The 57671-nt window shown below is 40.8% G+C and carries 55 protein-coding genes and 1 pseudogene (1 of these 56 only partly in view); 49 read left to right on the top strand and 7 right to left on the bottom strand.

What is annotated here, in order from left to right:
• The 25 genes from FFM67_RS04035 to FFM67_RS03915 form a co-directional block, all read left to right on the top strand.
• Nucleotides 1-436: the 3' portion of a ComF family protein gene (locus FFM67_RS04035; protein ID WP_246042918.1), read on the top strand. 125 nt of this gene lie to the left of the window's left edge; only the last 436 of its 561 coding nucleotides appear in the window; its start codon lies off the left edge, out of view; it ends in the stop codon at nt 434-436.
• Nucleotides 437-573: 137 nt separating this feature from the next.
• Nucleotides 574-1119, top strand: coding sequence for a ribosome hibernation-promoting factor, HPF/YfiA family (hpf, locus tag FFM67_RS04030; RefSeq protein WP_137613336.1), 546 nt, complete (start codon nt 574-576; stop codon nt 1117-1119).
• A 263-nt stretch (nt 1120-1382) separates the two neighbouring features.
• The gene (secA, locus tag FFM67_RS04025) at nt 1383-3914 is read left to right on the top strand and encodes a preprotein translocase subunit SecA (RefSeq protein ID WP_137613335.1); all 2532 of its coding nucleotides are present in this window, start codon (nt 1383-1385) and stop codon (nt 3912-3914) included.
• Between the two features lie 154 nt (nt 3915-4068).
• A protein-coding gene (gene prfB, locus FFM67_RS04020; protein WP_137613334.1) for a peptide chain release factor 2 occupies nt 4069-5179 on the top strand; the annotation gives its coding sequence in 2 pieces (ribosomal slippage) (nt 4069-4140 and nt 4142-5179; 1110 coding nt in all).
• A gap of 95 nt (nt 5180-5274) precedes the next feature.
• Nucleotides 5275-5964 carry a cell division ATP-binding protein FtsE gene (gene ftsE / locus FFM67_RS04015; protein WP_137613333.1) on the top strand — a complete coding sequence of 230 codons (690 nt, stop codon included), beginning with the start codon at nt 5275-5277 and terminating at the stop codon, nt 5962-5964.
• A complete protein-coding gene (gene ftsX / locus FFM67_RS04010) occupies nt 5957-6841 on the top strand; it encodes a permease-like cell division protein FtsX (protein WP_137613382.1) in 885 nt (294 codons plus the stop codon). Before ftsE ends, ftsX begins: the two co-directional genes overlap by 8 nt.
• A 222-nt stretch (nt 6842-7063) precedes the next feature.
• Nucleotides 7064-7384 carry a DMT family transporter gene (locus FFM67_RS04005; protein WP_137613332.1) on the top strand — a complete coding sequence of 107 codons (321 nt, stop codon included), beginning with the start codon at nt 7064-7066 and terminating at the stop codon, nt 7382-7384.
• Between the two features lie 49 nt (nt 7385-7433).
• The gene (locus FFM67_RS04000) at nt 7434-7871 is read left to right on the top strand and encodes a GNAT family N-acetyltransferase (protein ID WP_137613381.1); all 438 of its coding nucleotides are present in this window, start codon (nt 7434-7436) and stop codon (nt 7869-7871) included.
• A gap of 59 nt (nt 7872-7930) precedes the next feature.
• Complete coding sequence (gene cls / locus FFM67_RS03995; RefSeq protein WP_137613331.1) at nt 7931-9379, top strand: cardiolipin synthase; 1449 nt, start codon at nt 7931-7933, stop codon at nt 9377-9379.
• A gap of 93 nt (nt 9380-9472) precedes the next feature.
• The gene (locus FFM67_RS03990) at nt 9473-10324 is read left to right on the top strand and encodes a phosphate ABC transporter substrate-binding protein PstS (RefSeq protein WP_137613330.1); all 852 of its coding nucleotides are present in this window, start codon (nt 9473-9475) and stop codon (nt 10322-10324) included.
• A gap of 665 nt (nt 10325-10989) precedes the next feature.
• Nucleotides 10990-11922: a phosphate ABC transporter permease subunit PstC gene (gene pstC / locus FFM67_RS03985; RefSeq protein ID WP_071862277.1), complete on the top strand. Its 933-nt coding sequence runs from the start codon at nt 10990-10992 to the stop codon at nt 11920-11922.
• A complete protein-coding gene (pstA, locus tag FFM67_RS03980; RefSeq protein ID WP_137613329.1) occupies nt 11915-12802 on the top strand; it encodes a phosphate ABC transporter permease PstA in 888 nt (295 codons plus the stop codon). The genes pstC and pstA overlap by 8 nt, the downstream gene beginning before the upstream one ends.
• Before the next feature lie 63 nt (nt 12803-12865).
• Entirely contained in the window at nt 12866-13666 is an 801-nt protein-coding gene (gene pstB, locus FFM67_RS03975; RefSeq protein WP_137613328.1) for a phosphate ABC transporter ATP-binding protein PstB, read from the top strand.
• A gap of 213 nt (nt 13667-13879) precedes the next feature.
• The gene (pstB, locus tag FFM67_RS03970; RefSeq protein ID WP_137613327.1) at nt 13880-14635 is read left to right on the top strand and encodes a phosphate ABC transporter ATP-binding protein PstB; all 756 of its coding nucleotides are present in this window, start codon (nt 13880-13882) and stop codon (nt 14633-14635) included.
• Nucleotides 14636-14696: 61 nt separating this feature from the next.
• Nucleotides 14697-15374: a phosphate signaling complex protein PhoU gene (phoU, locus tag FFM67_RS03965; protein WP_071862273.1), complete on the top strand. Its 678-nt coding sequence runs from the start codon at nt 14697-14699 to the stop codon at nt 15372-15374.
• A gap of 184 nt (nt 15375-15558) precedes the next feature.
• Complete coding sequence (gene liaX, locus FFM67_RS03960; protein ID WP_137613326.1) at nt 15559-17100, top strand: daptomycin-sensing surface protein LiaX; 1542 nt, start codon at nt 15559-15561, stop codon at nt 17098-17100.
• A 25-nt stretch (nt 17101-17125) separates the two neighbouring features.
• Nucleotides 17126-17443, top strand: a complete 318-nt coding sequence (locus FFM67_RS03955) for a PspC domain-containing protein (RefSeq protein ID WP_137613325.1) — start codon at nt 17126-17128, stop codon at nt 17441-17443.
• On the top strand, nt 17443-17808 hold the full coding sequence (locus FFM67_RS03950) for a phage holin family protein (protein ID WP_137613324.1): 366 nt from the start codon (nt 17443-17445) through the stop codon (nt 17806-17808). Before FFM67_RS03955 ends, FFM67_RS03950 begins: the two co-directional genes overlap by 1 nt.
• Before the next feature lie 419 nt (nt 17809-18227).
• Entirely contained in the window at nt 18228-19163 is a 936-nt protein-coding gene (gene hprK, locus FFM67_RS03945; RefSeq protein ID WP_137613323.1) for an HPr(Ser) kinase/phosphatase, read from the top strand.
• A gap of 1 nt (nt 19164) precedes the next feature.
• On the top strand, nt 19165-19995 hold the full coding sequence (gene lgt / locus FFM67_RS03940; RefSeq protein ID WP_137613322.1) for a prolipoprotein diacylglyceryl transferase: 831 nt from the start codon (nt 19165-19167) through the stop codon (nt 19993-19995).
• Between the two features lie 111 nt (nt 19996-20106).
• Nucleotides 20107-21123, top strand: a complete 1017-nt coding sequence (locus tag FFM67_RS03935; RefSeq protein ID WP_137613321.1) for an NAD(P)H-dependent glycerol-3-phosphate dehydrogenase — start codon at nt 20107-20109, stop codon at nt 21121-21123.
• A gap of 22 nt (nt 21124-21145) precedes the next feature.
• Nucleotides 21146-22039, top strand: coding sequence for a UTP--glucose-1-phosphate uridylyltransferase GalU (galU, locus tag FFM67_RS03930; RefSeq protein WP_137613320.1), 894 nt, complete (start codon nt 21146-21148; stop codon nt 22037-22039).
• A gap of 164 nt (nt 22040-22203) precedes the next feature.
• A complete protein-coding gene (locus FFM67_RS03925; protein ID WP_137613319.1) occupies nt 22204-22770 on the top strand; it encodes a TetR/AcrR family transcriptional regulator in 567 nt (188 codons plus the stop codon).
• A gap of 108 nt (nt 22771-22878) precedes the next feature.
• Nucleotides 22879-23316, top strand: a complete 438-nt coding sequence (locus FFM67_RS03920; protein WP_071862263.1) for a DUF948 domain-containing protein — start codon at nt 22879-22881, stop codon at nt 23314-23316.
• Nucleotides 23317-23318: 2 nt separating this feature from the next.
• Nucleotides 23319-23879 (top strand): YtxH domain-containing protein, encoded by a 561-nt coding sequence (locus FFM67_RS03915; protein ID WP_137613318.1) that lies wholly within the window; start codon nt 23319-23321, stop codon nt 23877-23879.
• Between the two features lie 32 nt (nt 23880-23911).
• On the opposite strand, the gene FFM67_RS03910 is transcribed toward FFM67_RS03915, so the two are convergent.
• The gene (locus tag FFM67_RS03910) at nt 23912-25012 is read right to left on the bottom strand and encodes a M24 family metallopeptidase (protein ID WP_137613317.1); all 1101 of its coding nucleotides are present in this window, start codon (nt 25010-25012) and stop codon (nt 23912-23914) included.
• A gap of 194 nt (nt 25013-25206) precedes the next feature.
• Between FFM67_RS03910 and ccpA the strand changes: the two genes are divergently transcribed.
• Nucleotides 25207-26208 (top strand): catabolite control protein A, encoded by a 1002-nt coding sequence (ccpA, locus tag FFM67_RS03905; protein ID WP_137613316.1) that lies wholly within the window; start codon nt 25207-25209, stop codon nt 26206-26208.
• 112 nt (nt 26209-26320) lie between these two features.
• On the opposite strand, the gene treR is transcribed toward ccpA, so the two are convergent.
• Nucleotides 26321-27043 carry a trehalose operon repressor gene (gene treR / locus FFM67_RS03900; protein ID WP_137613315.1) on the bottom strand — a complete coding sequence of 241 codons (723 nt, stop codon included), beginning with the start codon at nt 27041-27043 and terminating at the stop codon, nt 26321-26323.
• A 363-nt stretch (nt 27044-27406) separates the two neighbouring features.
• Here treR and treP point away from each other — a divergent pair, with 363 nt between their 5' ends.
• Nucleotides 27407-29353, top strand: coding sequence for a PTS system trehalose-specific EIIBC component (gene treP / locus FFM67_RS03895; protein ID WP_137613314.1), 1947 nt, complete (start codon nt 27407-27409; stop codon nt 29351-29353).
• Between the two features lie 17 nt (nt 29354-29370).
• Nucleotides 29371-30996, top strand: coding sequence for an alpha,alpha-phosphotrehalase (gene treC / locus FFM67_RS03890; protein WP_137613313.1), 1626 nt, complete (start codon nt 29371-29373; stop codon nt 30994-30996).
• Nucleotides 30997-31043: 47 nt separating this feature from the next.
• On the opposite strand, the pseudogene FFM67_RS03885 reads toward treC, so the two are convergent.
• Together FFM67_RS03885 and FFM67_RS03880 are read right to left on the bottom strand one after the other, a co-directional pair.
• Nucleotides 31044-31230, bottom strand: a pseudogene (locus FFM67_RS03885) (QueT transporter family protein); the annotation flags it as partial.
• Between the two features lie 96 nt (nt 31231-31326).
• The gene (locus FFM67_RS03880; RefSeq protein WP_137613312.1) at nt 31327-33696 is read right to left on the bottom strand and encodes a transglycosylase domain-containing protein; all 2370 of its coding nucleotides are present in this window, start codon (nt 33694-33696) and stop codon (nt 31327-31329) included.
• A 321-nt stretch (nt 33697-34017) separates the two neighbouring features.
• On the opposite strand from FFM67_RS03880, the gene tyrS reads away from it, so the two are divergent.
• From tyrS to FFM67_RS03865, 3 genes are all read left to right on the top strand, one after another.
• A complete protein-coding gene (gene tyrS / locus FFM67_RS03875; protein ID WP_137613311.1) occupies nt 34018-35280 on the top strand; it encodes a tyrosine--tRNA ligase in 1263 nt (420 codons plus the stop codon).
• Between the two features lie 96 nt (nt 35281-35376).
• A complete protein-coding gene (locus FFM67_RS03870; protein WP_137613310.1) occupies nt 35377-36282 on the top strand; it encodes an AEC family transporter in 906 nt (301 codons plus the stop codon).
• 16 nt (nt 36283-36298) lie between these two features.
• Complete coding sequence (locus FFM67_RS03865) at nt 36299-37189, top strand: deoxyribonuclease IV (protein WP_137613309.1); 891 nt, start codon at nt 36299-36301, stop codon at nt 37187-37189.
• A 67-nt stretch (nt 37190-37256) separates the two neighbouring features.
• Here FFM67_RS03865 and FFM67_RS03860 read toward each other — a convergent pair whose 3' ends face one another.
• Complete coding sequence (locus FFM67_RS03860; RefSeq protein ID WP_137613308.1) at nt 37257-38507, bottom strand: glutamate-5-semialdehyde dehydrogenase; 1251 nt, start codon at nt 38505-38507, stop codon at nt 37257-37259.
• Nucleotides 38500-39309, bottom strand: a complete 810-nt coding sequence (gene proB / locus FFM67_RS03855) for a glutamate 5-kinase (RefSeq protein ID WP_137613307.1) — start codon at nt 39307-39309, stop codon at nt 38500-38502. Before proB ends, FFM67_RS03860 begins: the two co-directional genes overlap by 8 nt.
• Nucleotides 39310-39588: 279 nt before the next feature.
• On the opposite strand from proB, the gene FFM67_RS03850 reads away from it, so the two are divergent.
• The 9 genes from FFM67_RS03850 (at nt 39589) to FFM67_RS03810 (ending at nt 49050) form a co-directional block, all read left to right on the top strand.
• Nucleotides 39589-39807: a YneF family protein gene (locus tag FFM67_RS03850; protein WP_010740033.1), complete on the top strand. Its 219-nt coding sequence runs from the start codon at nt 39589-39591 to the stop codon at nt 39805-39807.
• Nucleotides 39808-40008: 201 nt separating this feature from the next.
• Nucleotides 40009-40923, top strand: a complete 915-nt coding sequence (gene trxB, locus FFM67_RS03845) for a thioredoxin-disulfide reductase (RefSeq protein WP_137613306.1) — start codon at nt 40009-40011, stop codon at nt 40921-40923.
• Nucleotides 40924-41072: 149 nt separating this feature from the next.
• Nucleotides 41073-42797 (top strand): phospho-sugar mutase, encoded by a 1725-nt coding sequence (locus tag FFM67_RS03840; RefSeq protein ID WP_137613305.1) that lies wholly within the window; start codon nt 41073-41075, stop codon nt 42795-42797.
• A gap of 13 nt (nt 42798-42810) precedes the next feature.
• Nucleotides 42811-43098, top strand: coding sequence for an ArsR/SmtB family transcription factor (locus FFM67_RS03835; protein WP_137613304.1), 288 nt, complete (start codon nt 42811-42813; stop codon nt 43096-43098).
• Between the two features lie 127 nt (nt 43099-43225).
• Entirely contained in the window at nt 43226-44515 is a 1290-nt protein-coding gene (locus tag FFM67_RS03830; RefSeq protein ID WP_137613303.1) for a homoserine dehydrogenase, read from the top strand.
• A 3-nt stretch (nt 44516-44518) separates the two neighbouring features.
• On the top strand, nt 44519-45577 hold the full coding sequence (gene thrC, locus FFM67_RS03825; RefSeq protein ID WP_137613302.1) for a threonine synthase: 1059 nt from the start codon (nt 44519-44521) through the stop codon (nt 45575-45577).
• Nucleotides 45574-46437, top strand: a complete 864-nt coding sequence (gene thrB, locus FFM67_RS03820) for a homoserine kinase (RefSeq protein WP_137613301.1) — start codon at nt 45574-45576, stop codon at nt 46435-46437. Before thrC ends, thrB begins: the two co-directional genes overlap by 4 nt.
• A 408-nt stretch (nt 46438-46845) precedes the next feature.
• Entirely contained in the window at nt 46846-48117 is a 1272-nt protein-coding gene (locus tag FFM67_RS03815) for an O-acetylhomoserine aminocarboxypropyltransferase/cysteine synthase family protein (protein ID WP_137613300.1), read from the top strand.
• A 3-nt stretch (nt 48118-48120) separates the two neighbouring features.
• Entirely contained in the window at nt 48121-49050 is a 930-nt protein-coding gene (locus tag FFM67_RS03810; RefSeq protein WP_137613299.1) for a homoserine O-succinyltransferase, read from the top strand.
• Nucleotides 49051-49055: 5 nt separating this feature from the next.
• Here the strand turns inward: FFM67_RS03810 and FFM67_RS03805 are convergent, their stop codons facing one another.
• Nucleotides 49056-49910 (bottom strand): pyruvate, water dikinase regulatory protein, encoded by an 855-nt coding sequence (locus FFM67_RS03805; protein ID WP_137613298.1) that lies wholly within the window; start codon nt 49908-49910, stop codon nt 49056-49058.
• 86 nt (nt 49911-49996) lie between these two features.
• On the opposite strand from FFM67_RS03805, the gene FFM67_RS03800 reads away from it, so the two are divergent.
• The 9 genes from FFM67_RS03800 to recO all read left to right on the top strand — a co-directional run bounded on the left by FFM67_RS03800 (nt 49997) and on the right by recO (nt 57476).
• The gene (locus FFM67_RS03800) at nt 49997-50434 is read left to right on the top strand and encodes a Fur family transcriptional regulator (RefSeq protein WP_137613297.1); all 438 of its coding nucleotides are present in this window, start codon (nt 49997-49999) and stop codon (nt 50432-50434) included.
• Nucleotides 50435-50572: 138 nt separating this feature from the next.
• The gene (gene rpsU / locus FFM67_RS03795) at nt 50573-50749 is read left to right on the top strand and encodes a 30S ribosomal protein S21 (protein WP_002356740.1); all 177 of its coding nucleotides are present in this window, start codon (nt 50573-50575) and stop codon (nt 50747-50749) included.
• 21 nt (nt 50750-50770) lie between these two features.
• On the top strand, nt 50771-51217 hold the full coding sequence (locus tag FFM67_RS03790; RefSeq protein ID WP_137613296.1) for a GatB/YqeY domain-containing protein: 447 nt from the start codon (nt 50771-50773) through the stop codon (nt 51215-51217).
• 376 nt (nt 51218-51593) lie between these two features.
• Nucleotides 51594-52514, top strand: a complete 921-nt coding sequence (locus FFM67_RS03785) for a PhoH family protein (RefSeq protein ID WP_170177985.1) — start codon at nt 51594-51596, stop codon at nt 52512-52514.
• 101 nt (nt 52515-52615) lie between these two features.
• Nucleotides 52616-54820, top strand: coding sequence for an HD family phosphohydrolase (locus FFM67_RS03780; protein ID WP_137613294.1), 2205 nt, complete (start codon nt 52616-52618; stop codon nt 54818-54820).
• Complete coding sequence (gene ybeY, locus FFM67_RS03775; protein ID WP_137613293.1) at nt 54820-55302, top strand: rRNA maturation RNase YbeY; 483 nt, start codon at nt 54820-54822, stop codon at nt 55300-55302. Before FFM67_RS03780 ends, ybeY begins: the two co-directional genes overlap by 1 nt.
• Nucleotides 55280-55678, top strand: a complete 399-nt coding sequence (locus FFM67_RS03770) for a diacylglycerol kinase family protein (protein WP_137613292.1) — start codon at nt 55280-55282, stop codon at nt 55676-55678. The genes ybeY and FFM67_RS03770 overlap by 23 nt, the downstream gene beginning before the upstream one ends.
• A 43-nt stretch (nt 55679-55721) precedes the next feature.
• Nucleotides 55722-56621, top strand: coding sequence for a GTPase Era (gene era / locus FFM67_RS03765; RefSeq protein ID WP_137613291.1), 900 nt, complete (start codon nt 55722-55724; stop codon nt 56619-56621).
• Between the two features lie 75 nt (nt 56622-56696).
• Nucleotides 56697-57476, top strand: a complete 780-nt coding sequence (gene recO / locus FFM67_RS03760) for a DNA repair protein RecO (RefSeq protein ID WP_137613290.1) — start codon at nt 56697-56699, stop codon at nt 57474-57476.
• The last annotated feature ends 195 nt before the right edge of the window (nt 57477-57671 follow it).

Genomic DNA, 57671 nt, shown 5'->3' with positions numbered 1-57671 from the left:
TGATGCAGGTTTTCGCAAATGGATCGAAGACTATAAATTTACTGGAGATTATCGTTTACGAGGAGCCTTTACCACTGAACTGAATCAAGCACTGAAAAATTATCGTGACTATTTGATTTGTCCGATGCCTCTTTCAATGGAACGTTTTGCCACACGGGGCTTTAATCAAGTCAGCAGCTGCTTAGAGCTGACGAACCCGCCTTTTCATTTTTTATTGGCGCGTAAAGAGCTAGCTCCTCAGTCAGAAAAAACGCGGGCTGAACGATTAAAAATGGAGCAGCCCTTTACAGTGAAAGTACCAAAAGAGAAAATTAGAAATCAAAGAGTTTTATTAGTGGACGATGTTTATACAACAGGTCGTACATTGGTCCACGGGGCTGAGTTGCTCTATCAAAATGGCGTAAAAACAGTGAAAACTCTGACTTTTGCTCGCTAAATGTCGAAATATTGATGATGAAATTGGTAGCGATTTACTTTGCAAAAGGATTAGAGTTCGCTATAATAGAGTTAAGAAGAGAGGTAAGAGTGGTCCTTCCTCAATCTTCAGTTGGTAAGACGAAAGGGGCAATACGTATGTTTAGATATAATGTTCGAGGAGAAAACATCGAAGTTACCGAAGCTATCCGCAATTACGTTGAAAAGAAAGTAGGTAAGTTAGAACGCTACTTCACTGATGTTCCGGACGCAACTGCTTATGTAAATTTGAAGGTTTACACAGAAAAAACTGCGAAAGTTGAAGTAACGATTCCATTACCTTACTTAGTTCTTCGGGCCGAAGAAACTTCACCAGATTTATATGCAAGTATTGATTTGGTTGTGGATAAATTAGAGCGTCAGATCCGCAAATTTAAAACAAAAATTAATCGTAAAGCTCGTGAGACCGGTGTACCTGAGCGTGACGTGGAAGTGTTAGTGAATGTTGAAGATTCTGAAGAGTCAGAATTAGAAATCGTACGTACCAAACGCTTATCACTAAAACCAATGGGTAGCGAAGAAGCAGTCTTACAAATGAATATGCTTGGACACAACTTTTTCATTTTCGAAGATGCGGAAACGAATGGTACAAGCATTGTTTATCGTCGTAAAGACGGCAAATATGGTTTGATCGAAACAGATTAATCAAAGAAATAAAACCTTCCAGCCTCAGCTGGAAGGTTTTTTATTTTCACACAAAATAAAGCTTTTGAAATCAGTCGATAAAAAGAAGTAACGATCATTGATGGGGTAGGCAAAAGCAAAAATACTAAAAGAAAGTTTAATCATTCTATTAAGTACACCATTATTCGCTAACAGAAGTTTCTTTTCTGTTGGACTAATGCTAAAATATACTAGCGGGTTTCTATCAAAAAATAGAAAAGAACTAAAGGAGATAAGACAAACGAATGGCAAACTTTCTTAGAAAAATGATCGAAAACGATAAAAAAGAATTAAAGCGTCTAAGTAGCATTGCTGATAAAGTTGAAGCATATGCTGATGACATGGAAAAATTATCAGACGAGCAGTTGCGTGGTAAGACTGATGAATTTAAAGGACGTTATAAGGCAGGAGAAACACTGGACGAGTTATTACCAGAGGCTTTTGCGGTCGTTCGCGAAGCAGCGAAGCGGGTCTTGGGGTTGTATCCTTACCATGTTCAATTAATGGGGGGGATTGTCTTACATGACGGAAATATCCCTGAAATGAAAACCGGTGAAGGAAAAACCTTAACAGCGACAATGCCGGTTTATTTAAATGCGTTGACTGGTGAAGGGGTCCACGTTGTTACAGTAAATGAATACTTGTCTACTCGTGACTCGACTGAGATGGGTGAATTGTATAATTTCCTTGGCTTAAGTGTTGGTTTAAACATCAATTCAAAAACAGCCGATGAAAAACGCGAAGCCTATAATTGTGATATCACGTATAGCACGAATAACGAGCTTGGCTTTGACTATTTACGTGATAATATGGTGGTTTACCAAAGTCAAATGGTTCAACGTCCATTGAACTACGCGATCGTCGATGAAGTGGACTCCATTTTGATTGATGAAGCTCGGACACCACTGATCATTTCTGGCGCTGCTGAAAAATCAACGGCTCTTTATACGCGGACGGATAATTTCGTGAAGCGTTTAAAAGAAGAGGAAGATTTCAAAATTGATATCCAATCAAAAACAATCGGCTTGACTGAACAAGGAATCGAAAAGGCAGAAGAAAACTTCGGCTTAGAAAACTTGTATGACTTGGAAAACACGGCCTTGACCCATCACTTGGATCAAGCCTTGCGGGCGAACTTTATTATGATTCGCGATATTGATTATGTGGTTCAGGAAGGCAAAGTCCTAATCGTTGACCAATTTACTGGACGGATTATGGACGGTCGTCGCTATTCTGATGGCTTACATCAAGGGATCGAGGCCAAAGAAGGCGTCGAAATTGAAGACGAAACCAAAACAATGGCAACAATCACTTTCCAAAACTACTTCCGGATGTACAAAAAATTATCTGGGATGACTGGTACGGCTAAAACGGAAGAAGAAGAGTTCCGTGAAATTTATAATATTGAAGTCGTTCAAATCCCAACGAACCGTCCAATTATCCGGGAAGACCACGCGGATTTATTGTACCCAACCTTAGAAAGTAAATTCCAAGCAGTGGTGCAAGATATTAAAGAACGTCATCGTAAAGGTCAACCAATTCTAGTTGGTACGGTGGCTGTTGAAACGTCTGAATTACTTTCAAACATGCTAAATTCGGAAAAAGTTCCTCACGAAGTCTTGAATGCCAAGAACCACTTTAAAGAAGCGGAAATCATTATGAATGCCGGACAAAAAGGTTCTGTGACGATCGCCACCAACATGGCTGGTCGAGGAACCGATATTAAGCTTGGCCTAGGCGTTGTTGAATTAGGCGGTTTAGCTGTCATTGGTACCGAGCGTCATGAATCACGCCGGATCGATAATCAGCTTCGTGGACGTTCGGGTCGTCAAGGAGATCCAGGGGTTTCACAATTTTATCTTTCGTTGGAAGATGACTTAATGAAACGTTTCGGTTCTGAACGGATCAAAGCATTCTTAGACCGTATGAAAGTTGAAGACGAAGATGCGGTGATCCAGAGCAAGATGCTGACTCGTCAAGTAGAATCTGCCCAAAAACGGGTTGAAGGTAATAACTACGATACACGTAAAAATGTCTTGCAATACGATGACGTGATGCGTGAACAGCGTGAAGTCATTTATAAACAGCGTCAAGATGTCATCATGGGCGAAAGAGATTTATCACCGCAATTATTGAACATGGTACGTCGGACAATCTCACGGGTAGTCGACAGCCATACCCAATTAGAAAAAGAAAATTGGAATCTTGAAGCGTTGGCTGACTTTGCCGGAACAACCTTGGTTCACGAAGACACCGTTTCAAAAGCCGACTTCGAAGGCAAAACACCAGAAGAAATGAAAGATTATTTATATGGTCGTGCCAAAGAGGTCTTTGATGCAAAAGTAGCACAATTGCAAAGTCCAGAGCAATTATTGGAATTTGAAAAAGTTGTTATTTTGCGAGTTGTCGATACAAAATGGACCGACCATATCGATGCGATGGATCAATTACGTCAATCGGTCGGCTTGCGAGCTTACGGGCAAAACAATCCATTGGTTGAATATCAAACAGAAGGCTACAAGATGTTTGAAGACATGGTAGGAGCAATCGAATTTGAAGTGACCCGTCTCTTCATGAAAGCGGAAATCCGCCAAAATGTACAACGGGAACAAGTTGCTCAAAATCAAGAGGAACATCCAGTAGAAGCCGATGGTGATCCTAAAAATTTGACTGAAACGAAGCAAAAACCGATTCATGTCGAAAAAGTCGGGCGGAATGATCCATGCCCTTGCGGTAGTGGCAAGAAATACAAAAATTGCCATGGTAAAGGATTATAAGAGCTTCACGCAACAGTTAATTTTCAGAGGAGCTGGGACATCTAGATGTCACAGCTCCTGTTTTACGAATGGATTACTCAAATTTTTTGTTACGCAGGTTTTTAGGATTGAATCAAGAAATCATTTCTTGATTCATGAGAAAGAGGGAATAAAATTGGAAAACGCAGAAATCCGGAATTTATTAGACACAATTCAAGAGCAAGTGACTAGTTTCAGGGGGTCTCTTTGACCTCGAACAGTTAGAAGAAAACATTGCAGAAGCAGAAAACCAAATGACGGCACCTGATTTTTGGGATGACTCGGAAAAAGCCCAGGCACTAATTAATCACAACAATGGCGAAAAAGAAACCTATGATCAATTTCAAGTGATCGCTAATGAGAGCGAAGAGTTGAATTTGATGTGGGAAATGCAACAAGAAGAATTTGACAGTGAGCTGCAAGCAGAATTGGAACAACGTTTGCTGCAATTGCAGGAAAAAGTCGCTGGATTTCAATTGTTTTTATTATTGGATGAGCCTTATGATAAAAACAATGCGATCTTGGAACTGCATCCTGGAGCGGGTGGAACAGAATCACAAGATTGGGGCTCGATGCTTTTGCGGATGTATACACGTTGGTCCGAACAGCATGGCTTTTCAGTGGAAACGATTGATTACCAAGCAGGCGACGAGGCAGGTATTAAGAGCGTAACCTTAATGATTAAAGGCACCAATGCATATGGGTATCTGAAATCTGAAAAGGGCGTGCATCGCTTAGTTCGGATCTCGCCTTTTGATTCAGCTAGTCGTCGGCACACGTCATTTTGTTCGGTGGAAGTGATGCCTGAATTAGATGAAAATATCGAAGTTGAAATCAATCCAGATGATTTGAAGGTAGATGTTTACCGAGCAAGTGGTGCCGGTGGACAGCATATCAATAAAACCTCTTCTGCTGTCCGGATTACTCACTTGCCAACCGGAACAGTCGTTGCCAGTCAAGCGCAGCGTTCACAATTTCATAACCGGGAAACCGCGATGCAGACGTTAAAAGCCAAACTTTATCAATTGGAAATTGAGAAAAAGGAACAAGAAGCGGCCGCTTTACGAGGCGAGCAAAAGGAAATCGGATGGGGCTCGCAAATTCGCTCCTATGTTTTCCACCCTTATTCAATGGTGAAAGATCACCGGACCGATTACGAGACAGGGAATGTCCAAGCAGTGATGGATGGAGAGTTGGATCCTTTCATTGATGCTTACTTGAAATGGCGTCTAGCACAAAAAGCTTAAGCTAAAATGAAATCAAATTGTAAAGTAATGAAAGCCAGTTGCAATGTTGACGTGCTATAATAACAAAGAATTTAAGAGGTTTGGAGAGATAAAGCATGATTGAAATGCAGGATGTAACAAAAAAATATCCGAATAAGACAACTGCTGTACGTGGGATTTCGGTCCATATCGATCAAGGTGAGTTCGTCTATGTTGTTGGTCCCTCTGGTAGCGGAAAATCTACCTTTATCAAATTGATGTACCGTGAAGAAAAAGCAACCTCTGGGAAAGTGCTGGATGTTGCTCGTCATGATTTATTAAAAATCAAAAATAAAGAAGTTCCTTATTTGCGTCGTGATGTCGGCGTTGTCTTCCAAGATTTCAAATTATTGCCAAGAAAAACGGTTTATGAAAATGTTGCTTATGCGATGCAAGTAATTGGTCGCAAACCACGTGAAATCAAAAAACGTGTCATGGAAGTGTTGGATCTTGTCGGCTTGAAGCACAAAGTCCGCGTTTTCCCAAATGAATTATCTGGTGGGGAACAGCAACGGGTGTCGATTGCACGTGCAATTGTAAATACACCTAAAGTTTTGATTGCTGATGAACCTACAGGGAATTTGGACCCGGATACTTCATGGGAAATCATGAATCTATTAGAGCGAATCAATAATCAAGGAACGACCATTGTTATGGCGACACACAACAAGACAATTGTTGATACGATGCGTCATCGTTTGATCGCGATTGAAAATGGGTTGATCGTTCGAGATGAAGCGGAAGGGGAATATGAGTTTGATGATTAGAAATTTCTTCCGACATTTGTTGGAAAGTATCAAGAGTGTCAAACGTAATGGCTGGATGACGTTGGCTTCTGTCAGTGCGGTAACGATCACGTTAACAATGGCAGGAATCTTCCTAGCGGTAATCATGAATGCGACAAAATTAGCTCATGATGTCGAGGGCAATGTCGAAGTGACTGTCTTTGTTGATATCGGTACAAAAGAAAAAGAATTGAAAGAATTAAAAACAGATTTACAAGAGATTAACCATGTGGATAAAGTGACCTTCTCCAGCAAGGAAGACCAGCTGAAAAAAATCCAAGCTCAAATGGGTGACGCGTGGGATTTATTTGAAGGCGACAGCAATCCCCTTTATGATGTTTATGTAGTCAGTGCGACGGATGCTCAATATATTCGGCCGGTCACACGTCAAGCGAGTCAATTGCCTAACGTCTTTAGAGCAAATTACGGCGGTAATTCAGCCGATCGTATCATTCAAATGGCGAAAGTTGTTCGAACTTGGGGACTAGCAGCCGCAGCATTATTGATTTTTGTGGCAATTTTCTTGATCTCAAACACGATTCGGATCACTATTATCTCACGGAAAACTGAGATTCAGATCATGCGTCTAGTTGGTGCGAAAAATGGGTACATTCGCTGGCCTTTCTTTCTTGAAGGTGGCTGGATCGGGTTGATCGGTTCAATCGTTCCAATTTTAGTTTTGACGTATGGTTACCAACAAGTATATGGTTTAGCGGCGCCGTATCTATTGCAATCAAATCTGGCATTGCTGCGCCCTAACGAGATTGTTTGGATTCTAGACATTGTTATGGCTGTCGGTGGGTATTTGATCGGTTCTCTAGGTTCAGTGATTTCAATGCGTCGTTTCTTAAAAATCTAGGTTAGTAAACTTTCGCGACTTTGTCGCGGAAGTTTTTTAATTGCAAAAATTTGCCTTTTAAACTAAAAGGTCCTAAGATAGTAATGAATTTAATTTAAACGCTACCGAGCAAGGGAGCCAATTTCGTTAGGTCTTTGAAGAAATTGGACGCCCTTTTTTTGTTTGTCTTTTTTTGGACTGGATTTGATGGCGGGAAATTAAAAAATTAAGGAGGAAGTTATTATGGCATGGGTAGCATTAATTGTGGCAGGAGCTTTCGAAGTTTTTTGGGCAACCATGATGAAGTTAAGTGAGGGGTTTAGTCGGTTAAATTTTTCTATTTTAACCTTAATTGGTATGGCAGCTAGTTTTTTCTTTTTAGCAAGATCATTACATGCCTTGTCAATGAGTCTGGCCTACCCCATTTGGACAGGAATCGGAGCGGTTGGTTCGATTATCGTAGGGGTGTTGTTCTTTCACGATCACTTGTCTTTGCTCACTAGTTTTTTTGTGTTGTTGTTGATTGTCGGAATCATCGGAATCAAAGTAACTAGCGGACAGTAGACGAAAAATACGTTACACTAATTTAAAAAGAGGATCACAGGAGGCAATGATGATTAAAACCACCGATCAATTGTCATCACAAGAATTGTTGACTATTTTACAGGCTCGAACCGCCGTTTTTGTCGTTGAACAAAACTGTCCTTATCAAGAAGTCGATGAAATCGATCGTGAGGCGATCCATGTTTGTTTGATGGAACAGGATAAATTACAGGCGTATGCACGGATTTATGAAACGAGTAATGGCATCCATTTTGGACGTGTTATGGTGGTCAAGGAATTCCGGGGACACCAATTAGGTCGCAAGCTTGTTACGGAAACGCTGGAAGCCATCGAAGAGCGGTTTCCCCAGCGGTCGGTGATTATTTCGGCGCAAGCCCATTTAATCGATTTTTATCAGTCCTTTGGATTTACGGCTTGGTCGGAAATTTATTTGGAAGATGACATTCCTCACATGGATATGCGGTTAGAAAAAACGACAAATCATTAAAGTCGTCGGTTTACAATCCGCTTTTTCTCGGCTATTCTTTATAAGAAGGAGTTGGGGTCATGTCGTTTGTGACAGAGCATATGGGGTTATTTTTCTTAATTATCAATACAATTTTATCGTTTATTATTGTTTTTCGCGAACGCAAAGATACGGTTAACACGTGGGCGTGGTTATTAGTTTTAACCTTTATTCCCGTATTGGGATTTGTTTTATATATCTTTTTCGGTAAAGGAATCTCGAAAGAACGCATCTTTGATATGAAGATTCAAACAAAAATCGGGATGAATGTTGAAGTTCAACAGCAGCAGCGCGCCTTTCATCGCGGATTGTTTCCCAAACCTAATACCGATCAAGTGGATCCAAGACAGCTGATCTATATGTTGACGATTTTTGAAAGTTCATTGTATACCACGAATAATGATGTGGTACTTTATACGGATGGGCGAGAAAAATTTGATGCACTGCTGGAAGATATCCAGCAGGCGAAGTATCACATCCATATGGAATATTATATTTATCGGGCAGACGCGTTGGGACTTGAAGTTCGCGCAGCCCTGATTGCAGCTGCTAGTCGGGGTGTAAAAGTTCGATTGTTGCTGGACGCTTGGGGCTCCACGCAAGCCAACCGTCATTTTTTTGCGCCTTTGATTGAAGCTGGAGGAGAAGTTGAATTCTTCTTTCCATTATTTCTACCTTATATAAATCCACGAATGAATTATCGGAATCATCGTAAGATCGTGGTGATCGACGGAGAGATTGGCTATACTGGTGGTTTTAATGTCGGCGATGAGTATCTAGGGTTAGTAGAGAAATTCGGCTATTGGCGAGACAATCATTTACGAATCCGTGGTCAGGCTGTGTACACGTTGCAGAACCGCTTTTTGATGGATTGGAATTCGCAACAAAAAAATGAAGTGGTTTATCAACCGGATTATTTTCCGGAGATTGAGTCCAAAGGTAAACTGGCCTTGCAAATTGTCAGCAGTGGGCCCGACAGTGAACATGAACAAATTAAAATGACGTATTTAAAAATGATTAATTTAGCTAAAAAAGAAATTTTGATTCAAACGCCTTATTATATTCCTGATGCTTCGATTCATGAAGGATTGAAGTTGGCACTGTTATCAGGCGTTAAGGTGCGAATCCAAATTCCTAATAAACCCGACCACTTATTGGTTTACTGGGCGACCTATTCCTTTGTTGCCGAATTGATCGAATACGGTGCAATTATCGAAACCTATGAGGATGGATTTATCCATGCGAAAACAATGGTGATTGATTCTGGGATTGCTTCGGTTGGTTCAGCGAATATTGATGTACGTTCGTTTAAATTGGATTTTGAAGTGAATACGATTGTTTATGATAGTGATTTTGCGGAACAAGTCAGAGAAGCCTTTTATCAAGATTCGATGCGCTCTGAACTATTGACCCAAGAAAAATACAATCAGCGAGGGACTTGGATTAAATTCAAGGAAGGCATCGCTCGTTTAATTTCGCCACTCTTATAAAAATTATTTGCGCTTTCTGGGTTTGATAGGATAAAATGAACTAGCTTGTTTAATGTAACTTAATTCAAAGGAAACATGTTAAGGAGATTTTTCATGAAAAAACGGTTATTACTTCCGCTATTAGGAATGATTTTACTTTTGTCAGGTTGTTCAAAATGGATCGATCGCGGCGAATCAATCACTGCTGTTGGTTCATCTGCATTGCAACCACTTGTTGAAACAGTGGCAGAGGAATACCAAAGCAAAAATCCCGGCCGGTTTATTAACGTTCAAGGAGGCGGGAGTGGCACTGGTTTGAGTCAAGTGCAATCTGGTGCGGTGGATATCGGAAATTCAGATTTGTTTGCGGAAGAGAAAAATGGGATTGATGCAAGCAAATTAGTGGATCATAAGGTTGCAGTTGTGGGGATTACTCCAATCGTTAATAAAGGGGTAGGCATAAAAGATATCAGCTTAGAAAATCTACGCAAGATTTTCTTAGGTGAGATCAAAAACTGGAAAGAAGTCGGCGGCAAAGATCAAGAGATTGTCATTTTGAATCGTGCTTCAGGTAGTGGAACGCGTGCAACGTTTGAACAGTGGGTCTTGGATGGAAAAACCGCAATTCGGGCGCAGGAGCAAGATTCCAGTGGCATGGTACGGCAGATTGTAGCAGATACGCCGGGTGCTATCAGTTATACCGCTTTTTCGTATGTAACCAATGAAGTTCAAACACTGAGTATCGATGGTATTCAGCCTACGGATGAAAATGTAAGTACCAATCGCTGGAAGATCTGGGCTTATGAACACATGTATACAAAAGGTGAACCCACAGAGTTAGTCAAAGATTTTCTTGAGTATATGCTTTCGGACAGTGTCCAAGAAAAAATTGTTCCTCAACTAGGGTATATTTCAATTTCAGAAATGAAAGTGGAACGCGACTGGCAAGGGAATCAAATTAATTAAATAGCTGTATAAGTAAGATCCTGACTGATTTTTGTTGGGGTCTTTTTTTTAATTCTTGTTCTAATCAACTTATTGAGCAGGATAACAGCTTTTTGAGTAGAAGCTCGGTATACTTTTAGCATAAGCTTCAGTCATACTAAAAAAATGATTCCCATCTAGGATAGAAAAATATTAGCCTACGAATTTATGTTTTTTTGTTAATATAAAGGAGTTGCAACTACTAGTTGATCAAAAAGAAGCACCAAGTTGTAGGAAGAAGGAACTCGTTTTTCGGTATCTCTAACTTGATGAGCAGTAAACCGAAGCGAGAGGTGAGTAAAAGGTTATTAACAGATAAGAATATGCAAGAACGGAAGCAGAAGGGGTGGACGCAAGAAGACTTAGTTGAATGAGACCATTTCTAAGTGGCAATACAACCGAATAGCCGTAACTAGTGATTCTTGTTACAGCTATTTTCAGCACTTATCCGGGACCGTTTTTTCATTTACACGTTCTTTACAAATGTCACCCAATCGTTACAGAAGGTTAAAAAGAAATTGATTTTCAATAGGTAAAATGATTTTGTTGGTTTAAAAAATAATGAACCTCAAAAGAAAATAATTACAAGAATACGAATTGTTTCTTAACGAATCACTGCGTTTCGTGGAAATCAGGAGGAGTCAGCCTTGGAAAATGAAGATGTAAAAAAAGCCCTCACAACAAAATCAAAACGCGCGAGGATTGAACAGCGGGGACGCTTCATCAGTTTTGTGTGTATCGCGTTGATTGTGTTTGTAGTTGGAGCCATTTTTTATTTTGTAGCAAGTAAAGGGTTATCAACTTTTTTTGTAGATAAAATTAATGTATTTGACTTTCTATTTGGAACAGTCTGGAATCCTAGCGCTACGGGTCCTGACGGCCAGCCGTTAGTCGGTGCATTGCCGATGATCTTAGGATCGTTCATGGTGACCTTTTTATCAGCGATCGTGGCAACACCTTTCGCGATTGGTGCAGCGGTCTTTATGACCGAAATTTCACCTACGAAAGGGCAAAAATTCTTACAGCCGGTTATTGAGCTACTGGTAGGAATCCCCTCAGTTGTTTATGGGTTCATTGGTTTAACCGTGATCGTTCCTTTTATTCGGTCAATTTTTGGTGGAACAGGTTTTGGGATTTTGTCCGGGACCTTTGTTTTATTCGTTATGATCTTGCCGACAGTTACAACAATGACTGTCGATACATTGAAATCAGTACCACGTCATTATCGGGAAGCGTCATTAGCTCTTGGTGGAACCCGTTGGCAAACAATTTATAAAGTGGTCTTACGAGCAGCTGTGCCGGGAATTTTAACAGCGGTGGTCTTTGGAATGGCTCGAGCCTTTGGTGAAGCGTTGGCCATTCAAATGGTTATCGGGAACGCTGCGCTAATGCCGACCGGCTTAACGACACCGGCTTCCACATTGACCTCGATCTTAACCATGGGAATTGGAAATACGATTATGGGCACAGTAGAAAATAATGTGTTGTGGTCGTTGGCCTTGATCCTATTATTTATGTCATTAGTTTTCAATATTTTGATTCGTTACATTGGTAAGAAAGGGGAGATAAGCAATGGGTAAAGCCAAACGCGCAGATAAAATTGCAACCGGCGTGCTTTATGGCGTCTCCGCTTTGATCGTAGCGATCTTAGCCTTTCTATTACTGTATATCTTGATTCGCGGCTTGCCTCATGTCTCGTGGGAATTTTTGACTTCGCCTTCGAAGGCCTATCAAAAAGGCGGCGGAATCGGGATTCAATTATTCAACTCGATTTACTTATTATTGATCACGATGATCATCAGCTTACCGATTTCCTTAGGCGCCGGGATTTATTTATCGGAATATGCCAAAGATAATTGGGTGACCAATGTGATTCGGACCTCGATTGAAATTTTAAGTTCTTTACCTTCAGTTGTTGTTGGTTTGTTCGGTTTCTTATTGTTCGTTATCCAGTTTGGCTACGGCTTCTCGATTTTATCAGGAGCATTAGCCCTGACCTTGTTCAACTTACCTTTACTAACAAGAAATATTGAAGAGTCCTTGCGGGCGATTCATTACACACAACGTGAAGCTGGCTTGGCGCTAGGTCTCTCACGTTGGGAAACGGTAACGAAGATTGTAGTACCTGACGCATTGCCAGGAATTTTAACAGGGGTAATCTTGAGCTCAGGCCGGATCTTCGGTGAGGCGGCGGCCTTAATTTATACCGCGGGCCAAAGCGCCCCAGCTTTGGATTTCACCAACTGGAATCCATTAAGCGTTTCAAGTCCTTTAAGCATTTTCCGTCAGGCAGAAACATTAGCGGTTCATATTTGGAAAATCAATACAGAAGGAACAATGCCGGATGGAAACAGTGTGTCTGCTGGAGCGTCTGCCGTTTTGATTTTAGCTGTGTTACTCTTCAACTTTGGTGCCCGTGCAATCGGTAAACGACTTCATAAAAGAATGACTTCAGCGTAAAGACAATTTTTTATTGAGAAGTTTAAAGCAAATGATTGCTGACTATGAATTAGGAGAAATTCGATGAAAGAATATAATTGGGACGAACGCAACCTCATTAGTATGCCCGGTGAGATCGCGCTTCATACAGAAGACTTGCACGTTTATTATGGTGACAACGAAGCCATTAAAGGTGTAGATCTGGAATTTGAAAAAAATAAAATCACGGCCTTGATCGGACCGTCCGGCTGTGGGAAGTCAACTTATCTACGTTCATTGAATCGAATGAATGACGGCATTAGCAGTGCCAGAGTGACTGGGAAAATTATGTACAAAGACGTAGACGTCAACGCGGACAATATCGATGTTTACGAAATGCGTAAACGAATCGGTATGGTTTTCCAACGACCAAATCCTTTCAGTAAATCAATTCGTGAAAATATTACCTTTGCTTTGAAACAGCACGGTATGCGGGACAAACATCTGCTAGAAGAAACCGTTGAGACAAGTTTGAAACAAGCCGCATTATGGGATCAAGTGAAAGATAATCTCGACAAAAGCGCGCTGGCTCTTTCGGGTGGGCAGCAGCAACGTTTATGTATCGCCCGAGCAATCGCAATGAAGCCGGATATTTTATTGTTAGACGAACCGGCTAGTGCATTGGATCCGATCTCAACGGGTAAAGTAGAAGAAACGCTAGTTCAATTAAAAGAGGATTACACGATCATTATTGTGACTCATAATATGCAGCAAGCGGCTCGGATCAGTGACTATACAGCCTTTTTCTATTTAGGGCATGTCATTGAATACGATCAAACACCAAAAATCTTTACTCGTCCAAAAATCCAAGCAACCGAAGATTATGTATCTGGCCACTTTGGGTAAAAAGATCTTGAATCTAAGAGAAATAAATTCTTTCGTATGAAAAAGGATGACAGTCCAACTTTTAGCAGGTTACTAGGAACTGAAACAATGTAGTAGATTTTGTGGAGACAAAAGAAGCAATCTAGTTGGATGATATACGGCTTGAACATCAAACTTATTTTTCCTGAACTTAGGGAAAAATAAATTCTTTAGTATGAAAAAGGAGATAATTGAATGTCAAAGATTATTACTTCTAAGGATCTTCATTTATATTATGGAGAAAAAGAAGCACTAAAAGGGATTGACATGGCCATTGAAAAGGGCGAGATTACAGCGATGATTGGACCTTCGGGTTGTGGAAAATCAACGTATTTGCGTTCGTTGAATCGCATGAATGATCTGATTCCGGGTGTGACGATCACTGGCAGTGTCGTTTACAAAGGTAAAGATATTTATAGTCCTAAGACCGATACGGTAAAACTCCGTAAAGAAATCGGAATGGTTTTTCAACAACCGAATCCTTTTCCATTTTCGATTTACGAGAATGTCATCTATGGGTTAAAATTAAAAGGGGAAAAAGACAAGAACAAACTGGATCAAGTGGTGGAAGAAAGTTTGAAAGCCGCTTCCGTTTGGAATGATGTGAAGGATAAGTTACATGAAAGCGCCTTGTCTTTATCTGGTGGGCAGCAACAGCGGGTCTGCATTGCTCGTGTATTAGCGGTGAATCCTGAAGTGATTTTGATGGATGAACCAACCAGTGCCCTTGATCCTGTTTCGACGGGAAAAATTGAGAATATGTTGTTGGAGTTAAAGGAAAACTATACGATCATCATTGTGACTCACAACATGTCTCAGGCTTCACGAATTTCTGATCGGACCGCTTTCTTTTTACAAGGAGAGTTGATCGAGTTTGATAAAACGAAAAAGATTTTCTTAGACCCGGCCAGACAGGAAACCGAAGATTATATCTCAGGAAAATTTGGCTAAGTCAGTCGTCTTATCACAGACTAGCATGAAAACGACAAGAACAGGAATAAGGAGGGTAACGATGTTACGTACACAATTTGAAGAAGATTTATTGAATCTCCACAATCAGTTTTACGAAATGGGGATGATGGTTTCCAGTGCAGTGCATAAATCAGTTCGGTCATACATTGACCATGATAAAAAATTGGCGCAAGAGGTCATTGATCACGATGTTGAGATCAATGACATGGAGGTCCGCTTAGAGAAAAAAAGTTTTGAGATGATCGCTTTGCAACAGCCGGTTACGACCGATTTACGGACGATTATCACGATCATGAAGGCTAGTTCAGATTTGGAACGGATGGGGGACCATGCGGTTTCAGTTGCGAAATCAACGATTCGCTTGAAGGGCTTACCACGGATTTTAGAAGTTGAAAAGGAAATCAACGAAATGTCCAACTACGTGAAAAAAATGGTAGACAATGTTTTGATTGCGTATGTGAAGACCGATGAAAAAGATGCGCGGATGATTGCCAAGATGGATGAGCGGGTGAATGATTACTTCCAAAAAATCTATGACATGACTACCAATACGATGGAAAAAGAATCAGATACTATCATTAGTGGAACGGATTATCTACACGTGGCTGGCTACTTGGAGCGAGTAGGGGACTATGTCACGAATATTTGCGAGTGGATCGTTTACTTAGCAACAGGGAAAATCACCGAATTAAATAGTAATCGCAACGAAAATTTTTAAATTAAGCTGGAAACAGGTGTGGGAAACTTCATCTGTTTTTTTATGTATATAATAGAAGAAACCTTCTATTCAGGAAGTCGGATAAAAAGATGGGTCTTTAGTCCTATGACAAACGGATAAAAACATTGCATAATATGAATGTAAACAAAAGTAAGGTATTTGCTTTTTGAAGGAGGCAATTTCTATGAATGAAAGACAACGTATTTTAGAATTAGTTAAAAAAGGAATTTTATCAACTGAAGAAGGTTTAGATTTATTAGAAAGTATGGCCAAGGCGAAAGATGAAGCGCAGATCAAACAAGCTGCTGACAAAGTGGATTCTTATCATCGGGACCAAGCAACCAATTTGGTAGATGATTGGGAAAATGAAAAAGAAGCCAATGGATCTGAAGAACAGGACTTGGAAGATCTGGAAGCGTACTTTGATGATTTAGCGACAGAAGCCAACCACATTTCTGCTCATATTGATGAAATCAATCAACAAAAGAATGAGTTGAAGGCGGCACTCCATGAAAAACAAGAGGTTTTGATGGAATTGAACACGAAGGAAGAGTTGGATTCTTTATCAGATGAAGATGAAGACATTCGCAAGACCGTGGAAGAAGAAATCAAAGACTTGGAAGCACAGGTCGCTGATTTGGAAGGTCAAGCGAAGGCTGAAGAGGAACAATTGAAAAATGTTCAAGAAAATCAAGATGAAGGTCGTAAGAACCGCAGCCGCAATCGTTTCGACATTCCGGATGATTTGAAAGATCAAGCAACTGAAACGTTCTCGCAAGTTGGTGAAAAGTTGGGTGAAGCCGGTATTCAATTAGGCCGTCTAATGAAGAAAACCTTCAAAACAGTCTCAGATACAGTAGAAGAAAATGTTGACTGGAAAGACTTTAATGTCAAAGTTCCTGGTCTGATTACTTCTAAATTTGAACACCAATTCTTATACACGGACGTTGAACCAACCTTGATCGATATCAAATTGGCTAACGGTAAAGTGACCTTAAAGGCTTGGGATGAAAAAGACATCAAAGTCGATGCGAAAATCAAGCTTTATGGTAAAATGAACGAGGCAACGCCATTACAGTCATTGATGGAACGCAGCCAAATCGAAGTGGATGAAGATCATATCTCATTCCAAATTCCGAATAAACGGGTACAAGCCGACTTGGTCTTCTATTTACCAAAACGGACGTACGATCACGTAGCTGTAAAATTATTGAATGGTGATTTGACTGTTGAAGCGATGGATGCAAAAGATGTCTATGCGAAATCGACCAACGGCAATATCAGCTTCAAACAAATCAACGCAACCATGTTAGAAATTCAAGGCGTCAACGGTAACATTGAGATTCGCGAAGGCGAAATCTTAGATTCTATTATTGAAACAGTCAATGGCAATATCACCACAAAAGCAGCCATTCAAAATTATGGGATCTCACTAGTCAATGGTGATGTAAAATTAACAGCGGGCCATGACACGTTACAAAAAATCAAAGCAAGTTCAGTCAATGGGAATGTGAAAGTAGCTTTGAATACGACCATTGGTTTAGAAGGTTTAGCAAAAACAAGCTTAGGCAGTATCAACGACCGGCTCTCTGATTATGAAGTAGTCCGAGAGAAAAAAGAAAAGACGAATCGCTTATTGCAATTCCGTCGCGTTGCCGATGAGATGGCGCAAATCGATGTCTCTACAACGACCGGCAGCATTTTCTTGAAAGATTTTGACAACTAGGGAATAATAAGGAAGGAAGATTCATATGCGAAAGAGATTACAAAAGTCACGAAATAATGTGGTACTAACCGGTACCCTAGCAGGGATCGCCGAATACTTTGGGATTGATCCGACAATCGTGCGTGTGATTTATGTTTTCTTAAGTCTCGGCTTTATTGGCGCACCAGTTATTTTGTACATCTTGCTGGCATTAGTAATTCCAGCTGGACCAAAAGACCGTGATTCTTATGGACATAACAATCCGTATTATGGTAACAATAATTACAATGACTATGAGAGAAAATCGTCCCGCCAGCGTAAGCAAGCGGACAAACTCGACGATGACGACTGGAGCGACTTTTAATGACCTACCTACAGCGCGTAATAGCCAATGCACTGATCTTCATTTCTTTATCAGTGCTCTTTCCTAACCAAGTTTTTGTGGAAAGTATTACAATGGCTATTCTTGCAAGCTTTGTCCTTTCAATTTTAAATGCCTTAGTGAAGCCGATTTTAGTTTTGCTTTCACTACCGCTGAATATATTGACCTTTGGACTTTTCAGCTTTGTAATTAGCGCTGGTATGTTGCAATTGACTTCTAACCTACTAGGAAACTTCCGCTTTGGATTCTCTAGTTTTACTGTCTCCATTCTGGTCGCCGTTGCGATGGCATTCGTCAACGCGATCGTCTCAGACCATAATATAGATAAATACGCAGACAAAAGATAGGTGAGCACTCACCTATCTTTTTTTTTGCGAGTCGGACTTTTGGTAGAATCATTATGGATAGAAGTTAATCATATTTTATCACCGAATTAATGATTAAGCTGTTTAGTCCGATCGTATGCGTGACGAAGATAATCCTCATTTTTCAGTTTTTTTGAAAAATGATTTCCTTTAGCAAAGTTAGTTGTCAGTTATGCTTTCGCAGTTTTTATGGTTAGGAAAAGAAAAAATAAATTTCCTTAATTTGGTTCGTTGCCGAGTCGTATTTTTTTAATTTAAACTTCTACTGTACCTTGTTTTATGAGGTTTCGTTAACATTTTGTAAAGCCTTTTATGATTCTTATCTGATATGTCTAGCTGAACCTAGTCACTCTTTGGATAAAATGATAAAATAGAGCGGAAGTGTAGAAAAGAGGGATTAGATGGCTGAAACAGTAAAAGTAAAAGAACTTGTTGACAAACTTTCGTTAGAAGTAGTGACAGGTGATGAAGAAAGTCTAGAGCGGGTTGTTACTACCGGCGATATTTCTCGTCCAGGTTTAGAATTGACCGGCTATTTTAATTATTATTCCCATGATCGCCTGCAGCTTTTTGGAAATAAAGAAATTACCTTCGCAGAACGTATGATGCCGGAAGAACGCTTAATGGTACTACGTCGGATGTGTAGTGATGATACACCGGCTTTCATCGTTTCTCGGGGATTAACACCGCCAAAGGAAATGATCGAAGCAGCTAGTGAACGAAATATTCCAGTGTTAAGCTCGCCGATTTCCACCTCCCGGTTATTAGGTGAAATTTCAAGCTTTCTAAATGGCGGCTTAGCGCCACGAACCAGCGTTCATGGTGTACTAGTCGATGTTTATGGGCTAGGTGTATTGATTCAAGGGGACAGCGGGATCGGAAAAAGTGAAACCGCGTTAGAGTTGGTGAAACGAGGGCATCGGTTGATCGCAGATGATCGGGTGGATGTGTATCAGCAAGATGAACTGACCCTTGTTGGTGAACCGCCTAAAATTTTGCAGCACTTAATCGAGATTCGCGGGATCGGTATCATTGATGTCATGAATTTATTTGGTGCCAGCGCGGTGCGCGGCTCCATGCCAGTCCAGTTAGTTGTTTATTTGGAAAGCTGGTCAAAAGATAAAAAATACGATCGCTTAGGTAGCGGTAACACTGAAGTAGAAATCGCGGAAGTAAAAATTCCGCAAGTTAAGATTCCAGTGAAAACTGGGCGAAACGTCGCCATCATTATTGAAGTGGCTGCGATGAATTTCCGTGCTCGTACGATGGGTTACGATGCAACGAAGACCTTTGAAGATCGGCTTACCCAATTAATCGAAGAAAACTCGGATCAGTAGTATGGCAGCACAAGTAAATCGCGTGGCCTTTGAATTGTTTGGTCTTCAAATTTATTGGTATGCGATCATCATTGTTTCTGGAATAGCGATCGCTTTGTGGATGGCGAATCGTGAAGCCGTAAGAGTCGGTTTAAGAGAAGATGACATGACGAATTTTCTTTTGTGGGCATTGCCGATTGCGATTATTGGGGCACGGTTATATTATGTCTTATTCGATCTTGAACCCTATCTGGCTGATCCAATTCAAATTTTTAACACCCGCAGTGGCGGCTTAGCAATTTATGGTGGATTGATTGCTGCAGCGATTGTTTTAATCGTTTACACGCGGCATCATTTTATTGATCCATGGCTATTTTTAGACGTGGTGGCACCTGGCGTGTTGTTTGCCCAAGCGTTAGGCCGTTGGGGCAATTTTATGAATCATGAAGCATTTGGTGGCGAAACGACACGACATTTTCTAGAAGGATTGCATTTGCCACAATTTATCATTAACAATATGTATATCGATGGTGCTTTTCGCCAACCGACCTTCCTGTATGAATCGACATGGAGCTTAATCGGGTTTATTTTGTTGATTGTATTGCGAAAAAAATGGACGTTTAAACGCGGCGAAATTTTTTTAGGTTACGTGGCTTGGTATAGCTTTGGTCGTTTCTTTATTGAAGGTATGCGGACGGATAGCTTGTATTTGTTTGGCGGTATCCGAGTATCGCAAATGTTGTCACTAATCCTTTTTGTCGGTGCGTTGACAGTGTTTTATTATCGTCGCAAAAAAAATCCGACTATTAAACGCTATGAAAGAAATCAAGGCGTCAATCAGGCATTATTATAGTATGCTAGGATAGATTCAATTGTTTGAGAAGATCTTCTTAATTGAAGCTAAGTTTTAAAATAAGAATTAGGTAGAGAAAATGTCTACATTATTAATTAGGGGGAAATTTCTGTGAAGCAAAAAGTTGCAGTTTTAGGACCAGGCTCTTGGGGAACAGCATTGGCGCAAACATTGGCCGAAAACGGACACGAAGTAACTATCTGGGGAAATCATCAGGCGCAGATTGATGAGATTAATACATATCACACCAACCGCCATTATTTACCCGATTTAAAAATTCCTGAAAGTATCAAAGGTGAAAAAAATCTGAAGGATGCAGTGAAAGATGCGGATGCGGTTTTATTTGTAGTCCCAACCAAGGCTATTCGCTCAGTTGCTCAAGAGTTTTCCCAAGTCGCTGAAAATCAGCCAGTGATTATTCATGCAAGTAAAGGTTTGGAGCAGGGGAGCCATAAACGAATCTCTGAAGTGTTATTAGAAGAAATTCCTGAAGAGCGTCGTCAAGGTGTGGTGGTCTTATCGGGTCCGAGTCACGCAGAAGAAGTAGCGGTCCATGATATCACTACAATTACAGCAGCGAATGAAGATGAAGCATTAGCAGCCTATGTCCAAAAATTATTTATGAATGAATATTTACGGATTTATACGAATCCAGACGTCATCGGTGTTGAAATGGGCGCGGCTCTAAAAAATATTATTGCATTAGGTGCGGGTGCCTTAGCTGGACTTGATTACGGCGATGATGCAAAAGCGGCAATCATGACGCGTGGGTTAGCAGAAATTAGCCGGTTGGGTGTTGCAATGGGGGCGAATCCATTGACCTTTATCGGTTTGAGTGGTGTCGGCGATTTAATTGTGACCTGTACATCGGTTCATTCACGGAATTGGCGAGCGGGGAATCTATTAGGCAAAGGCCATAAATTAGACGAAGTGCTAGACAATATGGGGATGATTGTCGAAGGTGTTTCAACGACGAAGGCAGCGAAAGAATTGGCTGACAGCATGGGTGTCAGCATGCCAATCACGGAAATGATCTATGATGTTTTATACAATGATAAAGATGTACGTCAAGCGTGTCGCGATTTGATGATGCGTGAAGGTACGTTTGAAAATGAATTTACTTTATAAAAGAAAGCGTGGGACAGGATTTATGCGAGTAAAAAAAGCAGTTATTCCAGCGGCGGGATTAGGTACTCGATTCTTGCCGGCAACAAAAGCAATGGCGAAAGAAATGTTACCGATTGTTGATAAGCCAACGATTCAATTTATTGTAGAAGAAGCACTAAAATCTGGGATCGAAGATATTTTAATCGTAACCGGCAAAGCCAAACGCCCAATCGAAGATCATTTTGACTCAAACATTGAATTAGAAATGAACCTAAAAGAAAAAGGCAAGACCGAATTATTGAAATTAGTGGAAGAAACCACCGATGTGAATTTACATTTTATTCGCCAATCTCATCCAATGGGCTTAGGGCATGCTGTTTTACAAGCTCGTGCTTTTGTTGGCAATGAACCTTTTGTCGTTATGTTAGGTGATGATTTGATGGAGGATCACGTACCATTAACGAAACAATTAATGAATGATTATGAGCAAACACATGCTTCAACGATTGCAGTGATGCGTGTACCTGAAGCTGAAACCTCAAAATACGGAATCATTAATCCCGGTGAAGAAGTTGCTAAAGGCTTGTTTAATGTGAAAAATTTTGTTGAAAAACCAAAACCAGAAGAAGCGCCAAGTAATTTGGCGATCATTGGCCGCTATTTATTAACACCAGAAATTTTTGATGTCTTAGCGACACAAAAACCAGGTGCAGGCAATGAGATTCAATTAACGGATGCGATCGATACGCTAAACAAAACCCAGCGCGTTTTTGCCCAAGAATTTACGGGCAAACGGTTTGATGTTGGAGATAAATTTGGTTTCATGACTACTAGTATTGAATATGGGTTGAAACATCCAGAGATTAAAGATAAATTACACGATTACATTATTGCATTAGGAAAAGAATTAAGTGGTGCTAATAAGCCAAAAAAGTAAGACCAAAAACGCAGAATTAATTCTGCGTTTTTTTATTTTATCTGTTATTTTAAATTGATTTATCATTATGTTTTCAAATGACAATTACCAAAAAAACAAATAAAAAATATTTTTTATTTTGTTATATAATAAAATTTGAAATGAATAATTAGAAGGGAGATGCAATGAGAACCACTCGATTAAATAGAGAAATTGTCATACAATGTGCGATGGAGTTAGTCTACGAATCTGGTATCAATGGTCTGAGATTAAATAAAATAGCAGATCGTTTAGATGTAAAATCGCCTTCTTTATATACGCATACAGGGAGCGTAACAGAATTACGGCAAGCGGTCATCCACCAAGCAATGCAGCAGTTTCGTGAAGCATTAATGGACTCATTAATGGGACGCGCAACACTAGGTGCATTTCTAGAATTAGGGAAAACATGGATGAATTATGCCAATGAGCAGTCTGTTTTTTATACTTCTTTCTATAATAATGAGTATTCAGATTTCTATGCAAAAAATATTTCTCATTTTTTGCAGTCAGCCTTCAAACGAATTTTTGTCGATTGGCCGCTGAACGAGGAAGAGGTCAAACAAATTGAACGGATTATGACTAATTATTTTTGCGGACAAATCGATCGTCTTAATGGTCAGCCTTATGTTGAGGCGGAGCTAATCAGTGATTTAGAAATTTTTTATCAGGGGATTGTACAGAAACTAGAAAAAGTATCTCAAGTTTGTTAATTGAGATACTTTTTCTTATTTGATTGTAATTCTTTCTCGTTCATTAAAATCCATGAGAATGGTATAATTTATGTTAGCATAATAAGTGAAAAAGAGAGGGGCGATTAAATGAGTTTAGGCGGCATAGCGGCAATTATTGCGGCACTTGCATTTGTTGTACTGGTAATCTTTTTAGTTCGGGTCTTGAGCCAAGTTTCAAAAACTGTTGGAAAGGTTGAAACAACGGTGACTGAGGCGAATACAACGATCGATGTTCTCACTAAAGATGTCGATTTGCTCATGCAGCAAGTAGAAGGTTTATTAGTAAAGGGGAACCACTTGTTGAATGATATTAACGGCAAAGTGGAAACCATCGATCCATTATTCACAGCAGTGGCGGACTTGAGTCAGAGTGTTTCTGATCTGAATACAACAAGTCGAAATCTCGCTGGCAAAGTTGGCGGTGTTGGAAAGAGCGCAGCGAAGGCCGGCGTGGCTGGTAAAGTAGGAGAAACTACGTTGAAATTCTTTAGACATCGTAAATCTACCACTAAAACGGAGGGATAGGAATGGCAAAACGCGGAAAATTTTTAACTGGTGCCTTGATTGGCGGAACAGCAGCAGCGGTCGTAGCATTATTATTAGCACCAAAATCAGGAAAAGAAATGCGTGATGATTTAGCGAAGAAAGCAGATGATTGGTTAGACTTAGCTTCGGATTACACGGATGATTTTGTAACCAAGACGAATGAGATGGGTTCAATCGTGAAAGATCGTGCTTCCGATTTAAGCGGACAAGCGAGTGATTTGGCAGCTAACGTCAAAGATAAAGTCAGTGATTCGGCAGATGAAATGGATGACATTACTTCTGATACGTTAGAAGATTTGAAACGTCAAAGCTCGGATCTATCCGATCGTTTCCGTAAAGCGGCTAATGACGCGAAGGACGTTGCTGAAGAAGCATCGGATGATATTATCATCGATGCTAAAGAAAGCAAAGAAGAAGCTGCCGAAACGGTCTCAGAAGGAGCCGAAGCGTTAGCTGATAAAGCCAAAGAAATGAATCAGACCGACTTTTCTGAAGTCAAAGAAGAATTAAAAGAAGAAGTTGAAAAAAATAATCCTGAATAAAAAAAAGGCTCTCGATTGCGAGAGCCTTTTTTTTATAGAATAATTAATTCTTTTGAAGTCTTCGTAAATGGTACACAGCCGTCTTTAGTGACAAAGATACAGTCTTCCACACGAACACCCACATCATTTGGCAGGTAGATTCCTGGTTCGATAGAGAAGCACATACCTTCCTTGATCTCCAAGTCATTACCACCGACGATTTGAGGATATTCATGAATGGTAGTGCCGATGCCGTGACCAAGCCGATGATTGAAATAGTCACCATATCCGTGACTCTCGATCACATCACGAGCAATTTTATCTAGTTGCCCAGCAGTTATACCAGGTTTTACAGCTTCCTGCGCTTTTAATTGTGCTTCTAAAACAATGTTATAAATATCTTTTTGATGATCGGTTGGTTTGCCACAAGCGACAGTTCGTGTCGCATCACTACAATAACCGTTGACGATCGTTCCTAGGTCAAATAATACTAATTCATTTTCTTTACAGGTATTTTTACCAGGAGTGCCATGTGGACTAGCCGCATTTGGTCCGGCCAATACTTCGGTTGGGAAAGACATTTCTTTGATGCCTTTTTTCTTTAGTTCATATTCAATTTCTGCTACGATTTCTTCTTCAGTCACACCTGGTTTGACATGTCTGAAACCAATCTCAAAAGCTAAATCGGCAGTTGAACCGGCTTCAATCAAGCGTTGGCATTCTTCTTCAGTCTTATATAATTGTAACTCTTGGACTAACGGAGTTAAGTCAGCTGAAAGATCCGTTGCCGGAAAAGCTTCGTTTAAACGCAAATAACGATCTAAGACTAGTTGATTTTTTTCTAGTGCCATTTTTTTAGGAGCACCATAACGTTTTTTGATTTCTTCTACGATTAACGCAAAAGGATCTTGGCTATCTAAGTAGCCTACGACATCGTATTCGAAGCTGCTTGCCTTAGCATCTTCGACTTCTAAGCCGGGAGCAAAAAGAAATGGATCCTTTTCGATTGGAATGAACAAAGCTAAAACCCGTTCCATTGGATTACTGTCAAAACCGGAGAAGTAACCAATGTGGCTTGCATCAGAAATATAAGCCAAATCTACATTGTTTTTTTCCATCCATTTACGCAGTTCTAAAACTTTTTCGTGGTTCATTAAACATCCTTCTTTCATTTAGCATTATAATAATTGTAACATTACTAAAGTTTAATGGAAAATGATTCTAATAAAACGCTTACAGATATTTAAGAAAAAAAGTGTAAAACGGTTGCAATACGTGAAACAACGTGCTATTATCTTTTAGAAATGTAAATGATATTTTCTGAAAACAAATTCAAAGGAGTATATCCATGGAAAAACAAACAATTACGATTTATGATGTTGCCCGTGAAGCAAATGTTTCAATGGCAACCGTTTCTCGTGTGGTCAACGGCAACCCAAATGTAAAACCAACAACACGCAAAAAGGTGTTAGAAGTTATTGAACGCTTAGATTATCGTCCCAATGCAGTTGCTCGTGGTTTAGCGAGTAAAAAGACAACAACAGTCGGCGTTATTATCCCAGACGTTAGTAACATGTTCTTTGCATCATTGGCTCGCGGGATCGATGATATCGCTACAATGTACAAATACAACATTATCTTAGCCAACTCTGACGGCGAAGCGCAAAAAGAAGTGAATGTGCTGAATAATTTGTTAGCGAAACAAGTAGATGGCGTAATCTTCATGGGGCATCGTATTACTGATGAGATTCGTGCAGAATTTTCTCGTTCAAAAACACCGATCGTTTTAGCTGGTTCAATTGATCCAGATGAACAAGTTGGCAGTGTCAATATTGATTATGCAGCAGCAACGAAAGAATCCATTGATTTATTAGCAAAACACGGCAACAAAAAAATTGCTTTCATCAGTGGTGCCTTGATTGATCCAATCAATGGACAAGCACGTATGGGCGGCTATAAGGAAGCCTTGAAAGACAATAGTTTGGACTATAGCGAAGGCTTGATTTTTGAAGCACCTTACAACTTCAAAGAAGGCTTAGCTTTAACGGATCGTATCTTAAACAGTGGAGCAACAGCAGCGTATGTAACAGACGATGAATTAGCAATCGGCTTGTTAGATGGCTTGATCGACAAAGGCATCAAAGTTCCTGAAGACTTTGAGATTATTACAAGCAATGATTCATTGCTAACAGAAGTGGCTCGTCCTCGTCTAAGCAGTGTGACACAACCGTTATATGATATCGGTGCGGTAGCAATGCGTCTGTTAACTAAGATGATGAACAAAGAAGAGATCGAACAAAAAACCATCGAATTACCACATGGTATTTTTGAAAAAGGTTCAACCAAATAAAAAAGCAGAACCTGTGACAAAGTTCCTGTCATAGGTTCTTTTTTAGGAACAAATGGCGTTTCAGAAGTCGTTTTTTCGGAAATAAGTCGAACACTTCAGTCACGTCCTCTTTTTACATAGTCGATGGGTGACGGCGGGCAAAATCAAAAAAACGAAATTTATCGACTTGATGACGACTTTCAGTATATTGAAATTGGCGGGCATCACTAGTAAAGACCCGGCTTTTGACACTAACAATATTGATATCCTGTTGATTCAAATCTAATAAATCACGGTCTTCATCAGTTAATGAGTCGATCGTGATTTCTTTTTCTGCAAAAGAAATGTTTAAGTGTAATTGATCCTCGAAATAACGGTAGATAGAATCTTTGGCAATCTCGGTGTCTAGCTCTGGGACAATCACGGTTGAAAGCAGATCCTTATCAAGAATGACCTTTTTCTGGTCGATCGCTCGGGTACGAATCAGTTCCCAACAAACAATGCCGGCTTCGAAGCCAGTCTCGCGTGTGGTCTTTTCATCAATCGTAATTTTTTTTAAGCTAACCACCTCGGTGCGGCTCTCGTAGCCATAAGAATTTTGCAATTCTTTATAGCTAGTTAGACCAGAAACAGGAAATCGCAATTGCTCTCGTTTCAAAACAAGTGAGCCTTTCCCTTGGATTTTTTGAATATAGCCATTGGCCATTAAAAGTGATAAGGCTTTACGAATCGTATCGCGGGAAACTTGATACGTTTGACGCAATTTATTTTCACTAGGTAAATAGGAATCCGCTTCATATACTCCTTTTAAAATCCCTCGTTCAATCGTTTGATAGATGACTTCGTAATTTTTCATTCCAACCTCCTACCCAATTTTGCGAATAAGTGAAGGAAAAATTGACTTTTCCAACTTGTCCGTATCGGTATTCTAAGTATACAAAGAAAAAAATAAAAGTAAAACGCTTTCCAGATAGATTTAGGAATAAAAATGAGGAAATTTTTATCTTATAGAAAACCTGTTGGGTAGTTTACCGACAGGTCGGTAATATCAATACATATATTTCATTTATAAAATTTGTTTTCATTTCCTAAAATTAAATTGTTCTAATAATAAAATGTTTGGACAAAATGTAAACGATTTACAAAAAACTTAGCTGCCTTTATAGTAAAGTTAGCAATCGAACTTATTCATACAAGTTAAACAACGGAGGGAAAACAGATGGGAAAATATGAAAAGGACACCCAGGAACTATTGACTGCGATTGGCGGCAAGAAAAATATTTCCGCAGTGACTCATTGTGCCACTAGGATGCGCTTTGTCTTGAATGATCCGAAGAAAGCGGACGAAGATCGAATCGATGATATTCCAAGCGTCAAAGGTATGTTTACCAATGCTGGACAGTTCCAAGTCATTATTGGAAATGATGTTGCCATTTTCTATAATGAATTTATTGCAAAAGCCGGTATTGAAGGTGTTTCGAAGGAAGCAGCAAAATCAGCAGCGAAGCAAAATCAAAATCCAGTCCAACGCGCCATTACCGTATTAGCAGAAATTTTTACACCATTATTACCAGCAATTATTGTCGGCGGTTTGATTTTAGGGTTTCGTAATATTTTAGAAGCTGTTCCAATGGGGTGGTTAGATGGTCAGACGATCGTTGAGGCTTCTACTTTTTGGAATGGAGTTAATGGGTTCTTGTGGCTCCCTGGGGAAGCCATCTTCCATTTCCTACCCGTGGGCATCACGTGGAGCATCGCTCGTAAGATGGGCGCCACGGAAATTTTAGGAATTGTTCTGGGGATTACACTCGTTTCTCCTCAACTGTTGAATGCTTATGCTGTAAATGGGACAACTGCTGCAGAAATCGCGAAAAATTGGACTTGGGATTTCGGTTTTTTCACCGTTGATAAAATTGGTTATCAAGCTCAAGTTATTCCAGCGATGTTAGCAGGTTTCTTATTAGTTTATTTAGAACGTTTCTTCCGAAAACATATTCCAGAAGCAATCTCTATGATTTTCGTCCCGTTCTTCTCGTTGATCCCAACGATTTTAGCCGCTCACCTTATTTTAGGGCCGATTGGTTGGAAAATTGGGACCGCAATCTCCGCTGTTGTAAATGCCGGTTTAACTTCCAGCTTTAGCTGGTTGTTCGGTGGAATCTTTGGCGCGTTGTACTCACCATTGGTTATTACGGGATTACACCACACCACCTTAGCCATCGATTCACAACTCATTGCGGACTTTGGCTCAACAAATCTGTGGCCGATGATTTGTTTATCAAATATCGCGCAAGGTGCGGCTGTTTTAGCTGTAGTTTTTGCTCACCGTGGGAATAAAAAAGAAGAACAAGTTTCGATTCCATCTGTAATATCTGCTTGGTTAGGTGTGACTGAACCGGCGATGTTCGGGATTAACCTGAAATATACGTATCCATTTATCGCGGCGATGATCGGTAGTGGCATTGCTGGCTTGTTCATCACGCTGTTCAAAGTTCGGGCATTGTCGATCGGTGTCGGCGGTTTGCCAGGTATCTTAGCGATTCGTCCGCAAGATTATTTAATCTTTGCTATTGGCATGATTATCGCCATCGCGGTACCATTCCTATTAACGTTGACCTTCCGTCGCATCGGATTATTCAATAAATTGGATCGAGAGGAAGAAGCCAATGTTCCAACGCTAGGTAACGATACACCGAAAAAATCAGGTGCAATTGTCGAATTATTTGCACCGATTGCTGGTATGCTGCACCCATTGAGTAGTGCTAAAGATCCTGTTTTCGCGGAAGGAATGATGGGGCAAGGCGTTGTAATTGATCCGAGTGAAGGAAAATTAGTTGCACCATTTGATGGTCAAATTAGTTTATTGTTTCCAACGAAACATGCGATTGGCTTGATCAGCACAGCTGGAACCGAAGTGTTGATCCATATTGGAATCGACACAGTCCAACTTGATGGAAAATATTTTACTAGTCATGTTCAGCAAGGAGACAGTGTCAAAAAAGGACAGCTGCTAATGGAATTTGATGTAGAGGCAATTAAAGCGGCTGGATATGAAGTTCAAACACCAATTATCGTAACGAACGCCACTGATTTCCAAGTCGATCCATTGATTGAAGAAGCACCTGTTACAAGCGATGAGAAAATTCTAATCGCTACTGAATTATAAAGCTGGAGGCATTTTGCATGAGTTTTAAAGAGAAAGTAATCTATCAAATCTATCCCAAATCTTTTTTGGATACCAATCAAGATGGTGTTGGAGACTTAGCTGGGATCAAACAAAAGCTTCCTTATTTACAACAATTAGGTGTAGATATGATTTGGCTGAATCCAGTTTATGTCAGTCCACAAAAAGATAATGGCTATGATATTGCTGATTATAAGTCAGTCAATCCTTTGTTTGGTTCGATGGAAGGATTAGAAGAGTTGATTTTTGCCGCTCAGGAGCTAAAAATTGATATCATGTTTGACATGGTATTGAACCATGTCTCCACAGAGCACATGTGGTTCCAGAAAGCACTAGCGGGTGAAAAAAAATATCAAGATTATTTTATTCTTCGAGATCAGCCAACGGATTGGGTTTCAAAATTTGGCGGCAACGCTTGGGCTCCCTTTGGCGATACAGGGAACTATTACTTGCACTTGTTTGATAAGACACAAGCTGATTTAAATTGGCGCAATCCAGAGCTTCGAGAAGAACTGTATGAAGTCGTTCGTTTTTGGATGGATAAAGGAGTCAAGGGCTTTCGCTTTGATGTCATTAATTTGATCGGTAAGGATGAAGAATTAAAGGATTGTGCTGAAAACGACGGCAAGCCGGCTTATACCGATCGCCCCATTAATCATGAGTATCTGCGTGACTTGAATCAAGCAACCTATGGAGCAGATTCGGAAATTATCACCGTTGGGGAAATGAGTGCTACATCGATTCCGGAATGTATTTTGTATACGAAGCCTGAACGACACGAGTTGAATATGACCTTTAATTTCCACCATTTGAAGGTTGATTATGTAGACGGGAAAAAATGGACTCAGATGCCTTTTGATTTCACAAGACTGAAAGAATTGTTTCATACTTGGGGAACGCAAATGAGTGAAGAGAATGGCTGGAATGCTCTTTTCTGGAATAATCATGACCAACCTCGTGCGTTGAATCGTTTTGTTGATGTGGATAACTATCGTGTGGAGGGTGCCAAAATGCTGGCGAGCACGATTCATTTGAATCGTGGCACACCCTATATCTATATGGGGGAAGAGATCGGGATGGTCGATCCCGACTTTACTTCGATGGATCAGTATGTGGATGTAGAAAGTCTAAATGCGTATCAAGAAATGTTGGATACTGGGAAAAGTGAAGTGGACGCTTTTGAGATCGTCAAAGCAAAATCCCGTGACAATTCCCGTACGCCGATGCAGTGGAGTAGTGAAAAATATAGCGGCTTTTCAACCGTAAACCCGTGGATATCAGTAGGGAAAACCGCGAATGAAATCAATGTTGCCAAGGAATTGCAGCAAGGGTCTATCTTCAGCTACTATCAAAAACTGATTCGCTTGCGTAAAGACTATCCGTTGATTGCGGAAGGAAGCTATGAAGCATTTCTGCCGGATCATCCACAAATTTATGGCTATCTTCGCCGCTTGGGTAAGCAGTCACTGCTAGTAATCAATAACTTTTTCCCACAAGAAACAACGATCGAAATTCCTGACGAATTTTTAACGGGAGAGATTTTGATTAACAACTATGAGGATGAAGTGATAGACAAAAATATTCAACTAAAACCGTATCAATCAATCGCAATTTATTGTGACTAAACAAAAATACAACAGACGCGTGGGCACTTAGCTCACGCGTCTTGTTTTTATTTCGTTAAATTTATTCGTTGGCTGATTAAGAAATCCTGAACTGCCTAAGGACATCGAAAGTAATTCGCCTAGGCCGATGACTAGCCAATTAAAGAAAAAGGGCGCTTGATAAAAGAAGCTCAGTTGGCCTGCCACAGTAAACATGGAGAAGGCAAAGATCAAAGCGGTAACGATCATTTTTCTCCCATTAATTCCTTAGTTTTCGGTAGAATACCAAAAACGTCGAATAGGAACAATCATAAAAAAAGATCTCTCTAGTATAGAGAGATCTTACCACTGTTAGTCATCCGTTTTATCTTCTTTAGCTTTGGCGGCTACTTTGTTGCGGGTATTCCAATACGTTTTGTATTCATCATCGTTGCCGCCGATTCCGAAGTCGTATTTATTCTCAGCTGGGCCGTCTTTTGCCCAAAGTGAGGTTGTTTCGCCGCCAGGTACTTGATAAGTGGTTCCATTTTGACTGACTTTGCCTGGTTTTAGTCCAGTAAAGCTAGAAACTTTTACTTGATTTACGTCATCAGACAATTCAAATTTTTCACTTTCTGCGAAAATCGTCGGGTTCACTTGATAAATGCGATCAGCCAGATACGCCATGTAAGTAGCTGTTCGATTTCCTGCACCATCAGCCATTGGTTTATTGTCGTCCCGACCTGTCCACGATCCTAAAGTAATCGAAGGGGTAGAAACAATCAACCAATTGTCTGAATAGTTGTCGGTGGTACCCGTCTTACCAACCCAGTCAGCTGTACTTAATGGATAATTAATCCCACTTAAGATTGGCTTGAAAGGCGTTGTTCGCTGTTCATCGATAACGCTGCGCATCAAATCATTCATAATAGAAGCAGTTGCCTTAGAAAAGACTTGAACGGGTGCATTAGCATGTTTGTAGATTTCTTTGCCCGTACTATCAGTAATCGAATCGATTAAATAGCCTTGTTGGTAGACTCCTTCATTGGCTAAGGTTTGGAAACCATTGACCTCGGTCAATGTGGAAACATTCGTGGTTCCTAACGGTGCCGCTTCAACGCCCCAGTCATGAGAGGCCGGATAATTCATTTTTTTCAAATAATTATCATAGGCGAATTGATCGGAGCCTTTTTTAGCTAGCATGTCTTGGTAAACATGATAGGCTGGGATGTTGGTGGATTGCGCAATGGCGTCTCGGGTTGTTTGGAAAGTCTTCGACCCTTTGTTTTCTGCATTTTCCAGTGCTTTACCAGCATCCTCACCACGTTGGTACTTCATTGGAAAGTCGGAAATTCGTGATTCGCTCCCAAGCAATCCTTGATCAATCGCAGGTCCGTAAACTAGCACTGGTTTAATGGATGAACCCGCTTGTCGTGCGGTGTCAAAGGCATGATTATTTTGGTTAGATGAATAATCACGACTACCGACGAATCCATAAATACGACCAGTCTTATTATCCATTAAGACGGAACCAGTTTCGACTGGGGTACCAGACCCATCGTCTAAGTTTTGGCCATATTGAGCGACTCCTAATTGCATCGCATCATAAATGTTTTTATCAATTGTTGAATGAACGACTAGGCCTTGATTTTGCATTTTTACTTTTGCCTGCTCGATGTAGCGGGTGCTGACTTCTGTTTTGGCATAGTCCGCATCGCTAATGCCATCTTCCTTGGCTTGTTGCTTTGCGACAATACTGATTGCTTCATTATAGACGGTGTAATACAAGAAGCCGTGCTTCTGAACTTCCATGTCTTGGCGGCCTTGGAAATCTTTTGCCAGATCATAGTTCTTAGCATCTTCGTATTCCTTTTTAGAAATCACTTGTTCACGATACATGTTAAACAGGACATCGTTCTTGCGATCCATCCCTAACGAATAATCTTGTTTCAGATCACCTGTGTTGGTATAAGGGCTATAAACAATCGGACTCTGGGGCAAACCAGCGATGAAAGCTGATTGCGGTAAGTTTAATTCTTTGGCGTGAACACCAAAAATACCAATCGCGGCTTCTTCAACCCCAGCAATGTTTTGTCCCTTATTATTTCGGCCAAAAGGCGAAACGTTTAAATAGGCAGTTAAGATTTCATCTTTGCTTAAATATTTTTCAACATCCAGGGCTAGAACGATCTCATTGGCTTTTCGTTTAAAGGAGGTCTCATTCGTCAACACTTGCTGTTTAATTAACTGTTGCGTTAACGTGGAGCCACCAGAACCTGCTCCAAAACCAATGACTTCTCCTAACAAGGCTCGCACAACTGCTTTTGGTACGACCCCACGGTGTTCATAAAAATTTTCGTCTTCCGTTGCGACTAATGCTTTTTTAACCCACGGAGAGATTTCATCCGAATTGATTTTTTCTCGGATAGGATCCGCTTGAATCGTCGCTAATTCTTGGTCATCAGCATAAAGCAATCTAGAAGATTCTGCGATATCACCAACCTTTTGTTTCATTTCTGACTTGGTTGGTGTCGGAGTTCCTTCGACAAGATGGGCAAAATAGCCGGCGCCGACTCCTAAAGCAAGCATTCCGCCTAAAAAGAGCACTACGACAAAGCCAAGTAGTAAAGACTTGACCACTCTCAGGGAAACATTCAGAGCAAAAAGGCCTCCTAAAGAAGTTCTTGATTTGCCTTTGTTGCTCTTTTTCGCTTGCTTCGTCACTTTTTTCTTGTGAGCCAAAAAGTTCACCTCATTAAATTCTACATTTTAATTATCTGTTGAATTATAGCAAAGTTTTGCTTCTATTAACAAGCGGATGCAATGTTTGTAATGAAAACTTCAAGTAATTGTTAAGGAATATAAAACAACGCTTATTTATATCGAGGAAGAAAATTTCTTTCAAGCGAATTTTAATAGAAGAGAACTTCAAAGAAATCTAGCGAATGGCTTTTATTTCCTTATTTTTTCGGTTAATATGGGAAAGTATAAATCGTTGCTGTTTGATGACATTCACCAACGATGAAAATCAAATTTTTGGTAATGATAATAAGGAGGAAAAAAATGCGTTCAGACTTTTTTAAAGAACTAAAAGACCGCGGCTTGATTTTTCAAGTAACAGACGAAGAAGCCCTAAAAAAACAATTAAATGAAGAGTCTGTTAAATTATATATCGGCTTCGACCCGACTGCAGACAGCTTGCATATCGGTCATTTATTGCCGATTTTAACCTTGCGTCGCTTTCAACAAAATGGCCATGTACCGATTGCATTAGTTGGCGGGGGGACTGGAATGATCGGCGATCCTTCATTTAAAGATGCGGAGCGTCAATTAAATACTTTAGATACCGTAAAAAGCTGGTCACAAAGTATCAAAAATCAGCTTTCAGGAATCATTGACTTTGAAAATAAAGAAAACCCAGCAATCGTCGCGAATAACTACGAGTGGTTAGGCGAGTTAAAAATGATCGACTTCTTGCGGGATGTTGGTAAAAACTTTACGATCAACTATATGATGAGTAAGGAAAGTGTTAAACGCCGGATCGAGTCAGGCATTTCTTACACAGAGTTCGCTTATCAATTACTACAAGCTTATGATTTCTATGAATTAAACAAACGCTACGGCTGTTTATTGCAATTAGGCGGAAGCGATCAATGGGGGAACATCACCTCTGGAATCGAATTGATTCGCCGTGAAGCAGGCAAGCAGGCTTTTGGCTTGACGATGCCATTGATTACCAAAGCGGATGGAACGAAATTTGGAAAAACTGAAGGCAATGCCGTTTGGTTGGATCCTGAAAAAACAACCCCTTACGAGTTCTATCAATTTTGGATCAATACGGATGACCGTGATGCTATCAAATTCTTGAAATACTTTACTTTCTTGAGCTTAGATGAGATCGCGGCAATCGAAAAAGAATTTACCGCAGCTCCTGAACAACGAGCAGCCCAAAAAGCGTTAGCTAAAGCAGTGACTACCTTGGTTCATGGTGCGGAAGCCTATGAACAAGCGGTAAACATCTCAGCAGCATTATTCAGCGGCGAAGTGAAGCAATTAAATGCTGAAGAAATCAAACAAGGCTTCAAAAATGTCCCGAGTTACCAAGTGCAAGCCGAAGATGATTTGAATCTAGTAGAAATCTTGCTGACAGCGGAGATCGAAAAATCAAAACGACAAGCCCGTGAAGATATTACGAACGGTGCGATCTACATCAATGGCGATCGAATCCAAGACGTGGCTTACACGTTAAGTGACCAAGACAAATTGGTCGATGAATACATCGTAGTCCGTCGCGGTAAGAAAAAATATTTTGTTTTACAGTTTTAGTGTGAAGATGAAGCAGGATTGTCCCACGGAGTTGGCGCAATCCTCTTTCTTTATTATAAGGAGAAAACGGTTTAGTGCTTAAAGTGAGGGATTTATTTGGGAGCAGTTTTATTAAACTCATTGGGATTATTTGTTATTATCTTGATAGGCTATTTGACGAAACGTTTCAATGTATTGAGGAAGGCCGATGGCTCGATCATTTCTAAAATCGTAGTGAATGTGACCTTGCCAGCAGCGATCATCGTGAATCTCCAAGCACTAGAAGTAAAGAATCAGCTGCTATTGTTGATTGTCGCAGGGGGAATCTTAAACGTAGTCATGATTTTGATTGGTCATGTTCTGTCTAAAAAGCAGGAACGCGAAGAACAGGAATTTTTAATGTATGGAGTTTCTGGCTATAACATCGGAAATTTTGCGATTCCCTTTGTGCAAAGCTTTATGCCGCAGGCGATTCCGATTTTATCTTTTTTTGATATCGGCAACAGCATCATGCTGGCTGGCGGATCGAATGTCGTGATTGAGGGGTTGACCGGTAGTAATGAAGAACGGCCGAGTATGAAAAAGGTTTTAAGCCGGCTAGGTCATTCGGTACCTTTTCTGTGCTATTTGATCATGCTGTTCTTGCGAATGCTGGCTGTTGAGTTGCCGGTTGCTTTTTTTCAACTGGCACAGCCAATCGCAAACGCCAATACCTTTCTGTCGATGTTTATGATTGGGCTATTTTTGGAGCTACGCTTGCCGCGAAAGGATTTGGTATTAGTTGGACGTATTTTGGCAATTAAGTATGGTGCCGGTTTATTCTTAGGTCTATCCTTTTTACTATTGCCACTGCCAACAATGATCAAAACCGTTTTATGTCTCGTTTCAGTTGGACCGATTACAACCTTTGGCGTGATCAATAGTGTGGCGGCGGGCATGCGAGCTGAAGTAGTCGGGTTCACATCGTCCCTCAGTTTTTTAATCAGTCTAGTGTTAATGACAGGTTTATTATTATTTTTATAAAAAGTAGGAGGTAACTATGTTAATTGGTTCTCATGTAAGTATGAAGGGCAAAGAAATGCTTCTAGGAGCGGCTCAGGAGGCAGCCAGCTACAAGGCTTCCACCTTTATGATCTATAGCGGTGCACCGCAAAATACCCGCCGCAAGGCTGTCGATGAAATGAATATTCCAGCGGGAGAAACCTTTATGGCGGAGCACGGATTATCTAATATCGTGATGCATGCGCCGTATATTATTAATTTAGGCAATACCAAAAAACCGGAAATGTTTCCTTTTGCGGTACAATTTTTACGAGATGAGATTATGCGGGCCGAAGCTTTAGGTGCGATGCAAATCACTTTGCATCCTGGCGCTCATGTTGGTGCTGGGGAAAAGGCTGGATTAGATCAAATTATTAAAGGCTTGAATGAAGTATTAACCAAAGAACACCGAGCTCAGATCGCACTAGAAACGATGGCTGGCAAAGGGACGGAGCTAGGCAAAAGCTTTGAAGAACTAGCCTACATCATCGATGGGGTCACCTTAAATGAAAAACTTTCTGTGACCTTTGATACGTGTCACACGAATGATGCTGGCTACAATGTCAAAGAAGACTTTGACGGCGTGCTGGAGGAGTTTGATAAAATCATCGGCTTGGAGCGCTTGAAGGTCATTCATTTGAATGATTCAAAAAATCCACAAGGTTCTCACAAAGACCGGCACGCGAATATTGGCTTTGGAACGATTGGTTTTGATGCACTAAATTATATTGCCCATCATGAGCAATTAAAAGAGTTGCCGAAAATTTTAGAGACTCCTTATGTAGGGGAAGATAAGAAAAATCAAAAAGCGCCATACGGCTTTGAAATTGCGATGTTGAAATCGCAAACCTTCGATCCAGATTTATTGGAAAAAATTCAAGGACAATAAAAAAAACTGCCCCGCAGTCAGACGCCAAAAGTATTGAGTGGCTGTCTAACCGCAAGGCGGTCTTTTTTTATTCACGAATTTGACCGTTTCCATAAACGATATATTTCATGGAAGTCAACTGTTCTAGCCCCATCGGACCACGAGCGTGGAGTTTTTGTGTCGATATCCCAATCTCAGCCCCAAAACCAAATTTGAAGCCATCGGTAAAGCGGGTAGAGGCATTGATATAAACGGCCGCCGCATCCACTTCTTTCAAGAAACGCTGACCATTTTGATAGTTGTCTGTGACGATTGCTTCAGAGTGCTTTGAATTGTAGCGATTAATATGTTCAATTGCTTCATCAATAGAAGCTACGACTTTGACCGCCAGAATATAATCCAAGAATTCGGTAGACCAATCGGCTTCACTTGCTAAAGTAGCCGTCTCCAAATCATTCAAGGCCTGTTGATCTGCCCGGAGCTCGACTGATTTTTCAGTCAACGCCTGTTCGATAAGCGGTAAAAATTGAGGGGCGATGTCTTCGTGAACCAACAAAGTTTCAATCGCGTTGCAAACAGAGGGACGCTGGGCTTTGGCGTTGCTGACGATTTCTTTTGCCATTTCTAACTGCGCATAGCTGTCAACGTAAACATGATTGTTGCCTGTGCCGGTTTCAATTACCGGAACGGTGGCATTGTTTTTGACTCGTTGGATCAAGCCAGCCCCACCTCGAGGGATCAATACGTCTAAATAATTAGTCAAGCGCATCATGTCATTAGCGATTTCGTGGGAAGTATCGCTGACAAATTGAATCATGCCAGTATCTAATTTTTTATTTTTCAAGGTTTGTTGCATCAAATGCACCAACGCTTGGTTGGAATAAAAGGCTTCTTTGCCTCCTCGTAAAATGACCGCGTTACCTGATTTGAAGCACAAGCTTGCGGCATCCGTCGTGACATTTGGACGGGATTCAAAAATAATGCCAATCACGCCTAAAGGTACAGTTTGGCGTCCAATCATTAATTGCTCCTCGGTCTGCCACATTTTTTCAACGTTACCGATGGGATCGGGCAGTCCAGCGACTTGTCGCACGCCCTCCGCCATTTCTTGAATCCGATTTTCCGTCAGACGTAGCCGATCAAGCATTGGCTCAGGAATGCCGTGGGTGGTCGCCTGATCCAAGTCTTGTTGATTGGCTTGTAAAATGCTCGCTGTTGCCGTTTCCAAATCATCGGCTAATTGGAACAGATACTCGTTTTTTTCCACGGTTGTTAATTGTGCTAATTGCACTGCGGCTTTTTTGCCTTGCTGGCCTAATTGATTCATTAACTCACTCATGGAGGCCCTCCTTAAATAAGGTTCCGACTTCAACGCCTGCCAAAATATCAAAAATGATTCTAGGTGGTTTTCCATTAGCTAAGACCATCGCACTTTTCGCGTCCAAAATTCGTTGAGCCGCTTTTAATTTGCTAATCATTCCACCAGTGCCAAAACGACTACCGTTGCCACCAGCTTGATCTATCAAGGATTGATTGATGGATGAAACAGTTGAGTAAAGCACTGCTTGCTTATCCTCTGAGGGATTGGCTGAATAAAACCCGTCGATATCACTAAGCATGATTAAGACATCTGCGTTCATCAATTGAGCGACGATAGCAGATAATTCGTCATTGTCGCCAAATTTTCGCGTATGATCCATTTCATCAACGGCCACTGTATCGTTTTCATTAATGATCGGAAGAATGTCCATCGCCATCAGCTGCTCCAATGTATTAATGACATTTCTGCGACTCTCAGGAAAATCAACGACATCTCTTGTCAATAAAACTTGCGCAGTTTGTTGACTGTATCCTAAAAAACGTTGGTTGTAGATATGCATCAGTTCGGATTGTCCGACGGCTGCCACCGCTTGCTGTACCGGAATTTCCTTTGGTCGTTCTGCAACTCTAAGTTTGTCCATGCCAACACCAATCGCACCAGAAGAAACGAGAATCACTTCTTTACCTTTATTCCGAAGATCGGTTAATACAAAAGCCAATTGATCAATTCCATCCAAATTCACTTTGCCATTTGGATGAATCAACGAGCTAGTCCCGATCTTTACCACGATTCGATTGACAGATTTCAAAAAATTTCTCATAGTACACCTCTTCACTTAGCCACCAGCGAGGAAGATATTGTTTTGCATTTTACCACACTCTCATTTTTATTTCATCATTTTTTTATTATCCACTTGAAATTTTTGGTAAACCGTCAGAGAGAGGGATTAAAGGATAGCGGCTATCATAAATTTTCACACAGCAGCTGATAAAACAACACTAGTTGCTTGGAGGATGTTATTGAAGTTTGCTAAAACAGCTTTTCTTTTAGCGCATCTTTTAGTAAAATGGATGAGAATGTCAGGAAAGGAGCGGTGAAAATGGTATCAACTGGAATTGTAGTATTGATCGCAGTGATTGCAGCCCTATTAGGCGCTGTTGGCGGTTTCTTCTTAGCCCGTAAATATATGCAAGACTATTTCAAAAAGAATCCTCCAATCAACGAGGATATGTTACGTCAAATGATGATGTCAATGGGGCAAAAGCCTTCAGAGAAAAAAGTTCGTCAAATGATGCAACAAATGAAAAATCAACAGTAATTTTTGAACGAGAGTGTGTCAGAAGCTGCTTCTGATACAACGTTTATTCGTAAAGAAGGAAGTGTGATGGTGTTTGATCACGCTTCTTTCTTTATGTAAATGAGCTTTTTCAATCAAACAAAATGCTGACAAATAGTAAGCAGATTTATCGACAGACGCGTGTTTGAGTTGTAAAGTTAAGCCGAATGGAGGAATGTCTGAATGTATGATGTAATAATTATCGGCGCGGGCCCCGCTGGGATGACCGCAGCCTTATATGCTTCGCGTTCGAATTTAAAAGTTCTTTTAATCGAACGGGGTGCACCTGGCGGACAAATGAATAATACTGCTGAAGTAGAAAATTATCCAGGTTTTGAATCCATTATGGGACCAGAATTAGCCATGAAAATGTATGATGGCGTCACAAAATTTGGAACGGAAAATGCTTATGGGATCGTTCAAGATATTAAAGATCATGGTGATTACAAAGAAGTCATCACAGAAGAGGAAAGCTATCAAGCTAAGACTATTATTGTGGCTACGGGGTGTGTCCATCGTAAGTTAGGTGTCCCTGGGGAAGAGTCTTTTGCTGGTCGGGGTGTTTCTTATTGTGCGGTTTGTGATGGCGCCTTTTTCCGCAATAAACGTCTAATCGTTGTTGGTGGAGGAGATTCTGCTGTAGAAGAAGCAATCTATTTAACTCGTTTTGCATCTGAAGTCGTGATCGTTCATCGTCGGGATGAATTGCGGGCACAAAAAATTATCCAAGATCGGGCATTTGCCAATGAAAAGATTTCATTCATCTGGGATAGTGTCGTAGATGAGATCGTTGGCAATGAAATGGTTGTCACTGGCGCAAAGATTCGCAACGTTAAAACGGGTGAAGTGCATACTGAGCCAGCGGGTGGCGCGTTTATCTATGTTGGATTAGAACCTTTGACCGAGCCTTTCAAAGATAGTGGCATCACCAATGCTGCTGGCTGGATCGAAACTGATTTTGAAATGAAAACCAAAATCCCTGGCGTCTTTGCTATCGGAGATGCACGTGAAAAAGACTTGCGTCAAATCACCACTGCTGTTGGGGAAGGCGGAATCGCCGGTCAACAAGTGTATAAATATATTGAAGCCCAAAACTAAAGTTTTAAAAAGAAGACGGACAGTCTTCTTTTTTTTATAAATAAAGACATCTTACTCGTATACTTACGAATAAATTCATCTTTTCTTTGCTGAATATAACAGGAATGGTATACTAAAATAGTAAGAATATTTTGAAAGAGGTGTGTTTCATGTCTTGGGAACAAGTTTATGAACAGTGGATCGATTCAGATAAATTAGATGAAAAAATGCGTAAAGAATTACAAGATTTAAACCAAGATCCAGAATTAAAAAAAGATGCGTTCTATAAACAATTAGAATTTGGAACGGCTGGTATGCGGGGGATCTTAGGCCCTGGTGTCAATCGGATGAACATTTTTACGATTCGTCAAGCAACAGAAGGCTTAGCGCGTTTTATGGATACACAAGATCCTGAAACAAAACGACGCGGTGTAGCGATCGCTTATGATTCTCGTCATATGTCACCTGAATTCGCGATGGAAGCGGCTAAAACTTTAGCACAGCATAATATTCCTTCGTTTGTTTTTGAAAGCTTACGTCCAACACCGGAATTGTCTTTTGCGGTTCGTTTTGAAAATGCCTTCACGGGTATTATGATCACGGCTTCTCACAACCCAGCAGAATATAATGGCTATAAAGTCTATGGTGAAGATGGTGGACAAATGCCGCCAGAAGATGCAGATGCGTTGACTAAATTTGTTCGCGCGGTGGAAAATCCCTTAGAGGTGGCAGTCTTATCTGATGAAGCAGCACGAGACAGCGATTTGATCAACATTATTGGTGAAGAAGTTGATAAAGAATATTTAAAAGAAATCAAATCAGTTACGATCAATCAAGCATTGATCAATGAAATGGGCAAGGAACTGAAATTAGTTTACACACCATTACATGGAACAGGCAAAATGCTTGGGGAAAAAGCATTGAAGCAGGCAGGCTTCGAAAAATTTGTTTTAGTTCCTGAGCAAGCCGTTGCTGATCCAGATTTCTCAACGGTAAAATCACCAAATCCAGAAGAACATTCAGCCTTTGAATATGCGATTAAATTGGGTGAAAAAGAAGATGCGGATTTATTGATCGCCACTGATCCCGATGCCGATCGTCTAGGTGCCGCTGTTCGCTTGCCGGATGGCCGTTATGAAGTCTTAACTGGAAATCAAATCGGAGCGATCATGATTCGCTATATCTTGGAAGCCCACAAACAGGCTGGGACTTTGCCAGAAAATGCCGTCGTTCTTAAATCCATTGTTTCAAGTGAGTTGGCGACGACGATCGCTGATGCCTATAATGTGAAGATGGTTAACGTCTTGACTGGGTTTAAATTTATCGCTGAAAAAATCCAACAATATGAAGACGATCATTCACAAACTTTTATGTTTGGTTTTGAAGAAAGCTATGGCTATTTGATCAAATCCTTTGTGCGTGACAAAGACGCGATCCAAGCACTTGTTTTGTTAGCCGAAGTTGCGGCTTATTACAAAAAACAAGGCAAGACGTTGTACGACGGCTTGCAAGAAATTTTTGAAGAATATGGCTACTACGCTGAAAAAACTATCTCAGTTACTTTAAGCGGTGAAAAAGGTGCGGAAGAAATCAAAACGATCATGGGCAACTTGCGTGAAGAAGCACCAAAAGAATTCGCAGATGTTGCTGTGACATTAACTGAAGACTTTCAAACAGGAAAAACGATCGATAGTGAAGGAAATGAAACGGCGATCAAAATGCCCGCCTCTGATGTGTTGAAATATACATTGGAAGACGAGACCTGGTTAGCTGTTAGACCTTCTGGAACAGAACCAAAAATTAAATTTTATATTGGTGTCAAAGGAGATTCACACGAAGCCGCGGCGGAGAAAATCGCGACTTATGAAGCAGCGATTCGTAAAATCGCGGAGTAAATGAGGGTTTTAAATGAAGGAACACGAAGAATTTCAAGCAGTCAGTCAATTTTTTAAAGTTTTGAGTGACCCGACTCGTCTAAAAATTTTGATGTTTCTAAAAGAAGGGGAACGTAATGTTTCTTCGATTAGTGATACGTTAAAAATGGAGCAATCAGCCGTTTCTCACCAACTAAAACTATTGCGGGATAAACGGTTGGTGAAAGCGCGACGGGATGGTAAGGCGATGCTTTACAGCTTGGACGATCAACACGTTTTAGATGTTTTGGAACAAACCTTCCAACACGTCTTGCACCAGTAAAAAAGTGCTCTTCCAATTTTTTTGGAAAAGCACTTTTTTTTTGTAGAAATTTTGTTATACTGAAACCTAACTATTAGAATATGATGAAATTACTTTTAATACGAATGTAATTAATTGGAGGCGGATTATGGAAAAAACGGTCAAGGTGGGACTATTAGGACTAGGCGTGGTTGGTACCGGCGTATTAGAAATTCTAGCAGATCATCAAGAAAAGATTGAAAAAAGTATTGGTGGCCCTTTGATTGTCACCAAAGCATTGGTCCGTCCAGATGAAGATAAGCAGGCTTTAGCGGATAAATACCACTTAGAGTTAGTGACTGAATTGGAGGCGATCTTAAATGATCCAGAAATTTCCATTGTTGTGGAAGTGATGGGCCGAATCGAGCCAGCTAAAACGTTTATCAAGCAAGCCTTGATGGCTGGAAAAAATGTCGTGACGGCCAATAAAGATTTACTGGCACAGCATGGTAGTGAACTAGTCGATCTTGCTCGGGAACAGCAGCAAAATTTGTATTATGAAGCCAGTGTCGCCGGAGGGATTCCAATCCTACGGACGATCGCCAACAGTTTGGCAGCAGATGATATTACAGAAGTTTTAGGGATCGTTAACGGTACGACAAATTATATGCTGACAAAAATGGTGCAAGAGCATCGCACTTATGAAGAGACTTTGAAAGAAGCGCAAGCGTTGGGCTTTGCGGAAAGTGACCCAACCAATGACGTTGATGGGATCGATGCGGCATACAAAATGGTGATCTTAAGTAAATTTGCTTTTGGGATGACTATCACGATGGATCAAGTCAAGATCAAGGGAATTCGCGGCTTAGCAGCGGCAGATGTTTTGATTGCGGATCAGTTAGGCTATACCGTCAAATTAATTGGTTCAACAATCAAACAAGACGATACTATTTCTGTTGAGGTAGGCCCTGTTTTGGTTCCTCATGAACATCCATTGGCTTCCATCCACAATGAAATGAACGCGGTTTTTGTCAGAAGCTCTGGCATCGGCGAATCGATGTATTATGGTCCGGGTGCAGGAGCACGGCCAACGGCGACCAGTATCGTGGCAGATCTGATGACGATCGTTAATAAGATGAAGAAAAATACGGTGGGGCATCGGTTTACTGGCTATACGCAGCCAACAAAAATTACGCCACCAAGCAAAAATATCAGCAAGTATTTCTTGTCGCTAGAAATGCTGGATGAAGCGGGACAATTTTTGAAGCTGGCTGAAATCATGACGGCGACTCAGGTAGGCTTTGAACAAGTCCTTCAAGAAAAAGGAGACGGCGAAAATGCCCGAGTGGTCTTGATTACCCATGAAACTTCAGAAACCAAAATGCTGACCATTCAACAAGCAATCAAAGACAAAACGAGTTACAAAATCTTATCGTTGATGAAAGTAATGGGGGAATAAACTATGTACGAAGGTCTATTAAAGCAATATAAAGAATACTTGCCAATTACGGATAAGACACCACAAATCGCTTTAGCTGAAGGAAACACACCGTTGATTCCTTTGAAAAATTTATCAAAAGAGTTAGGTATCACATTATATGGAAAATATGAAGGTTTGAATCCGACTGGTTCTTTCAAAGATCGTGGCATGGTGATGGCGGTAGCCAAAGCAGTTGAAGACGGAGCGAAAGCCATTATTTGTGCTTCCACCGGAAATACTAGTGCAGCTGCTGCGGCTTATGCTACCCGTGCTGGTATTAAAGCCTACGTCGTGATCCCTGATGGGAAAATTGCGATGGGAAAATTGGCCCAAGCGATCGCTTATGGGGCGGATATTATTTCGATACCGGGAAATTTCGACGAAGCGTTGAAAGCGGTGCGTGATATTGCCGAGACAGAAGCAGTGGCGTTAGTAAATTCAGTCAACCCTTATCGATTAGAAGGACAAAAAACCGCGGCTTTCGAAATCTGCGAACAATTAGAAAAAGCGCCAGATGTTTTGGCAATTCCGGTTGGTAATGCCGGAAATATTTCGGCTTACTGGAAAGGCTTTAAAGAATGGCATGAGAAAAAAGGCACGGAGCTTCCGCGAATGCATGGCTTCGAAGCCGAAGGAGCGGCGGCGATCGTTACCGGAAAAGTAATTGAACAACCGGAAACAGTTGCAACGGCGATTCGTATCGGAAATCCAGCTAGCTGGAAGTTAGCCGAAGCGGCTCGTGATGAATCAAAGGGCTACATTGACTCTGTGACGGACGAAGAAATTTTGAATGCCTATCGCAAAGTAGCCGCTCAAGAAGGCGTTTTTGTAGAACCTGGCTCTGCGGCTTCCCTTGCCGGTGTGATCCAACACGTGAAAAACGGTCGGATCAAAGCGGGTGAAACGGTTGTGACCGTCTTTACCGGAAATGGGTTAAAAGACCCTGACACAGCAATCAACGAAACCGATATCAAAATCAATAAGATGAGTGACTTGGAGGATATGCGCCAACACTTACGTGAAGGAGTGGCAACTCTATGAAAATCCGCGTCCCTGCAACCAGCGCCAACTTAGGTCCCGGCTTTGATTCGTGTGGGATCGCGTTATCTCAGTATTTGACCATTGAAATTGGTGAGGAAACAAAAAATTGGCAAATCATTCATCACTTAGGAAGCAACATTCCTTCCGATGAGAAAAATTTATTGATCCAAACGGCCTTAGACTTAGCACCCAATTTAAAACCGCATCGATTAACGATGACGTCAGACATTCCCATCGCTCGTGGTTTAGGCAGTAGTTCGTCGGTGATTGTAGCAGGAATCGAGCTAGCCAATCGTTTAGGTCAGCTTGGATTGACCACTGCACAAAAAGTGACCTATGCAACAAAAATCGAAGGGCATCCTGACAATGTAGCTCCGGCGATTTGTGGTGACTTTGTAGTAGCCAGCTTTAATAACAATGAAGTGGATTTTGTGAAGCATCCTTTTCCGAATTGCGATGTGATTGCATTCATCCCAAATCATGAATTACTAACAGCGGAAAGCCGCGCAGTTTTACCAAAGGAAATGTCCTATCGCGATGCGGTCAAAGCGAGCTCAATCGGCAATGTGATGATCGCTGCAGTGTTGAATGGGAACTTGCCATTAGCCGGTAAAATGATGGAGAAGGATATTTTACATGAAAACCATCGCCAGCATTTGGTTCCTCATTTGAAAAAAATCCGTGAATTTTGCAAAATTTACGGCGGATATGGCAGTTTTTTAAGTGGGGCGGGCCCGACTGTTCTAGTCTTAACCCCGTCAGAAAATACTGAAAAATTAGTCACAGCATTAAAGATCTATGATCATGAAGCGGCGATTGACGTCCTTTCCGTTGAAAAAGAAGGCGTCCAAATAGTTTAATTGCGAGGAAGAGAAGAGTAGGATACATCAGACTCCACAGAGAGCTTCGATAGCTGAAAAGAAGCAGCAGTGATGAATCAGAAGATGGTCTCAGAGCGATTGTCAATCAGACACGGGTGTGCCCGTTATAGCAGCTCGTAGCAATACGACTAAAGATCAGCCTTGCAAGAGCCTGATAAACTAAGGTGGTACCACGGCACTCCCGTCCTTTCATACTATGAAAGGATGAGGGTGCCTTTTTTTGCGAGTGCTGCTTTTCGCAGCGATAAGGAGTATCGGCTGAAAAGTATTCTATGAATAAATCTGGGAACAAACTTTTGTATAGTTTGAAAAACGAAACCTGTTTATAAAAAGCATTACTTAACATAAAAAAATTTGAAAATTGTAACTAACAAGGAGGAAATGATAATGGAATTTGAAACAAAATGTTTACACGCTGGTTATCGGCCGGAAAATGGTGGCGCACGAGTCTTACCAATCACCCAAAGTACGACCTATGCGTATGATTCAACAGAAGAGATTGGGAAATTATTTGATTTAGAAGCGAACGGCTATTTCTATACTCGTTTAGCCAATCCAACGACTAGTGCGGTGGAAGAAAAAATCGCGGCTTTAGAAAATGGTGTGGGTGCTTTGTGTACATCCTCAGGACAAGCGGCAACCTTTTACGCGGTGCTGAATATTTTAGAGTCAGGCGATCATTTGATTTCTTCCAGCTATATTTATGGTGGAACCTATAATTTATTTGCCCATACGCTTAAAAAAATGGGGATCGAAGTCACTTTTGTTGATCAAGATGCGCCGGTGGAAGAATTGTTAAAGGCAGCCAAGCCAAATACTAAAGCGATTTTCGGCGAGACGATCGCGAACCCGGCAGTGAAAGTATTGGATCTGGATAAATTTTCAGCGGTAGCAAAAGAACTAGCGATTCCTTTTATCATCGACAACACCTTTGCGACACCGTACTTTTGTCGGCCGATTGAATTCGGGGCCGATATTGTGATCCACAGTACGACGAAGTATTTAGATGGCCATGCCGTACAAACAGGTGGAGTGATCGTAGATGCAGGAACCTTTGATTGGACTAACGGAAAATTTCCGCAACTATCGGAACCAGATGAAACATATCATGGGATTGTTTACACTGAAAAATTTGGGACGGCGGCATATATCACGAAGGCGCGGGTTCAATTAATGCGTGATCTTGGAGCGACCCCATCGCCACAAAATTCTTTCTTGTTGAATCTTGGAATAGAAACACTATCCGTTCGGATGGATCGACATTATCAAAATGCGGTGACCGTGGCTGAATTTTTAGAAAAACAAGCAGCCATCGAAAAAGTCTATTATCCTGGCTTGAAGTCGGATGCTGATTATTCTTTGGCACAAAAATATGTACCAAACGGCTTGTGCGGGGTCATTTCCGTAGAGTTTGCTGACGGAAAGGAAACGGCGGCGAAGTGGTTAGACGCTCTGGACTTAGTCTCGCTAGAAGTGCACGTGGCGGATATCCGAACATGTGCGCTGCATCCGGCGACTTCGACTCACCGTCAGTTGACAGATGAAGAATTACGACAAGCGGGGATTTCTCCTGGACTTGTTCGTTTATCTTGCGGAATTGAGAATGTAGCGGACATATTAGCAGATCTGCAGCAAGCCTTTGATAAATTGGAGGGATAACGCATGCCGATTCGTTTAGACGCTGATTTTCCTGCAAAGTCGGTCTTAGAAACCGAAGATATCTTCGCCATCGATAATACGCGGGCGGAGCATCAAGATATTCGTCCGTTAAAATTGTTGATCTTGAATTTGATGCCGAATAAAATCGATACGGAGATTCATTTGCTACGGCTGATTAGTCAAAGTCCGTTGCAGATCGATGTGGATTTTTTAAAGGTGGCCAGTCATGACGCGAAACACACGAGTAAAAATCATTTAGACAAATTTTATTTGGAATTTTCCAAAATCGTTGATACTTGTTACGATGGTTTAATCATTACAGGGGCGCCAGTGGAGCAGCTGGCTTTTACCGAAGTGGATTATTGGACTGAATTGGTGAGAATCATGGAGTGGAGCCAGCGATCGGTGACATCGGTCGTGCATATTTGTTGGGGGGCGCAAGCAGGTTTGTATTATCATTTCGGTATTGATAAGCTGCCTTTTCCAGAAAAAATGTTTGGTATTTATCAGCAGGAGAGTGTACACCAACATCGACTCTTTCGTGGCTTTGATGATCGTTTTTGGATGCCGCAGTCGCGCTATACCGGAATCAATGAAGAGCAGGTGCGAAATCAACCAAAAATCAAAGTAATCGCCAAAGATGATCATGCACGCTCTACAATAATACTCTCAGAGGACGAACACGATATTTTTTTGATGTGCCATTTTGAATACGATACGGATACACTGGAAAAAGAATATTTGCGGGATCATGAACGCGGCTTAACGACCGCGCAGCCGGAAAATTATTACGAAGGTGAAAAAATTACTAATTACTGGCGGGCACATGCTCATTTGTTTTATCAGAACTGGTTGAATGACGTGTATCAAATGACGCCTTATTCATTAACCGAGATTCGTCAAAGACAGAAAAAAAGAAAACTGAAATCGTGATGATTTCAGTTTTCTTCTTCCATAAAGTAATAACTATGGTCTTCTAAGTCTAAAGCGCTCATGATCATTGCGGCTGTTTCTTCAATCGAAAGTGTCGCTACATTGATGACTTCGCAGCCAAGTTTTTGATACAGATCATTGGCAAATTTCAGTTCTGCTTGGATTTTGTCACGATCGGAATAGGCCGTTTCAGGATTCAAGCCGTAAGCCCGCATCCGTTCTTTACGAATCCCAATCAATACTTCAGGATCATTGGTTAAGCCGACGATTTTTTTTGGATCGATTTCAAAAAGCTGCTTTGGAATATGCGCCTGAGGAATCAACGGCAAATTTGCAACTTTAAGATTTTTATTAGCCAAATATAAACTTAGCGGTGTTTTTGATGTACGCGAGACACCGAGTAAGACCACATCGGCTTCTAAAAAGCCACGAGGGTCTTTGCCATCGTCATACTTTACCGCAAACTCCATTGCTTTGATCCGTTTGAAATAATTTTCGTTTAAATGATGAAGGGCACCGCGTTCTCCGGTTGGCTCCACATGCGCTCGTTGACTGATTTCGTGTACGACTGGATTTAATAGATCCATTGTAAACAAGTCTTCGTGCTCGCAAAATTCCTTCGCTATTTTTGATAAATTCGGATCAATTAAAGTATAAATGATCATACCGTTTTCTGCTTTTGCATCGTTTAATGCTTTTAACAATAATTCTTCCGAATGAATGAAGGTTCTACGGAAAAGACAGAATTCGACGGTCGGATATTGTGCCATTGAAGCTTGAGCCAGTTTCGAGGCGGTTTCTCCAGCAGAATCGGAAATGATAAAAATCGTTACTAGTTCGCCTTGTTTTTCACTGTTCATAAAGAGATTCTCCCTTGCAATCAAAGATAATTTATTATACCATATTGTTTATTCGGAATCATTACACTTTGAATTGAGGGATAACTATGCCGCAAGCAACATTGTTAGAAAAAGCATTGGGAAAAGTGAAAGAGCATGGCTTTAAGTATACGAAAAAACGCGAGGCCTTATTGGATTTTTTAATTAAAAAGAATCGTTACGTTTCTGCACGTGAAGTTTATAATCAACTGAATGGACAATTCCCAGGATTAAGTTATGACACGGTGTATCGAAATTTACGTGAATTTTGTGAGATTGGCTTGATTGAAGACACGGAGTTGCAAGGGGAAATGAAATTCCGCTTTAGTTGTAGCGAAAGTTTTGAGCATCATCATCATTTTATTTGTACGGTTTGTGGAATGACAAAAGAGATCCACATGTGCCCGATGGATTTCTTCAAAGAACAGCTAGATGATTGCTCTATCGAAGGACATCGCTTTGAACTTTACGGTCGTTGTGAAAAATGTCAAAATATTAATGAATAAATTAAGAATTAAAATTCTTCAGTACCTTGACTCAAAATAGACCATTGGATATAATGACTTATGGACGGTCTTGTTGGTTGAAAGTATATTTCAATAACAAAAACGGTTACATTTCAAGCCCGGAGGGAGGGAATTTATATGTCAAAAACAGTGGTTCGTAAAAATGAATCTCTTGACGATGCTCTTCGTCGCTTCAAACGTTCCGTTTCAAAAGCAGGGACTCTGCAAGAATCTCGCAAACGTGAATTTTATGAAAAACCAAGTGTGAAACGTAAGAAAAAATCAGAAGCAGCTAGAAAACGTAAGAAATTCTAGTCTGTCAATGGAGTGATTCTATTGTCACTACTTACTACCTTGAATGAAGACATGAAGCAAGCGATGCGAGCAAAAGATAAAGAGTCTTTGCAAGTGATCCGGATGCTTAAAGCTTCGATTCAAAATGAGCAGATCAAAAAAGGTCAGGATTTGAATGAAGAAGAAGAATTGACTGTTTTATCTCGTGAGATGAAGCAACGTCGGGATTCTTTAACGGAATTTGAAAAAGCTGATCGCACCGATTTGGCTGACAAAGTCAAAAAGGAAATCGTAATTGTTGAAAACTATTTGCCGGCTCAACTGAATGAGGAAGAGATTCGTGCAATTGTTCAAGAAGCAATTACAAAAACGGGAGCGACATCACCAAAAGAATTTGGTAAAGTGATGGGGGCAGTGATGCCGAAAGTCAAAGGCAAAGCCGATGGCAATCAAGTCAATGCAGTCGTCAAGGAACTCCTGAACAAGTAAGCAATAGTGAAGCCGAGAGAATTTTCTCTCGGTTTTTTTGCGACTTCTACTTCAAATTACAGTTCGATTTATAGAAATGTATGCTAAGGATCGTCGCATCCCAATAGATAAAGGCAGCTGTTTTAATAGATCACCAGAAGCTCGTTTGCGTTTATCAACTAATCGTTTTAAATGAAGAAAAAGAGTTTATCCTGCAACGTTTTATTTATTAAATAGCTAAAGGTTAGGATTCCTTTAGTGAGAGTTAAGACAATTTTTCTTTTATTTAGAGTGTGGTATTATAGGGGAGAACGAAGAATGAAGGGATGAAGGCTTGTTGATTAACAGCGATTTTGAGTCGTTTGAAATAAAGCTTGATGGCAAAGATGACATCAGTATGCTTTTAGGAACCCATGACAAACATGTAAAATTTTTAGAAGACAATACCGAGACAACCATTAATACTCGTGGTGAAACGATCCAAATCATTGGACCGAAAGATGAAGTGAAATTAGTTGTTGAGATTATTCGAGCATTGCAAGTCTTGATTGATCGCGGAATCAAAGTGGCGACGCCAGATGTGATGACGGCGTTACGCTTAGGTCGCGACAATCATTTAGACGAATTTATTATGATGTATGAGGAAGAATTATTAAAGGACCGCAACGGAAAGCCGATTCGTCCGAAAAATATTGGACAAAGTCGCTATATTGCAGCGATTCGCAAATCCGATGTGGTTTTTGGTATTGGACCTGCCGGTACTGGTAAGACGTATTTAGCGATTGTTATGGCGATTGCGGCGTTAAAAAAAGGCGAAGTACAACGGATTATTTTGACTCGTCCAGCAGTTGAAGCAGGGGAAAGTCTGGGTTTTTTACCAGGAGACTTGAAGGAAAAAGTCGATCCTTATTTACGCCCGATGTATGATGCACTACATCAAATCTTTGGTATGGAGCATACGAATCGTTTATTGGAACGGGGCGTAATCGAAATCGCACCATTAGCTTATATGCGTGGTCGGACACTGGATGATGCCTTTGTCATTTTAGATGAGGCGCAAAATACGACGATTTCACAAATGAAAATGTTTTTAACCCGATTAGGATTTAATTCAAAAATGATCGTCAATGGCGATACAAGCCAAGTCGATTTGCCAAAAGGCCAGGTCAGCGGTTTGATCCATGCGGAACGGACGTTGCAAGGGATCAAGAAGATTCGATTTGTGAATTTCGAAGCGGGAGATGTCGTGCGGCATCCAGTGGTTGCGGAAATCATTGAAGCTTACGAACATGAGAATTTGCGTCACCAAGAAAAATAGTTAACGGTTGACACTCATCAACCAATAGATGTGATAAAACCTGAACGTGGACTATTCCAAGTTTAGGTTGACTATTTTTTAATGAGCTGGGAGGGAATTAGATGTTAAATCGACCCATCAATAACTTGCTGAAAAAGTTAGGTTCAAAGATTGTACCGCTAGTGCTAGCCATCTTTTCAGTCATCTTGATGGTGACGATGCTGACTAGTGTTGTACAAAAAAGTGTCGACTATAAAGAAGGCCAAGTTGCCTCAGAAAGTATTCGTGCGAATAAAACGATTGAGAACAAGGCGGAGACAACACAAAAACGTCAATTAGCCGCTGAAGCGGTGACGCCGGAATATACCTACCAAGCAGATTTGGCTCAGACCCAGCATGATCGGATCAGCCAATTGATTTCACTAATTCAAAAGTCGAATAGCGAGATCGATAAAAGCTATCAATCGAAGGCTTCACAAGCCAAGGATGGGGAAAAGATACCACAGCCAACAGTTGATGAACGAGTGGCGGCGGTTAAAAAAGGCTTTGAAGGTTTAGATCAAGATACGGTTACCTTTTTTCAGCAATTACCAGATGATTTTTATCAAGCGATTGTACAGTTAAACACTGCTGATCTTGATAAGCTCGAAACCGGAAGCTTGAGGCTAGTGGATGAGCAAATGGCAAAGCGAATCCGTCAAAGCGATTTAGAAGAATATAAGCAACAAGCAATTGATAAGATTCAAGAACTAAATCTTTCCGAAACGGCTAGCCTTGCAGCCCGTTACTTACTTGAGGAAGGGATCATCGTGAATGATTCCTTGAACCAAAAGCGAACGGATGAATTGAAGGAGCAAGCCAGCGAATCAGTTCAGCCAGTCATGATTTATCAAGGAGAAGTGATTGTTCGTGAAGGCAGCCAGATCGACGCGAACTCTATTAATAAATTGAAATTATTAGGCTTGACTAGTTCAAGTACATCAATCTTTCCGATGATTGCAATGGTCTTGGCAGCGATCCTGCAAGGGGTGTTGCTGTGGTTTTATAGCCGACAATTTGAAGTGGAATTTCAAAGACTACGCTTTGTTCTGTTTTACAGTGCCAGCATGACTAGCGGCGTCTTTATTATGAAGATCCTGCAAGCTTTTCAAGGGAATAGTTCGAATAATTTGGCATTGTTTTTCCCAGCGGCGTTTGTACCATTGATTTTAACCGTATTTGTCAATCGTCGGGCAAGTGCATTAGCTGCCGTATTCCAGACGGTCTTTGCTCTGTTTATTTATTACAATGCTATTGGTACGAATATTTTACCGGTCATCTTAATGAGCTATCTTTTTTCCGGGACATTAGCTGTGATGGTAAAACAAAGACGACTATCAGATCAAGTCAAACAGGCGTCATTATGGATCATTGCCTTCCCAATCGCCTGGGCGATTATTTTGACAATTTATCAAGGACTATCCTTTGCAGACAGTCAAACGTGGGGAATGCTGCTTGGAGCTTTTGCGGCAAGTATGCTGTCCTTTATTATGGGGATGGGTTTGCAGCCGTATATCGAGCTTTTGGTCACAGACAGCAGTGTTATCACGCTGAATGAGTTAAGTAATCCAAACCATCCGCTGCTGAAACAATTGTTAGAAGAAGCGCCTGGAACCTATCATCACTCGATGATGGTGGCGAATCTAAGCGCCAATGCGGTGGCAGAGATCGGCGGACGTTCATTACTGACGCGAGTGGCTTGTTATTATCATGATATCGGGAAGATCCGTCATGCGAATTTCTTTGTCGAAAATTTGCCAACTGGCGCAGAAAATCCTCATAATTTTTTGTTACCAGAGGATAGCAAGCAAATCATTTTCGGCCACGTAATAGAAGGTGCGAAAATCTTAAAAGAATATAAAATGCCGCAAATGGTCATCGATATTTGTTATCAACATCATGGTACAACGTTGATGAAATATTTCTATATAAAAGCAAAGGAACGAAACCCAGAAACAACGGAAGCAGAGTTTCGTTACCCTGGGCCAAAACCTCAGACGCGTGAAGCTGGGGTAGTCAATATCGCCGATAGCTGTGAAGCGGCTGTTCGAGCGATGGATCACCCGTCTTTAGATAAAATTACGGAATTTGTTCATAGTTTAATCGAAGAACGAATCAGTGATGGCCAATTGGACGACTCAGGTTTAACACTTAAAGAAATTCGAATTGTTGAAAAATCACTAATCAGTGGATTAAGTTCGACCTTTCATTCAAGAATCAAGTATCCTCGTATGCAATCTGAAGCGGAAAAAATGAAAGAAGAACAAGAGAAAAAAGGGGAAGCGTAATGGACATTACTTTTATTGATGAAACAGAAGAACTTTCTGAAGATAAAATCAAAGAGATTGATGGTGTGCTGCAATTTGCGGCGGATTATCTCAAATTACCAAAAGATATTGAGATGTCTGTTACATTTATGGATAATGCCGCAATTCGTGTGATTAATCGCGACTATCGCGGAAAAGACGCTGCAACAGATGTGATCAGCTTTGCTCTGGAAGAAGAGGGTGAAGATGAGGTACCAATTATTATGGACGAGCTGGATGGAATGGAGCAGATGCCCCGCAATCTCGGCGATATTATGATCTCAACAGAGCGTGCAGCCGAGCAGGCAGAGGAGTACGGACACAGCTTTGACCGTGAATTAGGCTTCTTAGCTGTACATGGATTTTTGCATATCAATGGGTATGACCATATGACTCCTGAAGATGAGAAAGAGATGTTTGGTCTACAGAAAGAGATTTTGGATGCCTATGGACTTAAAAGATAAGACAGAAAAAAATAAGCATTTTATTACCTCTTTTGAATTTGCCCTGCAAGGGATTCGCACCGTTTTTAAGGAAGAACGCAACATGCGTAAGCATGTGGCCTTTGGCTTAATGGCGATCTTTGTTAGTTTTCTATTAGGGTTGTCCCTACTGGAATGGTTGTGGATTATTTTAGCGGTCTTTCTTGTTTGGATTGTGGAGATGATTAATACAGTTTTTGAAAATGTGGTGGATATGGTCACGGAGTGTCATTTTCATCCAATCGGAAAAAAAATTAAGGATATGGCTGCTGGAGCCGTCTTGGTCACTTCGGTTTTTGCCATTATCGTTGGTATGGTGATCTTTTTACCAAAGATTGTCGAGCTCTTCCTCAAATAGATGTAGTATCGAGGAGAAAGGTTACTCAGAAAGGAACTATTATATGTCAGAACATAAATCAGGTTTTGTAGCGATCGTTGGACGACCAAATGTTGGAAAATCTACGTTGCTAAATCGTATTATCGGACAAAAAATCGCGATCATGAGCGACAAGGCGCAAACGACGCGCAATAAAATTCAAGGGGTTTACACGACCCCAGAAGCACAAATTATTTTTATTGATACACCGGGCATACATAAACCAAAACATCGCTTAGGGGATTATATGGTAGAGATGGCTTATAGTGCACTGCGAGAGGTCGATTCGATCATCTTTATGGTAAGTGCTGATCAAAAGCGTGGCCGTGGGGACGATTTTATTTTGGAACGTTTAAGTAAGCAAGAGGTTCCCGTTTATCTAGTCATCAACAAAATCGATACAATTCATCCAGATGAGTTGTTAGCAATTATTGATGATTATCGCCAAGTCATGGATTTCAAAGAAATTATTCCAATCTCAGCGACGGAAGGCAACAATGTTGAGCATTTATTAGACGTCTTAGTGGATCAAATGGATGAAGGACCTCAATATTTCCCAGAAGATCAAATCACGGATCATCCGGAATACTTCATCGTGTCAGAATTGATCCGAGAAAAAGTTTTGACTTTAACGCGTGACGAGGTGCCTCACTCTGTGGCTGTGGTGACTGAATCGATGAAACGAGATGAAAATGATAAGGTGCATATTCAAGCAACGATCATTGTCGAACGAACCAGTCAAAAGGGCATCATCATCGGTAAAGGCGGCAAGATGCTGAAAAATATTGGCACGCAAGCTCGTAAAGACATTGAGACGCTTTTAGCAGATAAAGTTTATTTAGAGCTATGGGTGAAAGTCCAAAAAGATTGGCGCGACAAGCAAACCTATTTACAAGATTACGGTTATCGTAAAGACGATTATTAAAAATTTTGAGGCTGGGACATATTTATGTTCCAGCCTTTAGCTACGGATAGAAATATGGAAACGAGGTGAAAAGTTATGGCGCAAATTGGTGAAACAAAAGGGATGATCTTGTTTAGTCGTGATTATAAGGAAAAAGACAAGTTGATTAAAATTTTTACTGAGTCGGCAGGGAAGGTTATGTTCTTCGCTAAGGGAATTCACCGTCCGAACAATTCGTTAAACACAGCGATCCAGCCTTTTACCGAAGCAATCTATATCGGGAATCTAAAATCAGATGGGCTTTCTTTTTTAAATAGTGCGAAAGACGTTCAACCATTGCGGAAGCTGCAGGAGGATATTTTTTTAAATGCCTATGGGTCGTACATCTTAAGCCTAACTGATGCCGCGATTGAGGATCATGTCTATGATCCAGCTCTGTACGGTTTTACTCGGGAAGCCTTGCAGCGGATGAATGAAGGCGCTGATGGGGAAACGATCATGAATATTTTTGAAGTTCAGATCATGCAGCGCTTCGGAATCTCACTAAACTGGCAAGCTTGCGGTGTGTGTGGCAAGAAGACCGGGGCCTTTGATTTTTCTTCAACGTACAATGGAATTCTTTGCGAGGAGCATTGGCATTTGGATCAACACCGTTATCATGCAGACCCGCGGGCCATTTATTTTCTGAGGATGTTCAATAGTGTAACCTATGAAAATATCAACACGATTAATTTGAAGCCAGAAACTAAAAAAGCGATTCGTCAAACATTGGATCAGCTTTATGAAGAATATATCGGTCTGCATTTAAAAAGCAAAAAATTCATTGATCAAATGAGTGAGTGGCAAGATGTGTTAAAACCAAGAGACGAAAAATAATCTGCCGTTCCTTACAGGAGTCGCAGATTATTTTTTTATAGTTTTTATTTCTCTGAAAAAATCTCGAAGATAAAAAGAATAATTCGGTGAACATTCATACGTATAAAAGAAATGGGCAGGTATTACGACCTGATGAATAAATTGAACTTTAGTTAAGAAAAGTATATGCACAGCATGATTTCCAGCGTTACTATT

Source organism: Enterococcus viikkiensis, assembly GCF_005405345.1.
In the GTDB taxonomy this organism is placed as follows: domain Bacteria; phylum Bacillota; class Bacilli; order Lactobacillales; family Enterococcaceae; genus Enterococcus_A; species Enterococcus_A viikkiensis.
Note: the sequence above shows the minus strand (reverse complement) of the source record. Positions and strands in the feature narration are given on the sequence as shown.

Excerpts from the sequence above, each read along its gene's own strand:
- hpf (WP_137613336.1), top strand. The coding sequence starts at position 574 with ATGTTTAGATATAATGTTCGAGGAGAAAACATCGAAGTTACCGAAGCT.
- secA (WP_137613335.1), top strand. The coding sequence starts at position 1,383 with ATGGCAAACTTTCTTAGAAAAATGATCGAAAACGATAAAAAAGAATTA.
- ftsE (WP_137613333.1), top strand. The coding sequence starts at position 5,275 with ATGATTGAAATGCAGGATGTAACAAAAAAATATCCGAATAAGACAACT.
- ftsX (WP_137613382.1), top strand. The coding sequence starts at position 5,957 with ATGATTAGAAATTTCTTCCGACATTTGTTGGAAAGTATCAAGAGTGTC.
- FFM67_RS04005 (WP_137613332.1), top strand. The coding sequence starts at position 7,064 with ATGGCATGGGTAGCATTAATTGTGGCAGGAGCTTTCGAAGTTTTTTGG.
- FFM67_RS04000 (WP_137613381.1), top strand. The coding sequence starts at position 7,434 with ATGATTAAAACCACCGATCAATTGTCATCACAAGAATTGTTGACTATT.
- cls (WP_137613331.1), top strand. The coding sequence starts at position 7,931 with ATGTCGTTTGTGACAGAGCATATGGGGTTATTTTTCTTAATTATCAAT.
- FFM67_RS03990 (WP_137613330.1), top strand. The coding sequence starts at position 9,473 with ATGAAAAAACGGTTATTACTTCCGCTATTAGGAATGATTTTACTTTTG.
- pstA (WP_137613329.1), top strand. The coding sequence starts at position 11,915 with ATGGGTAAAGCCAAACGCGCAGATAAAATTGCAACCGGCGTGCTTTAT.
- pstB (WP_137613328.1), top strand. The coding sequence starts at position 12,866 with ATGAAAGAATATAATTGGGACGAACGCAACCTCATTAGTATGCCCGGT.
- pstB (WP_137613327.1), top strand. The coding sequence starts at position 13,880 with ATGTCAAAGATTATTACTTCTAAGGATCTTCATTTATATTATGGAGAA.
- phoU (WP_071862273.1), top strand. The coding sequence starts at position 14,697 with ATGTTACGTACACAATTTGAAGAAGATTTATTGAATCTCCACAATCAG.
- liaX (WP_137613326.1), top strand. The coding sequence starts at position 15,559 with ATGAATGAAAGACAACGTATTTTAGAATTAGTTAAAAAAGGAATTTTA.
- FFM67_RS03955 (WP_137613325.1), top strand. The coding sequence starts at position 17,126 with ATGCGAAAGAGATTACAAAAGTCACGAAATAATGTGGTACTAACCGGT.
- FFM67_RS03950 (WP_137613324.1), top strand. The coding sequence starts at position 17,443 with ATGACCTACCTACAGCGCGTAATAGCCAATGCACTGATCTTCATTTCT.
- hprK (WP_137613323.1), top strand. The coding sequence starts at position 18,228 with ATGGCTGAAACAGTAAAAGTAAAAGAACTTGTTGACAAACTTTCGTTA.
- lgt (WP_137613322.1), top strand. The coding sequence starts at position 19,165 with ATGGCAGCACAAGTAAATCGCGTGGCCTTTGAATTGTTTGGTCTTCAA.
- galU (WP_137613320.1), top strand. The coding sequence starts at position 21,146 with ATGCGAGTAAAAAAAGCAGTTATTCCAGCGGCGGGATTAGGTACTCGA.
- FFM67_RS03925 (WP_137613319.1), top strand. The coding sequence starts at position 22,204 with ATGAGAACCACTCGATTAAATAGAGAAATTGTCATACAATGTGCGATG.
- FFM67_RS03920 (WP_071862263.1), top strand. The coding sequence starts at position 22,879 with ATGAGTTTAGGCGGCATAGCGGCAATTATTGCGGCACTTGCATTTGTT.
- FFM67_RS03915 (WP_137613318.1), top strand. The coding sequence starts at position 23,319 with ATGGCAAAACGCGGAAAATTTTTAACTGGTGCCTTGATTGGCGGAACA.
- FFM67_RS03910 (WP_137613317.1), bottom strand. The coding sequence starts at position 25,012 with ATGAACCACGAAAAAGTTTTAGAACTGCGTAAATGGATGGAAAAAAAC.
- ccpA (WP_137613316.1), top strand. The coding sequence starts at position 25,207 with ATGGAAAAACAAACAATTACGATTTATGATGTTGCCCGTGAAGCAAAT.
- treR (WP_137613315.1), bottom strand. The coding sequence starts at position 27,043 with ATGAAAAATTACGAAGTCATCTATCAAACGATTGAACGAGGGATTTTA.
- treP (WP_137613314.1), top strand. The coding sequence starts at position 27,407 with ATGGGAAAATATGAAAAGGACACCCAGGAACTATTGACTGCGATTGGC.
- treC (WP_137613313.1), top strand. The coding sequence starts at position 29,371 with ATGAGTTTTAAAGAGAAAGTAATCTATCAAATCTATCCCAAATCTTTT.
- tyrS (WP_137613311.1), top strand. The coding sequence starts at position 34,018 with ATGCGTTCAGACTTTTTTAAAGAACTAAAAGACCGCGGCTTGATTTTT.
- FFM67_RS03865 (WP_137613309.1), top strand. The coding sequence starts at position 36,299 with ATGTTAATTGGTTCTCATGTAAGTATGAAGGGCAAAGAAATGCTTCTA.
- FFM67_RS03860 (WP_137613308.1), bottom strand. The coding sequence starts at position 38,507 with ATGAGTGAGTTAATGAATCAATTAGGCCAGCAAGGCAAAAAAGCCGCA.
- proB (WP_137613307.1), bottom strand. The coding sequence starts at position 39,309 with ATGAGAAATTTTTTGAAATCTGTCAATCGAATCGTGGTAAAGATCGGG.
- FFM67_RS03850 (WP_010740033.1), top strand. The coding sequence starts at position 39,589 with ATGGTATCAACTGGAATTGTAGTATTGATCGCAGTGATTGCAGCCCTA.
- trxB (WP_137613306.1), top strand. The coding sequence starts at position 40,009 with ATGTATGATGTAATAATTATCGGCGCGGGCCCCGCTGGGATGACCGCA.
- FFM67_RS03840 (WP_137613305.1), top strand. The coding sequence starts at position 41,073 with ATGTCTTGGGAACAAGTTTATGAACAGTGGATCGATTCAGATAAATTA.
- FFM67_RS03835 (WP_137613304.1), top strand. The coding sequence starts at position 42,811 with ATGAAGGAACACGAAGAATTTCAAGCAGTCAGTCAATTTTTTAAAGTT.
- FFM67_RS03830 (WP_137613303.1), top strand. The coding sequence starts at position 43,226 with ATGGAAAAAACGGTCAAGGTGGGACTATTAGGACTAGGCGTGGTTGGT.
- thrC (WP_137613302.1), top strand. The coding sequence starts at position 44,519 with ATGTACGAAGGTCTATTAAAGCAATATAAAGAATACTTGCCAATTACG.
- thrB (WP_137613301.1), top strand. The coding sequence starts at position 45,574 with ATGAAAATCCGCGTCCCTGCAACCAGCGCCAACTTAGGTCCCGGCTTT.
- FFM67_RS03815 (WP_137613300.1), top strand. The coding sequence starts at position 46,846 with ATGGAATTTGAAACAAAATGTTTACACGCTGGTTATCGGCCGGAAAAT.
- FFM67_RS03810 (WP_137613299.1), top strand. The coding sequence starts at position 48,121 with ATGCCGATTCGTTTAGACGCTGATTTTCCTGCAAAGTCGGTCTTAGAA.
- FFM67_RS03805 (WP_137613298.1), bottom strand. The coding sequence starts at position 49,910 with ATGAACAGTGAAAAACAAGGCGAACTAGTAACGATTTTTATCATTTCC.
- FFM67_RS03800 (WP_137613297.1), top strand. The coding sequence starts at position 49,997 with ATGCCGCAAGCAACATTGTTAGAAAAAGCATTGGGAAAAGTGAAAGAG.
- rpsU (WP_002356740.1), top strand. The coding sequence starts at position 50,573 with ATGTCAAAAACAGTGGTTCGTAAAAATGAATCTCTTGACGATGCTCTT.
- FFM67_RS03785 (WP_170177985.1), top strand. The coding sequence starts at position 51,594 with ATGCTTTTAGGAACCCATGACAAACATGTAAAATTTTTAGAAGACAAT.
- FFM67_RS03780 (WP_137613294.1), top strand. The coding sequence starts at position 52,616 with ATGTTAAATCGACCCATCAATAACTTGCTGAAAAAGTTAGGTTCAAAG.
- ybeY (WP_137613293.1), top strand. The coding sequence starts at position 54,820 with ATGGACATTACTTTTATTGATGAAACAGAAGAACTTTCTGAAGATAAA.
- FFM67_RS03770 (WP_137613292.1), top strand. The coding sequence starts at position 55,280 with ATGCCTATGGACTTAAAAGATAAGACAGAAAAAAATAAGCATTTTATT.
- era (WP_137613291.1), top strand. The coding sequence starts at position 55,722 with ATGTCAGAACATAAATCAGGTTTTGTAGCGATCGTTGGACGACCAAAT.
- recO (WP_137613290.1), top strand. The coding sequence starts at position 56,697 with ATGGCGCAAATTGGTGAAACAAAAGGGATGATCTTGTTTAGTCGTGAT.